The 57,386-nt window shown below is 61.7% G+C and carries 52 protein-coding genes, 3 tRNA genes and 2 pseudogenes (2 of these 57 running past the window's edge); 45 read left to right on the forward strand and 12 right to left on the reverse strand.

Translation table 11 applies throughout. From position 1 onward, the window contains the following. Positions 1 to 253 carry the 3' portion of a protein-ADP-ribose hydrolase gene (locus tag EIH26_RS05215; protein WP_124061200.1) on the forward strand. It extends 533 nt beyond the left edge of the window, so only the last 253 of its 786 coding nucleotides appear in the window; the start codon falls outside the window, past its left edge; its stop codon occupies positions 251 to 253. 123 nt (positions 254 to 376) lie between these two features. Here the strand turns inward: EIH26_RS05215 and EIH26_RS05220 are convergent, their stop codons facing one another. Then, entirely contained in the window at positions 377 to 970 is a 594-nt protein-coding gene (locus EIH26_RS05220) for a hypothetical protein (protein ID WP_206424676.1), read from the reverse strand. 720 nt (positions 971 to 1,690) lie between these two features. Between EIH26_RS05220 and EIH26_RS05225 the strand changes: the two genes are divergently transcribed. The 4 genes and pseudogenes from EIH26_RS05225 to EIH26_RS08500 form a co-directional block, all read left to right on the forward strand. Beyond that, positions 1,691 to 3,502, forward strand: coding sequence for an ABC transporter ATP-binding protein (locus EIH26_RS05225; protein WP_124061202.1), 1,812 nt, complete (start codon positions 1,691 to 1,693; stop codon positions 3,500 to 3,502). Beyond that, entirely contained in the window at positions 3,503 to 5,272 is a 1,770-nt protein-coding gene (locus EIH26_RS05230; protein WP_124061203.1) for an ABC transporter ATP-binding protein, read from the forward strand. It abuts the gene before it with no gap. A gap of 75 nt (positions 5,273 to 5,347) precedes the next feature. Next, entirely contained in the window at positions 5,348 to 5,749 is a 402-nt protein-coding gene (locus EIH26_RS05235) for a hypothetical protein (RefSeq protein ID WP_206424677.1), read from the forward strand. 535 nt (positions 5,750 to 6,284) lie between these two features. Then, a pseudogene (locus EIH26_RS08500) lies at positions 6,285 to 6,530 on the forward strand (alpha/beta fold hydrolase); the annotation flags it as partial. 66 nt (positions 6,531 to 6,596) lie between these two features. Here the strand turns inward: EIH26_RS08500 and EIH26_RS08505 are convergent. Both EIH26_RS08505 and EIH26_RS05245 read right to left on the reverse strand, forming a co-directional pair. Next, complete coding sequence (locus tag EIH26_RS08505; protein WP_241152768.1) at positions 6,597 to 6,815, reverse strand: hypothetical protein; 219 nt, start codon at positions 6,813 to 6,815, stop codon at positions 6,597 to 6,599. A 12-nt stretch (positions 6,816 to 6,827) separates the two neighbouring features. Further along, entirely contained in the window at positions 6,828 to 7,727 is a 900-nt protein-coding gene (locus EIH26_RS05245) for a DNA-binding protein (RefSeq protein ID WP_124061204.1), read from the reverse strand. Between the two features lie 101 nt (positions 7,728 to 7,828). On the opposite strand from EIH26_RS05245, the pseudogene EIH26_RS08665 reads away from it, so the two are divergent. The 4 genes and pseudogenes from EIH26_RS08665 to EIH26_RS05260 all read left to right on the forward strand — a co-directional run. Further along, positions 7,829 to 7,885: pseudogene (locus tag EIH26_RS08665) on the forward strand (transcriptional regulator); the annotation flags it as partial. After that, positions 7,886 to 8,263: a transcriptional regulator gene (locus tag EIH26_RS05250; protein WP_241152769.1), complete on the forward strand. Its 378-nt coding sequence runs from the start codon at positions 7,886 to 7,888 to the stop codon at positions 8,261 to 8,263. Between the two features lie 301 nt (positions 8,264 to 8,564). Then, positions 8,565 to 8,640 (forward strand) — tRNA-Gly (locus tag EIH26_RS05255). 52 nt (positions 8,641 to 8,692) lie between these two features. After that, positions 8,693 to 8,766, forward strand: a tRNA-Cys gene (locus EIH26_RS05260). A gap of 170 nt (positions 8,767 to 8,936) precedes the next feature. Here the strand turns inward: EIH26_RS05260 and EIH26_RS05265 are convergent. Next, a complete protein-coding gene (locus tag EIH26_RS05265; RefSeq protein WP_124061206.1) occupies positions 8,937 to 9,734 on the reverse strand; it encodes a teichoic acid transporter in 798 nt (265 codons plus the stop codon). A gap of 250 nt (positions 9,735 to 9,984) precedes the next feature. On the opposite strand from EIH26_RS05265, the gene EIH26_RS05270 reads away from it, so the two are divergent. Next, positions 9,985 to 10,794: a TerC family protein gene (locus EIH26_RS05270; RefSeq protein WP_124061207.1), complete on the forward strand. Its 810-nt coding sequence runs from the start codon at positions 9,985 to 9,987 to the stop codon at positions 10,792 to 10,794. A gap of 49 nt (positions 10,795 to 10,843) precedes the next feature. Here EIH26_RS05270 and EIH26_RS05275 read toward each other — a convergent pair whose 3' ends face one another. Beyond that, complete coding sequence (locus EIH26_RS05275; protein ID WP_124061208.1) at positions 10,844 to 11,779, reverse strand: diacylglycerol kinase family protein; 936 nt, start codon at positions 11,777 to 11,779, stop codon at positions 10,844 to 10,846. A gap of 70 nt (positions 11,780 to 11,849) precedes the next feature. Between EIH26_RS05275 and rnd the strand changes: the two genes are divergently transcribed. The 6 genes from rnd (at position 11,850) to EIH26_RS05305 (ending at position 17,220) form a co-directional block, all read left to right on the forward strand. Next, positions 11,850 to 12,992: a ribonuclease D gene (gene rnd / locus EIH26_RS05280; protein ID WP_124061209.1), complete on the forward strand. Its 1,143-nt coding sequence runs from the start codon at positions 11,850 to 11,852 to the stop codon at positions 12,990 to 12,992. 153 nt (positions 12,993 to 13,145) lie between these two features. Continuing rightward, positions 13,146 to 13,811: a zinc metallopeptidase gene (locus EIH26_RS05285; protein ID WP_124061210.1), complete on the forward strand. Its 666-nt coding sequence runs from the start codon at positions 13,146 to 13,148 to the stop codon at positions 13,809 to 13,811. A gap of 2 nt (positions 13,812 to 13,813) precedes the next feature. After that, positions 13,814 to 15,124: an exodeoxyribonuclease VII large subunit gene (xseA, locus tag EIH26_RS05290; RefSeq protein ID WP_241152770.1), complete on the forward strand. Its 1,311-nt coding sequence runs from the start codon at positions 13,814 to 13,816 to the stop codon at positions 15,122 to 15,124. 46 nt (positions 15,125 to 15,170) lie between these two features. Next, the gene (gene xseB / locus EIH26_RS05295) at positions 15,171 to 15,422 is read left to right on the forward strand and encodes an exodeoxyribonuclease VII small subunit (RefSeq protein WP_206424678.1); all 252 of its coding nucleotides are present in this window, start codon (positions 15,171 to 15,173) and stop codon (positions 15,420 to 15,422) included. A 64-nt stretch (positions 15,423 to 15,486) separates the two neighbouring features. After that, the gene (locus EIH26_RS05300) at positions 15,487 to 15,837 is read left to right on the forward strand and encodes a histidine triad nucleotide-binding protein (protein WP_124061211.1); all 351 of its coding nucleotides are present in this window, start codon (positions 15,487 to 15,489) and stop codon (positions 15,835 to 15,837) included. A gap of 159 nt (positions 15,838 to 15,996) precedes the next feature. Then, complete coding sequence (locus EIH26_RS05305) at positions 15,997 to 17,220, forward strand: acetate/propionate family kinase (protein ID WP_124061212.1); 1,224 nt, start codon at positions 15,997 to 15,999, stop codon at positions 17,218 to 17,220. 99 nt (positions 17,221 to 17,319) lie between these two features. On the opposite strand, the gene pta is transcribed toward EIH26_RS05305, so the two are convergent. Continuing rightward, a complete protein-coding gene (gene pta, locus EIH26_RS05310) occupies positions 17,320 to 18,315 on the reverse strand; it encodes a phosphate acetyltransferase (protein ID WP_124061213.1) in 996 nt (331 codons plus the stop codon). Between the two features lie 197 nt (positions 18,316 to 18,512). Between pta and EIH26_RS05315 the strand changes: the two genes are divergently transcribed. The 4 genes from EIH26_RS05315 to dinB all read left to right on the forward strand — a co-directional run bounded on the left by EIH26_RS05315 (position 18,513) and on the right by dinB (position 24,000). Beyond that, a complete protein-coding gene (locus EIH26_RS05315) occupies positions 18,513 to 19,544 on the forward strand; it encodes a glycosyltransferase family A protein (RefSeq protein ID WP_124061214.1) in 1,032 nt (343 codons plus the stop codon). A 109-nt stretch (positions 19,545 to 19,653) separates the two neighbouring features. Beyond that, entirely contained in the window at positions 19,654 to 19,995 is a 342-nt protein-coding gene (locus tag EIH26_RS05320) for a metal-sensing transcriptional repressor (protein ID WP_241152771.1), read from the forward strand. Positions 19,996 to 20,009: 14 nt separating this feature from the next. Then, positions 20,010 to 22,565, forward strand: a complete 2,556-nt coding sequence (locus EIH26_RS05325; protein WP_124061215.1) for a heavy metal translocating P-type ATPase — start codon at positions 20,010 to 20,012, stop codon at positions 22,563 to 22,565. Positions 22,566 to 22,593: 28 nt separating this feature from the next. Further along, a complete protein-coding gene (gene dinB / locus EIH26_RS05330; protein ID WP_241152772.1) occupies positions 22,594 to 24,000 on the forward strand; it encodes a DNA polymerase IV in 1,407 nt (468 codons plus the stop codon). Positions 24,001 to 24,053: 53 nt separating this feature from the next. Here the strand turns inward: dinB and EIH26_RS05335 are convergent, their stop codons facing one another. Continuing rightward, the gene (locus tag EIH26_RS05335) at positions 24,054 to 24,929 is read right to left on the reverse strand and encodes a DegV family protein (protein WP_124061216.1); all 876 of its coding nucleotides are present in this window, start codon (positions 24,927 to 24,929) and stop codon (positions 24,054 to 24,056) included. 174 nt (positions 24,930 to 25,103) lie between these two features. Between EIH26_RS05335 and ileS the strand changes: the two genes are divergently transcribed. The 6 genes from ileS to EIH26_RS05365 all read left to right on the forward strand — a co-directional run bounded on the left by ileS (position 25,104) and on the right by EIH26_RS05365 (position 32,389). Next, the gene (gene ileS / locus EIH26_RS05340; protein ID WP_124061217.1) at positions 25,104 to 27,959 is read left to right on the forward strand and encodes an isoleucine--tRNA ligase; all 2,856 of its coding nucleotides are present in this window, start codon (positions 25,104 to 25,106) and stop codon (positions 27,957 to 27,959) included. 13 nt (positions 27,960 to 27,972) lie between these two features. Continuing rightward, positions 27,973 to 28,527, forward strand: coding sequence for a signal peptidase II (gene lspA, locus EIH26_RS05345; protein WP_241152773.1), 555 nt, complete (start codon positions 27,973 to 27,975; stop codon positions 28,525 to 28,527). A 9-nt stretch (positions 28,528 to 28,536) separates the two neighbouring features. Beyond that, on the forward strand, positions 28,537 to 29,601 hold the full coding sequence (locus EIH26_RS05350; RefSeq protein ID WP_124061218.1) for an RluA family pseudouridine synthase: 1,065 nt from the start codon (positions 28,537 to 28,539) through the stop codon (positions 29,599 to 29,601). 38 nt (positions 29,602 to 29,639) lie between these two features. After that, entirely contained in the window at positions 29,640 to 30,674 is a 1,035-nt protein-coding gene (hemH, locus tag EIH26_RS05355) for a ferrochelatase (protein ID WP_241152774.1), read from the forward strand. Between the two features lie 8 nt (positions 30,675 to 30,682). Continuing rightward, a complete protein-coding gene (gene coaBC / locus EIH26_RS05360; RefSeq protein WP_241152775.1) occupies positions 30,683 to 31,879 on the forward strand; it encodes a bifunctional phosphopantothenoylcysteine decarboxylase/phosphopantothenate--cysteine ligase CoaBC in 1,197 nt (398 codons plus the stop codon). Positions 31,880 to 32,008: 129 nt separating this feature from the next. After that, positions 32,009 to 32,389 carry a desulfoferrodoxin family protein gene (locus EIH26_RS05365; protein WP_124061220.1) on the forward strand — a complete coding sequence of 127 codons (381 nt, stop codon included), beginning with the start codon at positions 32,009 to 32,011 and terminating at the stop codon, positions 32,387 to 32,389. A 384-nt stretch (positions 32,390 to 32,773) separates the two neighbouring features. Here EIH26_RS05365 and EIH26_RS05370 read toward each other — a convergent pair whose 3' ends face one another. Together EIH26_RS05370 and EIH26_RS05375 are read right to left on the reverse strand one after the other, a co-directional pair. Further along, positions 32,774 to 33,700: a DegV family protein gene (locus EIH26_RS05370; RefSeq protein WP_124061221.1), complete on the reverse strand. Its 927-nt coding sequence runs from the start codon at positions 33,698 to 33,700 to the stop codon at positions 32,774 to 32,776. 227 nt (positions 33,701 to 33,927) lie between these two features. Then, positions 33,928 to 34,004, reverse strand: a tRNA-Pro gene (locus tag EIH26_RS05375). Between the two features lie 221 nt (positions 34,005 to 34,225). On the opposite strand from EIH26_RS05375, the gene EIH26_RS05380 reads away from it, so the two are divergent. From EIH26_RS05380 to EIH26_RS05410, 7 genes are all read left to right on the forward strand, one after another. Further along, entirely contained in the window at positions 34,226 to 34,720 is a 495-nt protein-coding gene (locus EIH26_RS05380; protein WP_124061222.1) for a VanZ family protein, read from the forward strand. Positions 34,721 to 34,859: 139 nt separating this feature from the next. Beyond that, positions 34,860 to 36,776, forward strand: a complete 1,917-nt coding sequence (locus tag EIH26_RS05385; RefSeq protein WP_241152776.1) for an NADH-quinone oxidoreductase subunit L — start codon at positions 34,860 to 34,862, stop codon at positions 36,774 to 36,776. A gap of 15 nt (positions 36,777 to 36,791) precedes the next feature. Continuing rightward, entirely contained in the window at positions 36,792 to 37,661 is an 870-nt protein-coding gene (locus EIH26_RS05390) for a complex I subunit 1 family protein (RefSeq protein ID WP_124061224.1), read from the forward strand. Between the two features lie 12 nt (positions 37,662 to 37,673). After that, entirely contained in the window at positions 37,674 to 38,117 is a 444-nt protein-coding gene (locus EIH26_RS05395; protein ID WP_039688830.1) for an NADH-quinone oxidoreductase subunit B family protein, read from the forward strand. Beyond that, complete coding sequence (locus EIH26_RS05400; protein WP_164470984.1) at positions 38,117 to 38,635, forward strand: NADH-quinone oxidoreductase subunit C; 519 nt, start codon at positions 38,117 to 38,119, stop codon at positions 38,633 to 38,635. Before EIH26_RS05395 ends, EIH26_RS05400 begins: the two co-directional genes overlap by 1 nt. A gap of 1 nt (position 38,636) precedes the next feature. Beyond that, positions 38,637 to 39,725 carry a nickel-dependent hydrogenase large subunit gene (locus EIH26_RS05405; protein WP_124061226.1) on the forward strand — a complete coding sequence of 363 codons (1,089 nt, stop codon included), beginning with the start codon at positions 38,637 to 38,639 and terminating at the stop codon, positions 39,723 to 39,725. A 6-nt stretch (positions 39,726 to 39,731) separates the two neighbouring features. Then, positions 39,732 to 40,358, forward strand: coding sequence for a 4Fe-4S binding protein (locus tag EIH26_RS05410; protein ID WP_124061227.1), 627 nt, complete (start codon positions 39,732 to 39,734; stop codon positions 40,356 to 40,358). Between the two features lie 81 nt (positions 40,359 to 40,439). Here EIH26_RS05410 and EIH26_RS05415 read toward each other — a convergent pair whose 3' ends face one another. After that, entirely contained in the window at positions 40,440 to 42,665 is a 2,226-nt protein-coding gene (locus tag EIH26_RS05415; protein ID WP_164470985.1) for a cell wall-binding repeat-containing protein, read from the reverse strand. 230 nt (positions 42,666 to 42,895) lie between these two features. On the opposite strand from EIH26_RS05415, the gene EIH26_RS05420 reads away from it, so the two are divergent. The 10 genes from EIH26_RS05420 (at position 42,896) to EIH26_RS05465 (ending at position 54,112) form a co-directional block, all read left to right on the forward strand. Continuing rightward, positions 42,896 to 43,588 carry a CDP-alcohol phosphatidyltransferase family protein gene (locus EIH26_RS05420; RefSeq protein WP_241152777.1) on the forward strand — a complete coding sequence of 231 codons (693 nt, stop codon included), beginning with the start codon at positions 42,896 to 42,898 and terminating at the stop codon, positions 43,586 to 43,588. 214 nt (positions 43,589 to 43,802) lie between these two features. Beyond that, positions 43,803 to 44,273, forward strand: a complete 471-nt coding sequence (gene rimP / locus EIH26_RS05425; RefSeq protein WP_124061229.1) for a ribosome maturation factor RimP — start codon at positions 43,803 to 43,805, stop codon at positions 44,271 to 44,273. A 15-nt stretch (positions 44,274 to 44,288) separates the two neighbouring features. Beyond that, complete coding sequence (nusA, locus tag EIH26_RS05430) at positions 44,289 to 45,386, forward strand: transcription termination factor NusA (RefSeq protein ID WP_124061230.1); 1,098 nt, start codon at positions 44,289 to 44,291, stop codon at positions 45,384 to 45,386. Between the two features lie 8 nt (positions 45,387 to 45,394). Beyond that, the gene (gene rnpM, locus EIH26_RS05435; protein WP_124061231.1) at positions 45,395 to 45,688 is read left to right on the forward strand and encodes an RNase P modulator RnpM; all 294 of its coding nucleotides are present in this window, start codon (positions 45,395 to 45,397) and stop codon (positions 45,686 to 45,688) included. Between the two features lie 11 nt (positions 45,689 to 45,699). Next, positions 45,700 to 48,444, forward strand: a complete 2,745-nt coding sequence (gene infB / locus EIH26_RS05440) for a translation initiation factor IF-2 (RefSeq protein ID WP_124061232.1) — start codon at positions 45,700 to 45,702, stop codon at positions 48,442 to 48,444. A 76-nt stretch (positions 48,445 to 48,520) separates the two neighbouring features. Then, positions 48,521 to 48,886: a 30S ribosome-binding factor RbfA gene (gene rbfA, locus EIH26_RS05445; protein ID WP_124061233.1), complete on the forward strand. Its 366-nt coding sequence runs from the start codon at positions 48,521 to 48,523 to the stop codon at positions 48,884 to 48,886. 1 nt (position 48,887) lies between these two features. Continuing rightward, positions 48,888 to 49,886 (forward strand): bifunctional oligoribonuclease/PAP phosphatase NrnA, encoded by a 999-nt coding sequence (locus EIH26_RS05450; protein WP_124061234.1) that lies wholly within the window; start codon positions 48,888 to 48,890, stop codon positions 49,884 to 49,886. 15 nt (positions 49,887 to 49,901) lie between these two features. After that, positions 49,902 to 50,903, forward strand: coding sequence for a tRNA pseudouridine(55) synthase TruB (truB, locus tag EIH26_RS05455; RefSeq protein WP_124061235.1), 1,002 nt, complete (start codon positions 49,902 to 49,904; stop codon positions 50,901 to 50,903). Next, entirely contained in the window at positions 50,896 to 51,822 is a 927-nt protein-coding gene (gene ribF / locus EIH26_RS05460; protein WP_241152778.1) for a riboflavin biosynthesis protein RibF, read from the forward strand. Before truB ends, ribF begins: the two co-directional genes overlap by 8 nt. A 172-nt stretch (positions 51,823 to 51,994) precedes the next feature. Continuing rightward, entirely contained in the window at positions 51,995 to 54,112 is a 2,118-nt protein-coding gene (locus tag EIH26_RS05465; RefSeq protein ID WP_124061236.1) for a sodium-translocating pyrophosphatase, read from the forward strand. Between the two features lie 84 nt (positions 54,113 to 54,196). On the opposite strand, the gene yfcE is transcribed toward EIH26_RS05465, so the two are convergent. Next, the gene (gene yfcE / locus EIH26_RS05470) at positions 54,197 to 54,745 is read right to left on the reverse strand and encodes a phosphodiesterase (RefSeq protein ID WP_124061237.1); all 549 of its coding nucleotides are present in this window, start codon (positions 54,743 to 54,745) and stop codon (positions 54,197 to 54,199) included. Between the two features lie 2 nt (positions 54,746 to 54,747). After that, positions 54,748 to 55,968 carry a deoxyguanosinetriphosphate triphosphohydrolase family protein gene (locus tag EIH26_RS05475; protein WP_124061238.1) on the reverse strand — a complete coding sequence of 407 codons (1,221 nt, stop codon included), beginning with the start codon at positions 55,966 to 55,968 and terminating at the stop codon, positions 54,748 to 54,750. A 136-nt stretch (positions 55,969 to 56,104) separates the two neighbouring features. Between EIH26_RS05475 and EIH26_RS05480 the strand changes: the two genes are divergently transcribed. Beyond that, entirely contained in the window at positions 56,105 to 56,320 is a 216-nt protein-coding gene (locus EIH26_RS05480) for a hypothetical protein (RefSeq protein ID WP_124061239.1), read from the forward strand. Between the two features lie 13 nt (positions 56,321 to 56,333). Continuing rightward, positions 56,334 to 57,386, forward strand: the 5' portion of a protein-coding gene (dnaG, locus tag EIH26_RS05485) for a DNA primase (protein WP_124061240.1). The gene runs 843 nt beyond the window's last position; 1,053 of the gene's 1,896 nt are visible here — the first part of the coding sequence; it begins with the start codon at positions 56,334 to 56,336; its stop codon lies off the right edge, out of view.

Genomic DNA, 57,386 nt, shown 5'->3' on the forward strand with positions numbered 1-57,386 from the left:
CGACGCGCATCGCATGCAGCTGGCATCGTGCTACCGCAGCTGCCTCGATCTTGCCGCGAAGTGCGGACTTCGCTCCATCGGCTTTTGCTGCATCAGTACCGGCATATTCGGGTTTCCCCAGAAGGAGGCGGCGCGAGTCGCGGTCGATGCGGAGCGCGGCTGGCTTGAGTCGCACGGCGGCATGACGGTGGTGTTCGACGTGTTCTCCGAGACGGATTACGCTATCTATCGGAGACTGCTGCTCGGTCGATAGGGCGACGTCCCGTCGGGGCGGGGTGGCGGATCGGAGTCCCGTTGCCCGCTTCGGCTTCGTCGAATGCCGCGCACCTTCCGACGAAAACAATGCGGGAGGGGAGGCTGCATGGGAAAGACCTGATCAGCGCGTTTCGGGAATCGCGATATTCGACTGGTATGACTGAATGTGGTTGTAGGCGATTCGGTGCCAGTCGTCCGCGACGCTTCCGTCGCTGTTCGCAAAGAAGCTCGAGTTCATATACCGAACGAGGACGAACTCGCATGTTTTCTGGTCGAACCCGTTGCTCCTGGTGAAATCTATGATATTTCCGGCGTTCCGAACGACTGCGGCTTCCAGGATCGGCAGCGTCAGCTCGTTGACCGGAACTTTCATATTGGGTTTATCGAGAAAGCCGCCCTTTTCCTTGGTGTGCACAGAGAGATCGCTTAAGGTTCCGTTGGTGACGCACTTCACCCTGCGGATATCCGAGAGCCTTATCCGGTGCTTAGCTCCTATTAGGTGGCCGTCCCTTATGTAGATGTCCTTCTCGGCCAGGCTGGATGTGATCTTCAGATCCAGGTTGTCGGTATTCTCGGGGAACTCCCCGGTGAGCTTGCTCTCCGCAAAGGCGATAAGGGTAGACTTCGTCTTTCGAACGTTGTGGTATTCCCCGTCGTCATGCATATCCGTCTGAATCTCGCCGATGTCTTTTCCCTCGAAATCACGGAAAGTCACCGTATAGCTTCGATTCGAGTTGCAGCATCCAAGAAGAAAAATCGAACCGACCTCCGAGAGCCTCACATCAACTGACTTCTTCCCATCGGTCGGTGCATAGGTGACGCTTTTCTCATAAACATGCAGGCGGTATCGTCCCGGAGCATCGTAGTGAACTCCAGCATTTTCAAAAAACCGGCTTCATTTTCCCTCCAGCAAGTTCGCGCTTACGCTGTCGATCAGCTGCGCAGGGTCGATTCCAGAATATGATCGTGCAGGACGGCAACTCTTCGCCAAAGGCTCTGGGAAACCGCAAATCGGAACAGGCGCCGCATCGGAAGGACTCTCTGCGCTGCCTGGGCCATGCGAGGGCCCGCCCGCCGGACACAGCTCCCCGCACGCGGCAGCGACGTCAGGCGAATCCGTGCTGTAGATGAGGCGGCACCGTCGTCGCATGCGCGTCCCGTCCGACCGAGGCCACGGCAAACACGATGGCCGTGGCCGCCTCGGGCACACGAAACGCGAGGATGTGGTCTTTGTTTGACTTTCGAGGTCAGAGAAGCGTGATTGAGACCCTCGGGCAGCGGGACGATGAGCGTTTCATTGATCGATCCAGGTTTCCCCGTGCGGCTCTCTCCTGCAACCAGTCTGGCCAACGCATCATTTGCAAAACATGAAGAAATTAGATTAAACTAACTATCGAGATTCCCGAAGATGAAAATTCGATAGGAGGGATGGGTCATGGCTGAAGCGGGGGAGAAGAGGCGAAGCGACCTTTCTGTACTGCTCGGGTACGCAGGCAACCGCCGCGGCCTCACCTTCTTGGGGCTGGGGCTTTCCGCCGTCGCCATGTTGCTCGGCATGGCGCCCTATGTGTGCATCTGGCTGGTAGTGCGCGATCTCGTTGCCGTTGCGCCGGACTGGGGTACCGCGAGCGACATCTACGCGTACGGTTGGATGGCGTTCGGCTTCGCTGTAGCGAGCATCGCGGTGTATTTCGCCGCGCTCATGTGCACGCACCTGGCAGCATTCCGAACGGCGTCGAATATCAGAAAACAGGGCATGGCGCACCTGATGAACGCGCCGCTTGGGTACTTCGACAACAACGCGAGCGGCCTCATCCGCAACCGCCTGGACGGAGCGTCCGCCGAGACCGAGACGCTGCTCGCGCACAACCTGGCCGACATCGCGGGCACCGTCACCATGCTCGTGGGCATGATCGCGCTCATGCTCGCGTTCGACTGGCGCATGGGTGCCGCGTGCCTGATGGCTGCCGTTATCTCGATCGTCGCGATGTTCTCAATGATGGGTGGCAAGAACGCGGGTCTCATAGCCGAGTACCAGGCGGCGCAGGACCGCATGAGCAAAGCGGGCGTCGAGTACGTGCGCGGCATCCCCGTGGTGAAGGTTTTCCAGCAGACGGTGAACTCGTTCAAGGCGTTCAAGGAGGCGATCGACGATTACAGCGACAAGGCCGGCTATTATCAGGATAGCGTCTGCCGCGTCCCCCAGTCGATAAATCTCACCTTCACCGAGGGCGCATTCGCGTTCCTGGTGCCTGTGGCGTTGCTGCTGGCCCCCGGCGTCCTCGCGTCGGGCGACTTCGCCGGCTTCGTCACCGACTTTGCGTTCTATGCGGTGTTCTCCGCCATCATCTCCACCGCGCTCGCCAAGATCATGTTCGCATCAGCCGGCATAATGCTGGCCGGCACGGCGCTCGGGCGAATTCGCCAGATTACGGACGCGCCCGTGCTCGAAATCTCCGATGTTCCCATCGAGCCGCAGAGCAACCGAGTCGAGTTCAGGGATGTGACATTCATCTATGAAGGAGCGACTAAGCCTGCCTTGAAGAACGTATCGTTCACGGTCGAGCCGGGCCAGACGGTCGCACTCGTGGGGCCCTCCGGTGGCGGCAAGACCACGGCGGCGAGTCTCATCCCGCGCTTCTGGGACGTCTCGGCCGGAGCGGTCGAGGTGGGCGGTGTGGATGTGCGGCGGGTGGACCCGCATGTGCTTATGGGTCAGATGGCCTTCGTGTTCCAGAACAGCCGCCTGTTCAAGACGTCGATCCTCGAAAATGTCCGCGCCGCGCGTCCCGGGGCCTCGCGTGAGGAAGTTGAAGCAGCGCTGGCCGAAGCGCAGTGCGCAGACATCGTCGCCAAGCTACCCGAAGGTATCGACACGAAGATCGGCACGGAGGGCACCTATCTCTCCGGTGGCGAGCAGCAGCGCATCACCCTCGCGCGCGCCATCCTGAAGGACGCGCCTATCGTGGTGCTCGACGAGGCGACCGCCTTCGCCGACCCCGAGAACGAGGCTCTCATCCAGAAGGCGTTCGCCGTGCTCGCCCGAAATCGCACGGTCATCATGATCGCGCACCGTCTGTCTACCGTAGTGGGCGTAGACAAGATCGTTGTGCTCGCCTCGGGAGAGGTGGTCGAAACCGGAACGCATGACGAACTCGTGGGCTCCGGCGGCCTCTACTCCCGCATGTGGGAGGACTATAACAAGGCCGCGAAATGGCGAATAGCAAGCGATGGGGAGGTGGCGTAAATGTTCGGAAGAGACTTCCAAAGAAAGTACGCGCTTTCCGACCAGGGCGTCGCAACCACGAAGAAGGGCACGTTGTGGACTGTCGTCGTGAACTTGGTGGCCATGGCGGGCATGGGCATCCTCTACGCGCTCATGACACAGTTCATGGGAACTCTCTCCGATGGGGCGAAGCTTCCGGGCATCGCGGAGTTCGTCCTGCTCACGCTTGCGTTCGTGATGCTTTCCTTCGTCACTCACCACCAGCAGTACAAGGCCACTTACGGCCTGGTCTACGAGGAGGTGAAAACCATGCGCGTAAGCCTCGCCGAGCGCCTGCGCAAGCTGCCGCTGAGCTTCTTCGGCAAGCGCGACCTGGCTGACCTCACCGAGACCGTCATGGGCGACGTGAACCGCATGGAACACGTGTGGTCGCACGTGCTGGGCTACCTCTACGGCAGCTACATCTCCACGGCCATCATCGCCGTCATGCTCCTGGCCATGGATTGGAGATTGGCCGTAGCGTGCCTGTGGGGCGTGCCGACAGCCTTTTTGCTGCTGTTCGGCAGCCGCAAAATGTCGGAGCGCAACGCCGCCGCGACGAAAGCGGCAGCACTGGAGGTGTCCGACGCCATCCAGGAGACGCTCGAGAACATCCGCGAGATCCACGCGACCAACCAGGAGCAACGCTACCTCGATGACCTGAATGCGAAGATCGACGCGCACGAGCGCACGATGATCAAAGGCGAGTTGGCGACCGGTCTGTTCGTGAACGGCGCGAGCGTCATTATGCGGCTTGGCGTGGCCACCACCATTCTCGCGGGTGCGAACCTCATCCTGTCGGGACAGGTAGGCTTCATGACCCTGTTCCTGTTCCTGCTCGTTATCACACGCATCTACGCGCCGTTCGACCAGAGCCTCGCGCTTATCGCCGAGGTGTTCCTCTCGCAGGTGTCTGCCAATCGCCTTATGGAAATCTACGACACGCCCATCGCTGAAGGCGCCGAGACCTTCGCGCCTGCGGGTCACGACATCGTGTTCAAGAACGTCGGCTTCGCCTACGACAACGAACGGGTTTTGAAGGGCGTCAGTTTCACGGCCAAGGAAGGCGAGGTGACGGCGCTCGTGGGGCCCTCCGGCTCGGGCAAGAGCACGTGTGCCCGTCTGGCAGCGCGCCTGTGGGATGCCACGGAAGGCTCCATCGAAGTGGGCGGCGTGGACATCTCCACGATCGATCCCGAGGTGCTGCTGGGCGACTACTCCATGGTGTTCCAAGACGTCACGCTGTTCGACGACACGGTCATGGCGAACATCCGCCTCGGCAAGCTCGGGGCCACCGACGAGGAGGTGCTTGCGGCGGCGAGCGCGGCTAACTGCGACGAGTTCGTGGATAAGCTGCCAGATGGCTACGGCACGCCCATCGGCGAGAACGGGGCGCGACTCTCCGGCGGTGAGCGCCAGCGCATCTCGATCGCGCGCGCCCTGCTGAAGGATGCGCCCGTCGTGTTGCTCGACGAGGCTACGGCCTCGCTCGACGTGGAGAACGAGACGAAGGTGCAAGGCGCGCTTTCCCGTCTGCTCGCGGGCAAGACCGTGCTCGTCATCGCGCACCGCATGCGCACCGTGGAGGCTGCCGACAAGATCGTAGTGCTCGCGGATGGCAGGGTCGTCGAGGAGGGCGCGCCCGCCGACCTGCTTGCGAAGGAGGACGGCATCTTCGCCCGCATGCGCCAACTGCAGTCGGCAAGTGCGAATTGGAGCCTGTGGGACCCGACGCGACGGGCCGAGTGGTGAAATCCAAGCGTAAGTTGCAACGAGAAAGAGACTGCCATGGACATTCGGTTCGACGACATCTAGGAAACCGCGCTCGTGACGCTGGCCATCCGAGCCAGCGAGACGGCGCGGCTGCCTCGCGGGCGCGACTACGTCGTCGTGATGGAGGGCGTGCCCGAGTACTTCACCAAGGAGCAGACGGCGGCGTGCCTTCATATGCTCTGCGACAGCTTTCCGCACGGCTGGCTTGTATGCGAGATGAATCATCCGTCCATGGCCAAGCTCTCCGACAAACATGACGCCATCAAGAACACGAACGCCACCTTCAAGTGGGGTACGGAGTCGGGCGAGGAGTTCGCCGGGCTCGAGCCGCGCTTACGGCTCGTATCCGAGCAGAGCTACAACGTCGAGATGCGCAAGCACACGCTGCGCGGGAGGCTCTTCGCCGCCACCGTTGGCAAGAACCTGAACAACCGCCTGGCCGTCTTCCGCTGGTAAGCCGCTTCAGAGCGATGTCGGCGGAAGCTCCTCGCATGCGGTTTGCGTCAGCTTTCGGCTCTGATGATAGATGGTCAGCGTGGAACACGCGCTGACCTGCATGGCAAGGTCCTCCTTTATGTTGATCGACCATGCAGAGAAGGGACAACCAAGGAGACAGGTTGCCGATGCGGGGCTCCCGTGCGCCCGCGGCTACCCGACGGGGCTGTGTTTTCATCTCTGACCGGATGACTAAAGGAGCATCGAGTTCTTCTATACTGTGGGGCAGGACGACCGAAGGGACGCGAATGGCAAACCGGCTCACCGGCACATGCACCGATGAGTACCGTCCGGAGACGGGGTAGCCCAAGTTGTTGCCGAGCCGGAGCTTGGCTGCAAAACGCTGAACCGCCGGGCACAAGACCGTAAGGATGGGCTGTCGGACGCCAAGCTCATCGGGGTCGAAGAGGCCGGGATGGTTGGGCGGACATTGCGAGCCGAGCACGGAGAGGTGCGCTACTGGGCGCCCGCGAACCCCGACCCAACGAGGCGCTGGATGGCCTTCCCGCCCGGCCTCTCGGCTGACCACACTCTGTTCGACTCGAAGTTCGCCCACTTCGCGAGGCGGTGGAACCTCGTTGCATGGGGCGCTCCCGGTCACGGGCTATCCCGACCGTGGAGGGGGAGGCTCGACCTCGACGACGTGGCCGGTGCGCTCCATTCGATCCTCGGCGAGTGTGGGGCGACGAGCCCCATCCTCGTCGGCCAGTCGCTTGGCGGTTACGTCGCGCAGGTTTATATCGACCTATTCCCCGGACGCGTCGCCGCCTTCGTCTCCGTCGGCTCGTCCCCCCCTGCAGCGGCGCTACTACAAGGGGTGGCACCTTGCCGTGCTGCGCCACATGGAGGGGCTGTGCCGGCTCTGGGGCACCGAGGGCTTCTTGCGCGCCCAGATTGCGGGGAACTGCTCGACCACCGAACACGGCCGGGCGAGCATGATCCGGCAGATCGAGCGATACTCGAAGCGCGTTTCGAAAGCGGCCTGCGCTCCGATAACCGATGGCCTGCATCGACGTCTGCCCGTCATCCGCGCATCATCCTACTCGCCATGCGGGATGCGGAAATAGTCCATCCACGTCTTGAACCGATCCTGCGCAGCGAGGCACGTCTCGGTCAGATACCCCCGTTCCTGGTTCCACTCCGAGAGACCGCGGTAGTAATAGGCCTTCATGCTATCGGCGATGACGAACGGCACGACGTTGCTCGCCAGGCATTCCTTCAGCATGATGAGCCGGCCGACGCGGCCGTTTCCGTCCTGGAAGGGATGGATGCGCTCGAACTTGACGTGGAGCTCGATGATCTGCTCGAGCGTGTGAGCCGCCTTCGGGTCGTATTCACGCAGGAGCTCGCCGATCTCTCCTGCAACTCCTTCGGGCCGCGTCGTGGTCATGTTCGCCACTTCGTTGGGCAGCGTCTTGTAATCGCCCACGGCGAACCACGGGAGCCTGCTATCGGAGGTGCCGTCCTTCAGCGTTCTGTGAAGCTCCTTGATAAGGCGCTCGGATAGGGGCTTTTGGGCGTTTTCCAGGACGCAGTCGATGCAGTGGAAGTGGTTCGCCGCCTCGATGACGTCGTCGACTTTGATCGATTCCCCCTCGAAGCCGATGGTCGAGGTCTCGAAGATGAATCGGGTTTGATCCATCGAGAGGCGGGAGCCTTCCATGTGGTTGGAGTTGTAGGTGAGTTCGATCTGCAGCTTATGGTAGATGCCCCCGTGGACGCCGGCTCGCTTCTCCTCCAGAAGGCGGGCGAGCAGGGCGTTCGGTTCGATGCTCGCTTTCGCGTTCGCGCGCGCGGGCTTTTCGGCATCGTCGGGGATGTTCCACGTCTTTCCCGTAAGGAAGGCCCCGGGAACGCGCCCCTGGGCGCAGTAGTTCCGAACGCTTCGTTCGGAAACGCCCCATATCGCAGCTATTTCTGATGCGGAAAGAAAGCTCATCGGCGATACCAGCCCTATCGGCAAAAAACGATGGTGCGAGTATACCAGATGCAGTTATTTATTGCCGTTAACGGCAATAAATAACTCGCCAACAAATCAAGATAGTCCGCCAGACTGTCTCAAAATGGGAGCGCGGCCTTTCGGTTCCCGACTCCGATATGCTTGTCTCGATATCGGAAGTGCTCGATGTTTCCGTGGGGGCGCTGCTTGGTGAAACCGTTTCGGAACCTGAAGCGGATAATCTTAGTGCAATTGCCGAAAAGCTCCAGGTCGTCGACCTCCAGTTCGCTCGTGGGAGGAAGTTGTGGCGGAGATTGGTCCGCGGAACCCTGCTCGCCTTGGCCATTGCGACCGCCCTCGTCTTCGCGTGCCTGATTCTGCTGGGAAGCCCTTACTCGCATTGGCACTTCTCCGATCCCGAGCTGGCGGTCGCGGGCACCCTATACCACGGATTTGAGTGGGCTTTCGTCCGAATTGCGCCGATCGTGCTTGTCGCAGCGATCGCCGGGCTCTTCCTCTTACGGAAACGCGAGTAAACCGAGGGCTTCCGGGAACGTCTCGGAAGCCCTCTTCTTCTTCTAGGGTCTTCCTGCCCTCTGCGCGAAGCTCGAGAGGCGATAAACCGCTCGCTATGCGGGTGGTCGCGATTTTCCGGGCGTTATATGGAGCCGGCTTGCATCAGCGGTATATACGCTGCGAATAAGATTCTCGGCAATACCGAGGACTAGATTCGAAGGAGGCGACCGTTTCGCCCTTTACCGATGATGAACTCTGTGTGCTCATCAAATTTCGCTCTTGCGCGCCCCCTCCCGGTCGCGTATCATGGTCACCCGTGACGCGGACATGGCTCAGCTGGTAGAGCACCACCTTGCCAAGGTGGGGGTCGCGGGTTCGAACCCCGTTGTCCGCTCCACCGTCTTCCCGGGGCCGGCCATCAAGCGTGGCCGGCCCCTTGCTTTAGACCCGGCGACGTGGCCAAGCGGTAAGGCAGAGGCCTGCAAAGCCTTCACCCCCGGTTCGAATCCGGGCGTCGCCTCCAGAAAAGACCCCGAGAGGGGCCCCTCCCGGGGCCCCTCTCGCATACCCGGGGGCTTTCCCGGCGGAGGCGGCCCGGCCCCCGGTTCCCCGGCGCGGCTCCGCTACTGGGTCCCTCGGCGCAGCTCCGCGCCTCGCGTTGCGTGGGTGCGGGTCGTATGAGTGCGGGGCCGGCTAAGCCGCCTTCGTCAGACGGATGCCGATGTAGCAGGAGGTTTCCGGCAGCCCCGCTATGTCGTAGGCGCTGGAAAGCTGGATGCCCGACACCTTCCAGACGTAATCGGTCCCCTCGACGGAGACCTCGCCTTCGGTGAAGGTGTTGCCGGCTTCGTCGGTTCCCGTATCGGTGACCGAGTCGGCCTCGAATCCCTGCGCGGTGATCGCGGAGCGCACGGCGGCCTCGACGCTGCCGGATGCGAAGTCGGCATAGCGAACCACCATGCTGTTCGTGGTTCGGTCGGCGGAGAACAGCCATCCGCCGTTCATGAGTTTGGAAGCTTCGCCTGCGTTAAGCGCCGAGAACCCCTTCAAGTACATGAGGGACGCGGCGGCAGACGACGTGTCGGCGGGAAGCTTGTACAGGGTCAGGTCGCTGTCGCTCTCCTCGCTTTGGGCGATATAGGTGTATCCGGCATCGTCGAACGCCTTCTTGATCTCGTCGTTGCTGAGGGTGGCCATTTCGGCGAGCTTGGGAAGGCTTGCGATCGAAGGCTCTTTCGCGAGGTTTCGTGCGACTGCGGACGAGGCGTTCTCGCTGGCGCGCATCGGTTCGAGCACCGTTGCGTTCACGAACAGGCCGCCCACGACGATTCCCGCGGCAACGACGGCCCCGATGAAGGCGAGAGCCGGCCCGGCGGGCTGCACCGGGCGTTTCAGGGCGCTTCCGTCCAGGTAGCGGACGCCCTCGTGTTCGGTGTCGTAAGCGCGCTCGAGATGGGCGCTTTGACCGTGCAGTATCTCTTCGATGTTCACAGGGCTGCTCCTAGCGGTTTTGTGCAGTGCGCATTATACCATTGGCCCGAAACCGCGATCGTGCTAGAATGGTTGCGCCCATGGGGGAGTAGTTAGCGCAAGCGTGCTTGCGGGTTGTGTCAACATCATGGCTTTCCAGCCTGGCACTCCTTAAAAAACGAGACTCGTGGCGCTTCCGTTCGCGGAGGCGCTGCGAGTTTTTTTATGTTCGCCTGGGTTGAAACGATACGAGACAAGACAAGGAGCCTGGATGTTCGACCTTTCGATATTCGCCTCGCCCGATGCGTGGATCGCCTTGATCACGCTTACGTTCCTCGAGATCGTGCTGGGGATCGACAACATCGTGTTCATCACCATCACCACCGATCGCCTTCCCGCGTCCCAACAGCATCTGGGCCGCAAGCTGGGTTTGGCGGGCGCCTTCATCATGCGCGCGCTCTTCCTCAGCGTCGCCGCTTTCCTCACCCATCTAGTCCAGCCGCTGTTCACGATCGATCTCGGGGTTTTCTCCCATGGTTTTTCGGTTCGTGACATCATCTTGCTTCTAGGCGGCGCCTATCTTATCTACAAGGGCGTCGACGAGCTGCGCAGCCTGCTGCGCCTCGACGAGCTGAAAGAGAAGCATGGGGAGGGTGCGAGCGGGCATGCGAAGGGGCTCTCCCTCGGCCGGGCGATCGGCACCATCATGGTGATGGATCTGGTGTTTTCCATCGATTCGGTTATCACTGCCGTGGGTCTGTCCGACTATCTGGTCATCATGATCCTGGCTGTTCTCATCGCCATCGTGCTGATGATGGTGTTCATCGACGGCATTTCGGACTTCATCAACGCGCATATCGAGATGAAGATCCTTGCGCTCGTGTTCATTTCGGTTATCGGCATGCTGCTCGTGCTGGATTCCGTGGGCCTGCACACCGATATCGAACTGCTCGATATGCACGTCGAGAAGCTCATGGTGTATTTCGCCATGGTGTTCGCCGTGGTGCTGGAGTTCATTCAGATGCGCTACAGCTCCAATGCCAAAAAGTGGCTCGAACAGAATTCCGACGTCTCTCGCTAGCGCGCTAGCGAGGTTCGGGATAAGGCGCTCGAAGCCTTCTCCGGCGGTTCTACCGGCTCGACCGGTTGCGGGGTTCCGAGCCTTGGAACCGGTCGAATCCGTTTTCAGACAGGATGAACCGCGCGCCCCCTTCGATCACCCGTGCGGAGAAAGGCGTGGAGAGCCCCGGAGTCTCGCCGTCGTACTGGATGTGCATGGGAGGATCGGCCTGCACGTGCACGGTTTTCGAGCGATGGATCTCCAACGAGTCGGTGCGGTCGGGAAACTCCCCGTCGCGGTCGAGGAATCCCGCCAGCAATGCGGGAAGCAGTCCGAAGGCGTTTTCCGCTTTCAGGATCACCACGTCGAGCGACCCGTCGCGCGGGAGGTTCTCGTGCGTGACCGTGATGTCGAACTGGATCTTGGAGAAGTTCACCAGCAGGATCCCCAGCGCGTCGCGCTCGAGGGTCTTATCGTCCAGCGTGATGGTGAGATGGGATTTCTTCGGTAGCGGGTTGGACACGGCCGCCTGGAAGTAGGCCATCGGTCCCAGAAGCTTCTTCGAGGGACGGGCGTCGTGCATGATGGTGGCATCGTAGCCCGCGCCCGCCATGATACCGAATCCGAATTTCCGGCCGGCCACCTCGATTTCCCCTAGATCGAAGTCGAGCGTGCGCATATCGCGGGTCATGGTGGCAAGAGCGTACGGTTCGATGGGTGCGAGCAGGTTGTTTGCCAGAAGGTTCGCGGTTCCGGCGGGGAAGGGCAGGATGGGGATTTTCGTTTTAGCCAGATGATAGGATATCGCGGCCACCGTTCCGTCGCCGCCCGCCGCCACTACCGCGTCGAAGTTCGAAGCATCGTGGAGCAGGGCCTGAGCGTCGATGGGCCCGTTGGTGGAACGGATGCAGATCTCGTCGGCGTCCTTGTTGACTAAGCGCACGTAGTCGTAAATCGCTCCGTCGGCGTATCCCGCCTTCAAATTGTTGATAACGAGCAGTTTCATCGAGCGGCCCTCGTTTTGGTAGAATGAACCGAGTTGTTCCCATGATATAGCAAGGCGAGGATCTGTCTGCATGTACATAGAAAGCCAAGACGAGCTCGACTCTTTCGTCCAACGGGCTGCAAGCTCCTCGCTTCTGGCAATCGATACCGAGTTCCTTCGCGAGAAAACCTACTATGCGAAGCTCTGCCTGCTGCAGATCGCGACCGACGACGAAGTGGTCATCATCGATCCTCTGGCGGCGATCGATGTCGCCGCGCTCGCGCCCCTTCTGGTCGATGAGCGCATCATCAAGATCTTTCATGCTGGCCACCAAGACCTCGAGCTTCTATACCGCAACGTCGGCGTGCTGCCCTCTCCTGTGTTCGACACGCAGATCGCAGCGGCGCTTCTGGGGCACACCCAGCAGATAGGGTACGGATCGCTGGTGGGCGCTTTATGCGGGGTGCGCATCAAGAAGGCCGATTCCTTCACCGATTGGTCGCATCGGCCGCTGTCCGACTCCCAGATTCAGTACGCAGGGGAAGACGTGGTCTATCTTCCCAAGATCTACGCGACGATGAGGCGGCGTCTGGAGGAGAAGGGTCGCCTCGAATGGCTGCGCAACGATTTCGCGGAACTGTCGGACCCAGCGCGCTACGAGGTTGACGAGCGCGAACGGTTCCGCCGATTGAAGCACGTTTCGTCCCTGTCGCGCTGCCAGATGGCTGCGGCGCGCGAGATGGCCGCCTGGCGCGAGGCTGCGGCGCGCGATCGCAACATCCCCCGCAAATGGGTGCTGTCCGACGAGCAGATCGTCGAGGCCTGCAAGCGCGAGCCGCGTACGATCGATGATCTGTTCATGGTTCGCGGTATGCGCGAGCGCCTCAATGTGCGCGACGCGCGCACGATTGTCTCGCGGATCGTATCGGCTATGAATGCGCCGGCGGATACCTGGCCCGATTCGGGTAACCCGTCGAAGAGCGAGCCCAACGTGGATATGCAGGTGGATCTTATGATGGCCATCGTGCGCATGCGCGCGCGTGAAAACGACATCGCCATTCCGACGCTTGCCAGCCATGACGATCTGACCAAGATCGCGCGGGGGTACTGCGAGGACGTCGAGATCCTGCGCGGATGGCGGCGCGAGCTGATCGGGGCGGAGCTGCTCGATCTGCTGAACGGGCGCATCTCGCTTTCGGTGGAAAACGGCGCCGTGCGCATCGACCGCTTCTAGGATCGGCTCGGCCCGCCTCGAAGGTTTCTTGAGTTTCCGTATCGGAGCGATAACGAAGACCCGTCGTGACGAGCGCGCGCCCGAGGGAGGGTTGCCCGTTTCGCTATAATCGACGGCAGCGACGCGCGCATGCGTCATCGAGAAAGGACCGTTATGTTTTCCACGAGCTACCTGCTGCTCATCGCCGCGACGATCGCCATCGGCGCCGGAGCGACGTTCTATGTGAACAACCGACTGAAGCGCTATTCCAGCGTTCCCGTCACCAATGGCCTGACCGGGGCCGATGCGGCGCGCGGGATGCTTGCTTACTACGGCATCCAGGGCGTCAACGTGTATCGCGGCGGCGAGGGCCAGGACTTTTTCGACCCCCGTTCCAATTCCATCAGCCTGTCTCCCGACGTCTACGACGGGCGGTCGGTAACGGCCACGGCAACCGCCTGCCACGAATGCGGGCACGCTTATCAGTATGCGCAGGACTATACGCCCATGAAGGTGCGTACGGCTATCGTTCCGGCGGTGAATGCCGCTTCGAACGCCTGGGTGTTCCTGCTTATGATCGGCATCGCGCTCAACGTCGCCGGTTTCGTGAACCTCGCTATCGTCATGTACGCGGTTGTGGTTCTGTTCAGCCTGATCACTCTGCCGGTCGAGCTCGACGCCTCGCGTCGGGCCATGGTCTACATGGGATCGGTGAATCTCCCCGAGATCGAACGTAAAGGCTCGTTCGATGTTCTGCGCGCTTGCGCCCTTACCTATGTCGCCGCCGCGCTCACCTCCATCCTTCAGCTGGTGTGGCTGCTGAGCCAGAGAAGCGAGTAGCCGTGAGCGGCTTGCATTCCGCCGACGCCCCCTCTTCCGACGCCCTCGGTGTTTCGGAGGCGATGGGGCTGGCTAAGACTGCGCTTGAATCCTTCACGGTGAAGATCGTGGGCGAGGTGTCGGAGGTTTCGGTCAAACCCGGCTACAAGGCCGCCTATTTCACCATCAAGGATTCCAAGTCTGCGCTTCCCTGCATGATGTGGAACAACCGCTATGCCGCGTCGGGCGTGCGATTGCAGGTGGGTATGCTGGTCGAAGTGGTGGGCCGCTTCACGTTGTACGTGGCGAAGGGGCGCATGAACTTCGACGTGTCCCATATCCAGGCGGCGGGACAGGGGGATTTGAGGATCCGCGTTGCCAACCTTGCGCGCAAGCTGGAGGCCGAGGGTTTGATGGCCCGCGAGCGCAAGCGCCCCATCCCCAAGTACCCCGAACGTATCGGCGTGGTCACCTCGCCGCGCGGGGCGGCCGTTCACGACGTTATGCGGACGCTGCGCCGACGGTTTCCCATTGCCGATGTGCTGGTCGCCGGCGTGCCGGTCGAGGGAGAGCGCGCTGCTTCTTACATCATCCAGGGGATTGGGGCGGTGGCGTCCGCGGGGGCCGAGGTGGTGCTGGTCGTGCGCGGCGGCGGATCGTACGAAGACCTTATGCCGTTCAACGACGAACAGCTCGCCCGCGCCATCGCTTCGTGTCCGGTTCCCATCGTGACGGGCATCGGGCACGAACCGGACAACTCCATCGCCGACATGGTGTCGGATTTCCGCGCTTCCACCCCCACGGCGGCGGCCGAGACGGTCAGTCCGTCGGGGGAATACCTTAAGAATGCGTTCGACATCAGGTCAAAGGCGCTTTCAGACCGTGTTTCCTCGCGCATCGAGTTCGCGGCGGCGCACCTCGCGCGCGTGGAGACGCGTCCGGTGTTCTTGGATTCCATGCAGTTGTTCGCCGGAGATGCGCTTTCCATCGATCACTTCGAGAACCGTCTGCGCATCGGGTTGGGGAAGGTCGCATCCCGCAGCGAGCGCGAGGTCGAGGTTGCAGAAAACGCGATTTTTCGCCAGGGCGGAAACCTGCTCGATCGTCGGGAGCGCGAGGTTGCGCTTGCGGCCGCCCGCTTGAACGATCTGTCCCCGCTGAGCGTTATCGCACGCGGATATTCGATAACCAGGAACGCTGCAGGATCGATCGTTCGATCGATAGCCCAGGTCGAGCCGGGAGAGCGGTTGGAGGTGTCCGTTTCGGACGGTATCGTCGAGTGCGAGACCGTCGGGATTGCGGGCAGCGACGCCCGTAAAGCAGCTGTCGGCTGAGGCGTCGTTTTGCCGGCGCTTCGCATCATCGTTGGAAGGAATCGAAATGTCCCAGGATATGAAGCCCATCGAAGAGCTTTCGTTTCGAGAGGCCATGGCCGAACTCGATTCGATCGTGGGCCTGCTGGAAAGCAACACGCTCGAGCTTGAAGAGAGCCTGGTGAGCTACGAGCGCGGGGTGGCGCTGCTGCGCTCTCTCAAGGGTCGTCTGGGCGAGGCCCAGCAGAAAGTCGAGGTGCTGATGGGCGAGCTGAGCGGAGACAAGGACGACGAGGTTCGCGATACGACGCTCTCGTAGCCGCGTCCCGTTTGCGCTCGTTGTAGAATAACGGGAACGGCCGAGGCGAGACGAAAGGCGAGTCATGCACAGAGACGACTGCTTGTTCTGCAAGATCATCAGGGGGGAGATACCCTCCTCCAAGGTGTACGAGGACGAATACGTGTATGCGTTCGACGATGTGAGCCCTCAGATGCCCGTGCACACCCTCATCGTTCCCAAGAACCACTACGACAGCATCGCCGACGGCGTTCCGGCTGACGAGCTGGGACACCTGTTCGCCGCCGTCGAGAAGGTGGCCGACATCAAGGGCGTGCGCGAAGACGGGTTCCGCACGCTTGTCAACACCGGGGCCCATGCGGGCCAGACGGTGTTCCATCTGCATGTTCACGTGTTGGGTGGGGCTCCGATGAACAGCGGGGACCCGTCTTTGTAACGCCCTTCGCCACCTGCTTGATCTTACCGGGCCGCCTTCGTGCATTGCGCGAGGGCGGCCCTGCCGCTTGCCGAATCGTGTGTGCGGCTTTGGTGAAACGACATGCACCCCTTTAAACTGGTTACCACGGTATTCGCCGAGGAAAACAAGGGGGCATCCTTGAACGTTCTCGTTATCAACGCAGGCTCGTCATCGCTGAAATACCAGTTGATCAACGTTGAGACTCAGCGGGTCTTGGCGAAGGGGCTCTGCGAGCGCGTGGGCACCGACGAGGCTAGCCACAAGCACGGCATCGACGACAACGAGAAGGTTATCTCCGAGCCTATGGCCGATCACGATGCGGCTATGAACATCGTGCTGAACACCCTCGTCGAGGGCGATAACGCTCCCCTCGGTTCGCTTTCCGAGATCAATGCGGTCGGGCATCGCGTGGTTCAGGGCGGCAAGTACTTCGACAGTTCGGTGGTCATCGACGACGACGTCATCCAGAAGATCGACGAGCTGGCCGAGCTCGCTCCGCTTCACAACAAGGCCGCCCTTATGGGCATCCGGGCCTGCCGCCACCATATTCCCGGGGTTCCCATGGTTGCCGTGTTCGATACGTCGTTCTACCAGACGCTTGCCGAGCGCACCTATATGTACCCCATTCCCTACGAGCTGTCGCAGAAGTACTCCATTCGAAAATACGGTGCGCACGGGACGTCGCACCGCTACATTGCCGAACGGGCTGCGGCGGTGCTTGACGAGCCTCTGTCCGATCTGAAGCTCATCACCTGCCATTTGGGGAACGGCTGTTCGGTGACGGCTATCGACCACGGTATCGCGGTCGATACGTCTATGGGTCTGACTCCTCTGGACGGCTTGATGATGGGGACGCGCTCGGGAGCGATCGATCCTGCGATCGTAACCTTCCTCATGTCTCACGAAGGCCTTTCGCCTGCCGATATGGACGATGTCCTGAACAAGAAATCGGGTCTTTTGGGCGTGTCGGGCATCAGCAACGATCTGCGTTCGGTGCGCTCCGCATCGGAGGCGGGCGATCCTCGCGCGATCTTGGCCTACGAGATGTACGCCCAATCGGTGAAGAAGCACATCGGGCAGTACATCGCCGTTATGGGAGGCGTGGATGCCATCGTGCTTGCCGGCGGCGTGGGGGAGAACTGCGACAAGATGCGCCGTCTCATATTCGCCGGTTTGCAGCCGCTCGGCATCGTGCTGGATGAGGCGCGCAACCGTGAGCGCGGCTACGAGCGCGAGATATCCACCGATTCGTCGCCGGTGCGCATCATCATCATTCCCGCCGACGAGGAGTACATGATCGCGCGCGATACCTACAACCTGGTCCACGAGAAGCGCGCCGTCTCCTTCTCGATTCCCCGGTAGTCCGCTTCGCGTCTCCCGAACGTTTTTGCGGAGTTAACGAGAAGGGGGTGGGGATCCCAGGATCCCCACCCCCTTCCTTTTACCTGTCGCCGCTTGCTGTTACGCAGAACGGTTCTGGCACTGAACGCAGGTTATGGCCACGACGCCGTAGATGTCCTCTGCGCTGCATCCGCGTGACAGGTCGTTCACCGGCGAGGCGATACCCTGGGTGATCGGGCCGTAAGCTTCGGCGCGTGCGAGGCGCTGGACCAGTTTGTACCCGATGTTTCCAGCGTCGAGATCGGGGAAGACAAGACAGTTCGCCCGTCCGGCAACGGGCGATCCGGGGGCCTTAGACGATCCTACGGCTTCGATGATGGCGGCATCGAGCTGCAGCTCCCCATCGATCTTCACGTCGGGCGCAAGCCCTTTTGCGATCGCGACGGCTTCTGCCACCTTAGCGGAATCGTCGTTTTTCGCCGAGCCGTACGTGCTGTGGGACAGCAGCGCAACGACGGGCTCGATTCCCATCAGCGCTTCCCACGACTTTGCGGAGCTCACCGCTATGTTCGCAAGGCCCTCTGCGCTGGGCTGCACTTCCAATCCGCAGTCGGAGAACAGAAACGTTCCGTCGGAGCCCAGGTCGCAGTCGGGTACGTTCATGATGAAAAACGAGCTGACCAGCTTCGCTCCGGGCGCGGTTCGAAGGATCTGGAGGCTTGGGCGCAGCACGTCTCCGGTGGAATGGCACGCACCGGCCACCATGCCGTCGGCGATGCCCGCCTTCACCATCATGACGCCGAGGTACAGGGGATCCTTGATTTTCTCGGCGGCCTGTTCGGATGTCATGCCCTTGGCTTTGCGCAACTCGAAGAGCTGCCGGGCAAGCGATTCTGCTTCGGGGTAGGTGGCAGGATCGATCAGATCGGCACCCTCGAGGTTTCTGCCTGATCCGCCAAGCGCAGCGGCGTCTCCCAAAACGATGAGGTTCGCCACGCCGTCGGCGAGGATGCGCTCGGCGGCTTCAAGTGTGCGCGGATCCTCTCCTTCGGGCAGCACGATGGTCTGTTTGGCGGTGCGCGCCTGCGCTACCATGCGGTCGAGGAAGCGGGACATGGAAACCCCTTTCAAGATCGATCGTGCAAGGCGGCGTTTCGACTGCGAATGCTATCCGTGCCGTACGCGCCTGCTCTGTACGCTTTATATGGTAGCCCGTTGTCGGGGCGTTTACCCGTTAGAATAGATAACGAGCGCGCATGCGGCGGTTTGCGGCTGAGCGCCCGTTTCCATCTGACTTCCGAAGGGGCCCGTTCGTGAAAACGATTTCTTTTGCGCTGCCGTGCTACAACTCGGCTGAATACATGGATAAGTGCGTCGAATCGATCCTCGCGTTTTGCGACGATCGCGAGGATATCGAGATCCTTATCGTGAACGATGGTTCGACCAAGGACGACACCAGGCAGAAGGCCGACGAATGGCAAACGCGCCATCCGCAGATCATCCGCGCTATCCATAAGGAGAACGGAGGCCATGGCTCGGCGGTCAACACGGGAATCTCCCACGCCCGGGGCTTCTACTACAAGGTGGTCGATTCCGACGATTGGCTGGACGAGGCGTCCATGCGCACCATCATGCCGTACCTGCGCGAGCAGGTTGCCCGCGCCGAGAACGCCACCGACATGGTGGTTGCGAACTACGTTTACGAGAAGGTCTTCGAGGGCAAGCATACGGTTATGGACTACGCGAACGTGTTTCCCGAGGGACGCGAGTTCGGCTGGGACGAGGTGGGGCGCTTCAAGTCAAGTCAGTACCTGCTCATGCACTCGGTCATCTACCGTACGCAGATGCTGCGCGATATCGAACTCGTCCTTCCCGAGCACTGCTTTTACGTGGACAACATCTTCGTGTACGTGCCGTTGCCCCATGTGCACAGCATTCGCTACTTCAACGTGGACATGTACCGGTACTTCATCGGTCGAGAAGGTCAGAGCGTGAACGAGGATGTGATGAAGAGCCGGATCGATCAGCATCTGCGCGTGACGCGCCTGATGGTCGATCAGGTGGACATCGATCGCGTGGACTCGCCTCGTCTGAGCGCCTATCTTGATAGCTATCTGGCGATGATGATGTGCATCTGCGCCGTGTTCCTGCGCATGATCGACACGCCCGAATCAAACGGCAAGCTTGCCGATACGTGGGGGTATCTGAAGGAGAGGCGTCCCAAGGTATACGGGCGCCTTCGCAGAAACCCGCTGAACATCGGAATGAACCTTCCCGGAAGTCTGGGCAGGGGCATCGGGCTGGGAGGGTACCGACTGGCCCGCAAGGTGTTCAAGTTCAACTAGTCCATGCACCCCGACGGTTCGGCACGCGGAGGATTTCGAATCCCCGCTGCTTGACCTTCATACCCTCTGGGGGTATGTTGTAGCCATTCGAATCCGAATGGAGGGCGTTATGGAAGAATCGATGGGGAGCCGCACCGAAGCGCATGCGGCGGACGTCTGCCCGTGCCGTCTGAAGGCCACCCCGCGGGAAGAAGCGTTCGTGGCCGATCTCAACAAGCGCCTGAACCGCACGATAGGCCAGCTGAACGGCGTGAAGAACATGCTTGACGAGAACCGCTACTGCGGGGATGTGCTGATCCAGCTTGCCGCTGCGGAAAGCGCGGTTCGCAGCGTATCCGAGAAGATTCTCAAGAACCATATGGAAACCTGCGTCGTCGAGCAGATCCAGCAGGGTCGCACCGAGGTGGTCGACGAAGTGCTGGGGCTCATGCGGCGCTTTTCCCGGTCGTAGGCAGGGTGATCAGCATGAAGCAGACCTTCGATGTGATGGGGATGACGTGCGCGGCCTGCTCTGCCCGCGTCGATAAGGCGGTGCGCGGCGTTTCGGGTGTGCGCGACGTTTCGGTCAACCTTTTGAAGAACAGCATGAATGTCGAGTTCGACGGCTCTCCCGAAGTGGCCCGCGCGATTTCGACCGCAGTCGAGAAGGCGGGCTACGGGGCGCGTCTGCGCGGGTCGGAGTCGAAACCCGGCGCGTCGGGAGGGATGCAGGGAGCTTCTCGGCGTTCGGCGGCGGAAGAAGAGCGCGCGGTTCTTCGTCGCCTGATCGTGTCCATCGTCTTCACCGTTCCGTTATTCTACCTCGCCATGGGCCATATGCTGGCTTGGCCGCTGCCTCAGGCGCTCAGTTCCCGCGAAGCGGTTGGAACGCTTGCGCTTTGCCAGTTCATCTTGCTGATCCCCGTGTTTTTCGCGAACCTGAGGTTCTTTCGCGTCGGATTCGGGTCGCTGGTGCGCGGCGCTCCCAACATGGATTCGCTCATCGCGCTCGGGTCGGGCGCTTCGACCGTGTACGGCGTGTATGCGCTGTTCCAGATCCAGTACCATCTAGGTCTCGGTCACCTCGACATGGCGCATGCGGCAGGAATGGATCTGTATTTCGAATCGGCCGCTATGATTCTCACGCTCATTACGCTGGGGAAGTACTTCGAGGCCCGTGCGAAGCTGCGTACCACCGACGCCCTGTCGTCTCTGGTCGATCTTGCGCCCAAGACGGCCGAGCGCGTGGGTCTCGACGGATCGTTCGAGCGCGTTGCGATCGAACGGGTGCGCGTGGGTGATCGGTTGGCGATCAGAGCGGGCGCATCGGTTCCGGTCGATGGATCGATCGTCGAAGGAGCCGTGGCGATCGACGAGTCGGCCATTACGGGGGAGTCCGTTCCGGTCGAGAAGGTTTCGGGCGACGCCGTCATCGGTGCGACGGTGTGCGCAAGCGGATATGCCGTCATGCAGGCCGAGCGCGTGGGAGACGAGACCGCTTTGGCGGAGATCGTCAGGCTGGTTGACGAAGCCACCGGTACCAAGGCTCCCATCGAGCAGTTTGCCGACAGGGTAAGCGGCGTTTTCGTTCCCGTGGTCATCTCGATCTCGCTCATCACGTTTGCCGTCTGGGCGCTCGTTGCGGACGCCGGCTTCCAGACGGCTCTCGTCCACGCGATTACCGTGCTTGTCATCTCGTGCCCGTGCGCGCTGGGCCTTGCGACGCCCACAGCGGTGATGGTGGGCACCGGGCGCGGTGCGCGCAACGGGATCTTGGTCAAGTCGGCCGAAGCGCTGCAAAACGCCCACGATGTGTCGGTGGTGGTGCTTGACAAGACGGGCACGGTCACGTCGGGCGCTCCCTCGGTTGTCGCCCTCGATACGGCAGAAGGGGTCTCCGACACCGACCTCGTTTCCCTTGCGGCGGGGCTCGAGGCGCGCTCCGAACATCCCCTCGGCCGCGCGATTTGCGCGTATGCCGAACGCATCGGCGTCGAGGGGGTCTCTGTCGAGGGGTTCTGCCAGATTCCGGTGCGAGGACTTGTCGGAGACGTTGCGGGAGAGCGCGTGTGCGGCGGCAACCTGCAGCTTATGGAAGAAGAGGGCGTCGATACCGGCGCGCTTGCAATCCCAGCGCATCAGCGAGCCGACGAGGGCGCCACACCGCTGTTCTTCTCTCGGTCGGGCGCGCTTGTCGGTGTCGTCTCGGTTGCGGACACGGTGAAGCCGTCCAGCGCCGATGCCGTTGCCGAACTTGGGTCGATGGGCATAAGGACCATAATGCTGACGGGCGACAACGAGCGCACTGCCGCGGCCGTTCAGAGGATCGCCGGCGTCGACGAGGTGGTGGCCGACGCGAGCCCGGCCGATAAAGAGGCGCTCGTCGCGCGTCTGTCTCAGGCGGGCAAGGTGGCGATGGTGGGAGACGGCATCAACGACGCCCCTGCGCTGACGCGCGCCAATGTGGGCATCGCCATCGGCGCCGGAACCGATATCGCCATCGAGAGCGCCGATATCGTGCTCATGCGCAGCGATCTGCTCGATGTTCCCGCATCGATCGATCTGTCCCGCGCCACGATGCGCAACGTCAAGCAGAATCTGTTCTGGGCGCTTGCCTACAATGCGGTGTGCATACCGGTTGCGGCGGGCGTCCTTTCGGGCATCGGAGTGACGCTCAACCCCATGATCGCGGCGGCGGCCATGAGCCTTTCATCGGTGAGCGTGGTGTCCAACGCGCTACGTCTGCGTCGATGGAAACCTGGTCGGCGCGTCGTAAAAGCCGAGACGGAACGCCCTGCGAATGAGGCGGGGCATCGGGAAAAGGAGTTTGCAATGGAAAAGACGCTTAAGATCGAGGGTATGATGTGCATGCACTGCGTATCTCACGTGAAAAAGGCCCTCGAAGGTGTGCCGGGGGCGGAGTCGGTCGATGTGGATCTTGAGGCCGGCACCGCGACGGTGCGCGCATCCGCTGCAGCGACGGACGATATTCTAACCGCTGCGGTTGTGGATGCCGGATACGAAGTAACCGAGATCCGATAGGTTGTCTTTGCAACGCAGAAGGGGGATCGTGGGGGATCGTCGCAACAACGGTGGTGCGGGTGGGCAGAGCTCTTTTCCCAAGTCCGATCTGTATCCTTGGGGGGATGCCCGTGCCGTGCTCCTTGTCGATCTGGACGCGTTCTTCGCTTCGGTCGAGCAGCTCGATCATCCTGCTTGGAGGGGAAAGCCCGTCATCGTGGGTGGAAGCCCCGACAGGAGGGGGGTGGTTTCCACCTGTTCGTACGAGGCGCGCGCGTTTGGGGTGCGCAGCGCCATGCCCTCGTCGCAGGCGGCGGTTCTGTGCCCTCGGGCTATCTGGACCGAAGGCCGCTTTCATCGCTACCGCGAAGTTTCCAACCAGGTCATGGGCATTCTCTTCGATGAAACTCCCCATGTGCGGCAGGTGAGCATCGACGAGGCGTTTCTCGACGTGACGCCCGGTCGCGGGTTCGAAGAGCATCCGGTCGAGGTGGCTTCGCGCATACAGCGGCGCGTTCGAGACCTGGGGGTAAGCTGTTCGATCGGGGTTGCGGCCTCGAAGTCCATCGCCAAGATTGCCTCCGATTTCGACAAGCCCTGCGGCCTGACCGTGGTCTATCCGGGTTCCGAGCGCGCGTTCGTGGAAGGGATGCCGGTAAGGAAGCTCAGCGGCATCGGTGCATCCGCCGAGCGGAAACTCAAGTCGATTGGCATAGAGACCCTGGGTGATCTCATGGACGCCGACGATGTGCGCATCGAGCGTCTGTTCGGCAAGGTGGGGCGTACGATGCTCGATCGTGCGCGCGGTGTCGAGATGGGAAGGACCGATCCCGACGACGAGGTGAAATCGGTTTCGAGCGAAACGACGTTCGGGATGGATGCGTCCACTCGGGAAGAGGTGCTGGCCGCCGTGAGCTCGATGGCGGCGAAGGTGGGCCGTCGGTTACGCCGCAAGGGGTTGAAAGGGCGCACGCTGACCTTGAAGATGCGCTTTGCAGATCGAGGGGTGCACTCCGTCCAGCGCCGGCTGCCGGAACCGACCGACAGCGAGTTCGCGTTCGATCGCGCGCTCGCATCGATGCTTGCGGAGCTCTGGCGCGAAGGCACGAGCGTGCGGCTGGTCGGGGTGGCCGTTACCGGGTTCGACGAGCGTCCGATTCAGCAGTCCCTCTTCGATGCCGGGTCGTTTTCGGCGTCGAGCGCACGCGGCGGCTCGGCGACACCGGTGGTAGACGACCGGTTCGCAAGCGCGCCCCGCGCTACTGCGGCCCAGCATACGGTTGGGCTGACGGACGCCCAAAAGGCGCGCGACGCGCGCAAGACCGACGAGCTGCTCTGCGCCACCGATCGGGTGCGTGATCGTTTCGGGGAAGACGCTCTGCTTTACGGCAAGGAGATACGAACGCGCGGAAACACCACGGGATCAAGTTCTAAGAATCCTGCAGATTATAAATAGAAAATAGTTTTGTTTAATTAAATCAAAACTATTAATCAATAGATAAAAATTTACTATTTTCGACCCGTTGCCAAGAAGAAGAGCGCCAGCGTTCCAGGACCCGAATGAGCGCCGATCACCGGATCGATGTAGTTGATGACGATGTCGATGCCCTTCCAGCGTTCGCGGATGAGGGCGGCCAGCGCCTCGGCGTCTTCCAGGCAGTCGCCGTGGGTGATGAACACGGTTTGCTCCTCAACGGGCGCAAGCGCGGTTTCCTCCATATGCCTGAAGAGCCCCTGGATGGACTTCTTCCTGCCACGCGTCTTTTCGAGGGGTATCAGACGCCCTTCGTCGTCAACGTGCATGACGGGTTTGATGTTCAGCATGGTGCCCGCCCATGCGCTGGTGCGCGATACGCGCCCGCCGCGGAAGAGGAACATGAGGTCGTCGACGGTGAACCAGTGCGCCAGGTGCAGCTTGCTGTCTTCCACCCAGTCGCGCACCTCTTCGATGGAGGCGCCCTTGCTTGCCATGAGGGCGGCTTTGTACACCAAAAGCCCCTCTCCGCCCGAAGCGGCCAGCGTGTCGACGTAGAGAACCTTGCGTTCGGGGTATTCCCGTGCAAGCTGGTCGAGCAGTAGGGCGGTTGCCTGGAAGGTGCCGGACAGTGCCGAGGAGAACCCGAGGTACAGCAGGTCGCTTCCCCTGTCGAGGATGGCGCGCAGGGTCTCTTCTGACGCGGACAGGATGGGAAGCGAGGTGCTGATGGTCTTTCCCGCGCGCATCATGGTGTAGAAGCGCTTCAGATCTGATTTCTCGCCTTTGAGGTAGCTTTGGTGGGCGACGCCGTCGATGGTGAACTGCAGGGGCAGCACATGGATGCCGAACCGGTCGATCACGTCGTCGACGAGGTTGCTGCTTGTATCGGTGACCAGCTCGAAATTCATAGGCCTCCATCCCTTCGCCTGAGATAACGGACGAGCCGTTGCGGTATGGTTTTCCGAAATTCTACGGGTTGTGCGAAATGCACGTTGCCCATCGCATTATCGCATATACTGGACGGGTTTATTGCATCGCGCGCAGCCGCGCGATGCCGAGGATAACGCAGGAGGGGTCATCAGGTGGCGAATACGTACAAGGCAACGATGAACCTGCCCCAAACCGATTTCTCGATGAAGGCGAACCTGGCTCATAACGAGCCCAAGCGCCTTTTGAAATGGGAGCAGGAGCATATCTACGAGACGGTTCTGGAGAAGAACAAGGATGGCGAGCCGTTCATTCTCCACGACGGCCCTCCGTATGCGAACGGCCCCATTCATATCGGACACGCCTTCAACAAGATCCTCAAAGACTTCGTGCTGAAGAGCCGCGCCCAGCGCGGCTACTACACGCCCTACATCCCCGGTTGGGACTGCCACGGCCAGCCCATCGAGCACATGGTGGAAACCACCCTCGGCCCCGAGAAGATGGCCGCCATCGACCAGCCTACGCTGCGCCGCCTGTGCCGCGAATGGGCCGAGAAGTACGTGTACATCCAGCGCGAGGGTTTCAAGCGCCTCGGCGTCAACGCCGACTGGGAGCACCCCTACCTCACGTTCCAGCCGAACTTCGAGTCGGGCAACGTCGAAATCTTCAAGGAAATGTACCTGAACGGCTCGGTGTATCGCGGTCGCAAGCCCATCCACTGGTGCAAGCGCTGCCACACCGCCTTGGCCGAGGCCGAGATCGAGTACTCAGACGAGACGTCGCCGTCCCTGTTCGTTCGCTTCGAGATGACCTCCATGCCCGAGCGGTTTGCCGAAGTCGGCGCCGAGGGCACGGCCTGGGTTCTCATTTGGACTACGACGGCGTGGACGCTTCCCGCCAACGCCGCGGTGTGCCTTGCTCCCGAGGCCGATTACGTGATGGTCGTGGCCGACGGAAAGAACCATCTGATGGCCGAAGCGCTGGTCGAGCGCATTGCCGAGGTGGTGGGCTGGCAGGAGTGGTCGGTGATATCGGATGCCGCCGGCGATCCGGTTCGCTACAAGGGGACCGAGCTTGCGGGCCTCTCCTACGTGTGCCCCGTGCGCAAGGACCGTACCGGCACGTTTATCTACGGCGACCATGTCACGTTGGAGGACGGAACCGGCGTCGTGCACACCGCTCCCGGCCACGGCCAGGAAGACTATTTGGTGGCGCTGAAGTTTGGCGTGCCTCTGTACATGCCGGTTGACGACGACGGCAGGCTTACCGACGAGGCGGGCGAGCGGTTCGCGGGCATGGACACCGACGAGGTGGCCGACGAGATGATCGCGTATCTCACCGAGGAGGGCGCGCTGGTTGCGGCCAAGGAGATCACGCACAGCTATCCGCATTGCTGGCGCTGCCATCAGCCGGTCATCTTCCGCGCGACCGATCAGTGGTTCGTTTCGATGGATCGAAACGACCTGCGCGCGAACGCGCTCGACGCCATCGACAACCAGGTTCGATGGGTTCCCGACTGGGCCAAGAACCGCATCGGCTCCATGGTGGCCGACCGCCCCGACTGGTGCATTTCGCGCCAGCGCTCATGGGGCGTTCCCATTCCCGTGTTCAAGTGCGCGAAGTGCGGCGAGACCGTGGCCACGGCCGAAACCTTCGATGCGATTATCGATCTGTTTGAGCGAGAGGGCGCCGATGCCTGGTTCACGCGCGATCCTCGAGAGTACCTGCCGGCCGGCACGCATTGCGCGCACTGCGGATGCGACGAGCTTGTGCCCGAGAAAGACATCTTGGATGTGTGGTGGGAGTCCGGCGTGTCCCACGCCAGCGTTTTGAAGCACCGTGCAAGCGAGGGGCTGCGCTGGCCAGCCGACCTGTACCTCGAGGGTTCCGACCAGCATCGCGGCTGGTTCCAGTCGTCGCTGCTCACGTCGGTGGGGGCGTTCGGAACCGCGCCCTACCGCGCGGTCATGCACTGCGGGTTCACGGTCGATGCCAACGGCGAGAAGATGTCGAAGTCGAAGGGAAACGGCATCGATCCCGCCGAAGTCACGAGCAAGTACGGCGCCGATATCCTGCGCCTTTGGGTGTCGAGCGTCGATTACTCCCAGGATGTGCGCATCTCCGACGACATCCTGGCCCAGGTTTCCGGAACGTATCGCCGCTTCCGCAACACCCTGCGCTTTATCTTGGGCAGCCTGTCGGATTTCGACTTCGAAAAGAATGCCGTCGCCTCGTGGGACGATCTCACCCCGGTCGATCAGTGGATGATGGTGCGCACGCGCGAACTGCTCCGTGCGGTCGAGGCGGCCTACGATGAATACCGCTTCCACAACGTGTACCGCCTCATCTACGATTTCGTGGTGGGCGATCTGTCGGCCATCTACATGGAGACCTCGAAGGACCGCCTGTACTCCGAGGCCCCCGATTCCCCCTTGCGTCGAAGCGCCCAGACCGTTCTCATGAACGTTCTGGAAGTTATGGTGCGGATCCTTGCGCCCGTCCTCACGTTCACGACCGACGAGGTGTGGGAGAGCTACCCCGAGGCCGAGCGCGCACGCGAAGGACGTCCGTCCAACGTCCAGTTGGCCGGCTGGCCCGAGGAAAGCGGTTTCGTGCCGGCCGTCCCCGAAGCGCGCGCCGCCGAGGTCGCCGGTCGTTTCGACGTCGTGCTCGACGTGCGCGCCGCTGTGATGAAGCAGCTCGAAGACGCGCGCACGTCCCAGCTGGTGACCAAGAGCCAAGAGGCCGCGGTGTCCATCACGGCGCCTGCCGAGGTGTTCGCGGTGCTGAAGGGCTTCGATCCGGCAGTGTTCGAGGAGCTGTTCGTGGTGTCCTCGGTTTCCCTCTCGCAAGGTGACGATCTGACTGTCGAAGTGAGCCTTGCGGCAGGGGAGAAGTGCCCGCGCTGCTGGAACTACCGTACGTTGGGCGGAAACGAGCGTCACCCGCATGTGTGCGAACGGTGCGCAGAGGTGCTTGACCAGCTCGGGTTTGAAGAGGAAACAGAATAGATCGGACGTTTTCTTGCGCGAATTTCTCGATAGACGCGGTGCGGGAGCGGCGACCCCCGACGGTTCGCCCTCTCGTTGCGGCTTGAAGGCCGTTGCGTTCGTCTGCATGGGTATCATGTGGGTGCTCGTCGACCTGTATACGAAAAGCCTGTTTGCCGACGTTAAGGTGGGACAGCTGGTTGCGGGCCCGTTTGCGGGCATCTTCGATATCCGTCTCGTTCACAACAGGGGTGCTGCCTGGGGAATGCTGGCCGATTCGACGTTCGCTTTGGGAGTGTTCTCCGCGGTGATGTGCGGCGCGGCGTTCGTGTACTTCCTCTTTACGGTGAAGCGCGCGTCATGGCTCGAGACCATCGGGCTTGCGCTGATCGTGGGCGGCGGCGTCGGCAATGCGATCGATCGGTTCATCCAGGGCTACGTGGTCGATTTCATCGAGGCGACGTTCATCGATTTTCCGGTGTTCAATGTTGCCGATATCGGTGTCACCTGCGGCATCGTGTTGTTTATGTTGGGTGTTTTGATGTCGGGCGCGCATATCGAGGACTCAGCGGCCGAGAAAGCCGAGTAAGGGGAAACCATGGCCGCATCACGCGTGTACATCGTCGCTTCGGGCGAGGAGGGAACAAGGCTCGACGTCCTGCTGGCGGACAGGGGGCTGTTCTCGAGCCGTTCCGCGGCTGTTCGGGCCATCGAGGCGGGAAGCGTTTTGGTGAAAGGCCGACCTGCGGCCAAGAAACTTGCGGTCAAAGCGGGGGATCCGATCGTCTACACGGTCGAGGAAGTGCTTGCGCAAGAGTCCGCCCCGATGCGCGGGGAAGACATCGACCTGGATATTCGCTTCGAGGACGACCATCTTATCGTGCTGTCGAAGCAGGTAGGGCTTGTGTGCCATCCCTCGGACGATCACCGCGACGGAACGCTCGTGCATGCGCTCGTGCACCACTGCGGCGATCAGAACCTGTGCAATGTCCAGGGGGACAGCGATCGTCGGGGCATCGTGCATCGGTTGGACATGGATACCAGCGGGCTGATGCTGGCCGCCAAGACCGATGCGGCGGGCGAGGCGCTTATGCGGGCTATTCAGGATCGCGTGGTCGATCGGCACTACCTTGCGCTGGTGCACGGCATCATTGCTCACGATACGGGTATGATCGATGCCCCCATCGCTCGTTCGGCCAAGGATCGGAAGCGCATGGCGGTGCGCGACGTCCCTTCGGCGCGCGACGCCATCACCACCTTCCATGTTCTCGAGCGCTTCGAAGCGGCGCGCTTCGACGACGGATACACGCTCATCGATTGCAAGCTGTTTACCGGGCGCACTCATCAGATCCGCGTGCATATGGAGTACACGCGCCATCCGTTGGTGGGCGAGCCGGCTTACACGTCGGGCATGCCGAAGAAGGGCGATCCGAACCTGGGGCTCAGACGACAGTTCCTCCACTCCTTCAAACTGGCGCTCGACCATCCCGCAACGGGAGAGCGCCTTGAATTTGCCGACAACGTGCCGCGTGATCTGCAGGAGGCCCTTGACGGGTTGGCTGATCGCAGCATGGGCCGTACGGCGGCGGGCACAGAGGCGTTCGAGCTTTTGGCGCGTTCGCCAAGGCCCAGCGTCGAGGGGGTTCCGTTGTCGGAATCCTAGCGGGTGTAATCCCGCGCTCGATCGAGCACGGGGAGAGTATGAGCGATGACGAGGTGATGAATATGGCCGAATCCACAGAGAAAACGGGGGTGCTCCTCGTCAACACGGGGTCGCCCGACGGACCGACGCCGCGCAGCGTGAGGACGTTTCTGAAACAGATGCTTTCCGATCGGCGGCTTGTCCACCATATCAACCGAGTGGCCTGGAGCCTCGTTCTGCGCCTGTTCATTCTTCCCCATCGCGGGGTCACGTCGGCGGAGCGGTACAAGAAGGTGTGGACTGACGAGGGGTCGCCCCTTATGGCGGCCAGCGTGAGGCTCGCCGCGGAAATCGAGCGGTCGCTGCGGCAGGAGGGTCGCGATGTGGTCGTGCGCCTGGGGATGAACTACGGCAATCCCTCCATCGTATCGGGTCTGTCCGAACTGCGAGCCGCCGGCGCGACGAGCCTGGTGGTTCTGCCGATGTATCCGCAGAGCGCATTTTCGACGACGGGTTCCGCAACGGATCGCGTGCAGAGGGCCGTGTCCCGCATGAAATGGGACGTTCCCTACGAGATCATCGAGGATTATCACGACGATAAAACCTACGTCCGCGCGATCGCCGCATCGGTGAAGCATGCGGGGTTTCGTCCCCAGTCAAGCGATCGGCTGATATTCTCGTTCCACTCCATCCCCGTTCCCGATATCGAGGCGGGCGATACCTACGAGCTGCAGACCAGTGCCACCGCACTGGCGGTCGCCACCGAGCTGGGGCTTGACAGGCTGCGTTGGACCATCTGCTACCAAAGCAAGTTCGCTAAGTACTGCGAATGGCTGAAGCCCTCCACCGACGAGGTGGTTGCCCGATACGCCGAGGCGGGCGAGGGCCGGGTGTTCTTCGTGTGCCCCGGCTTCTCTGTGGACTGCCTTGAAACGCGCTACGATGTGTTCTACGAAATCCTTCCCGTTTTCGCTCAGAAAGCCCACATCCTTTCCCGATCGGGGGACGAGGCGACGTTCATCTACGTTCCCTGCCTGGGAAAGACCAATGCCCACGTGCGCGTCCTTACCGACGTCATCCGCCCCCGTCTCTAGGAGAACCGTTGAGTGATTCCAATCGGCCAACCGTGGTTATCGGCGTTACCGGCTGCGTGGCGATATACAAGACCTGCGAGGTCATCCGCCTTCTGCAGAAGAGGGGAGTGCGCGCCAAGGTGATCATGACCCAGCATGCGTGCGGGTTCATCGATCCCACTATGTTTCGGTCGCTGACGCGCGAGCCCGTCGCGGTGGGTTTGTTCGACGATCCGTCGGATCCCATTCATCATATTTCCCTGGCGAAGGAAGCCGACGTGTTCGCCATCGTTCCCTGTACGGTGAACGTGATCGCCAAGATCGCGTGCGGCATTGCCGACGATCTGCTTACCACCACGGCGCTTGCAACGATCGCGCCCATCGTGATCGCCCCTGCGGCGAACGTGAACATGTACGAGGCCCGCGTGTCGAAGGAGAACCGAGATCGGCTTCGTGCCCGCGGCGTGCGCATGGTGGAGGCCGAGAGCGGATACCTGGCCTGTGGAGACGAGGGGCGGGGTCGCATGGCCGAACCCGCCGACATCGTCGAGGCGATTTGCGCCGAGCTGGGGATGTCCCGCGATCTTGAGGGAAAGAAAGTGCTGGTCACAGCGGGACCGACAGTTGAACCTGTCGATCCGGTGCGTTATCTGTCGAACCGTTCCTCGGGGAAGATGGGATTCGAGATCGCCAAGGCCGCTGCACGTCGCGGGGCCGAGGTCTTTTTGGTAACGGGACCGGTGGCCTTAGGAGATCCCGCAGGGGTCGAAACGGTGCGCGTCGAGACGGCTTGCGAGATGCTCGACGCAGTGGAGAGGCGATTCGAAGAGGTCGATATTGCCGTGTTCGCCGCCGCCGTCGCCGATATGCGACCGGCAACGCCCGCCTCCAGGAAGCTGAAAAAGGGCTCGGATGCCGATGCTCTGGCCCGTATCGAACTGGTGGAGAACCCCGATATTCTCGCCACGATGGCCCATCGTAAATCGAGGCAGGTCGTAGTGGGGTTCGCCGCCGAGACCGACGATGTGGTGGAGAATGCGCGCAGGAAGCTTCGCTCGAAGGGGGCCGACTACATCGTCGCTAATTTCGTGGGAGAAGGCGGAGCCTTCGACGCCGACGACAACGAGGTGGTGGTGGTGGGCGCCGACGGGGATCGATCGTACCCGCGGTTGCCGAAGGCGGCGGTGGCCGACGCGCTGTTCGACTGCATTCTGGGCGATCGCTAGACGTGGTGGCATTACCCGCGTATTCGCGTCCCGTTACTAAATTGTATGCAATTAAAAAGTGTTGCAAATGATATAGTCGTTCCAGCGACGTAAGAGAGGTCGCGATCAATTTCTTCGAGAGGAACCATCATGGCTAAGGCTACCTTTTACAAGTGCAACGAATCCGGCGACATTGTCGTGAAGCTTGCGGGCGGTTCTGCCAGCCCTGCTTGCTGCGGCAAGGACATGGTCGAGCTCAAGGCCAACACCACCGACGCCGCCACCGAGAAGCACGTTCCCGTCGTTTCGATTGACGGAGACGTTCTCACGGCTACTGTGGGCGAGGTCGAGCATCCCATGCTCGACGAGCATTTCATTAATTTCGTGTACGTCGAGACCGAGTCCAGCATGCTGGTGAAGCAGCTCAATCCCGGCGAGGCTCCCACCGCCTCGTTCAACCTCAACGGCGAGAAGGCCGTTGCCGTGTACGAGTACTGCAATCTTCACGGTCTGTGGGTCGCCGAGCTGTAGCAAGGATTTCGCGCATATCGCTTCACGTAGAAAAGAGCACCCGTCGGGTGCTCTTTTCTATTGGTTGGGACGAATCGTTTTAAATCGGTCGCTAATCAGGTGCTTTGTCGGATGTTTTTAATCTCCCGCTGCCTATAAGTAGTCATGTAATTCAAAATACTATTAAAAAATGTACCAAATATGCAAAATAAAGTATATAATGTCCCTATCGGACGATCGAAGGAGGAGATCATGACTAACAAAGACTTCTTCATGGCCGTTGCGGAGAGCGCGTTTGCGGCTTCGGCAATCTGCGTCCTGCTTACGGCAGCTATCGCCTTCGCGCTGTAACCCGAAGGCGATAGCAAGGCGCCCGGCCCGTTTTGCATTCTGCGGTCGTTCGGGCTACTCGCTTCCCTTGACCTTGCGCGCGATGCGGTCGGCCACCGAAATGTCGGTGCGTCTGTCTTGTCCCCAGAACGCCAGGGCCACCATGCCGGGACCGACGTGACAGCCTACGACCGGGCCGATGGCTCCCTCGACGAGCAGCGGTTCGCATCCCGCGTTCGCGATGTACTCTTCAAGTTTTTGGACGTCTTCGGGACAGTCCGCCGTTCCGGTTACCGCGTAGCTTTCCGCCGATCGGTCGGCGCGCTCTTCGTACAGGGAAGCCAGCTGCTTGAGTCCCTTCTTTCGTCCGCGTGCGATTCCCTTCACGGAAAGGGATCCGTCGGCGGCAACGTAGAGCAGCGGCTTCACGTCGAGCTTGCTTCCAGCGAAGGCAACCGAAGACGGGATGCGCCCGCCGCGGCGAAGGCTCTCCAGATCCTCCACCATGAAGTAGATGTTTACGAAGTACTGAGCCTCTTCAGCCCATTCGGCCAGCTCGAGCGCGCTCAAGCCCCGCTCTTGCTGTCTGAGGGCCTCGAAGACCAGAAGCCCTTCCCCCGAAGAGGCGAGATGGGTGTCGACTACGTAGAGTTCGGAGGAGGGGTTTTCGGCAAGCAGGCGGTCGCGTACCAGGATCGCGGCGTCGTAGCTTCCCGAGAGGGCCGACGAGAAGCTGAGGTACACGGTGGGTACGCCCGATGCGATCGCGCGGCCGAACACGTCTTCGAAAACCGGGATGGGAACCTGGGCCGTTGTGGGTTGTTCGCCGTTTCGCATGCGGTCGTAGAACGAGGACGGATCTCCCGATTGCCAGAGATCGTCGTGGAATTCTTCCTGATCGAAGAAGTAGGGGAACCGAATCAGCTCGACGCCTTCCCGGGATACGATATGAGAGGGGAGGTCGCAGCACGAATCGATGATAAGGTTGCAGCGATAGCTCATGGCGGTCCTTTCCGGCCGGGTTAACCGTTCGGGAGTATCCTAGCAAACAGCTTCGGTTTTCGGTAGGCGGCCGGCCTCGTCAACGGCGGTATGCTCCCAAGCCGGCTGCGGTCGCGTGCGGGGAGACGGGGGTGCCGGTTCGTTGACGAAATGTTCCGCTCGGTGTACACCGCGCATGGAAAAACGGAAACAGGCCGGAAGCTTGAAGCTTCCGGCCTGCGTTTTCGTGGTCGGGTTGACAGGATTTGAACCTGCGACCCCTTGACCCCCAGTCAAGTGCGCTACCAAACTGCGCCACAACCCGTTGCGCATGCCCGTATCGTTCACAGGCAGCTCAGATATAGTAACCTTGCCCGCTTTTCGTTGCAAGACTTTATTTGCAAATCCGTTGTTTTCATTTTCCCTCGAACTGTCGAAGCCTGAAGGAGGAAACCGTATGCGCCGACGTTGGGGCTTTCGCTGCAGTTTGTCTGGATGCTCTGTGTGCGCACGAGGTGGGGGCGCGTATCATCGTAGAATCGGGTGATGGGAAAAACCGGACATATCGAAGCGCCGCCTGCGCTGCGCCGTCGCAGGAAGGCGGCGTACTGCATCGCTTCTTGGGTGCTGGTTGCAGCATGGGCTTTCCTCATCTGGTACGTGAGCGCCCATACAGGCGCCGAGGTCGATAACGATTTCGGGCTTGTCACGCAGCTGAAGCAGATGCTGTACGATTTCGCCGCTCCGATCCTGGGAAGCGGGATCGACGTTTCGGCGGCGGGTCACTTCTTCGAATACTTCGTTTTGGGTGCGCTTCTGGTCAACGGCCTTGCGTGCCATCTCGATCTGTCGGCGGCTCTGCCCCTGTCGGTCGCGCTTGCTAGCGCTTACGGCGTGTTCGACGAATTCCATCAGTTCTACGTTCCGGGGCGCTCGTGCGATCCCCTCGATTGGGCCGTGGACACGGTTGCGGTCGTGGCCGCGGCGGCTCTCTGCGCTTTCGCCTTCCGTTCACCGAGCGAAAAATCTACCAGCAAGTAACGTTCGACGTCGGTTTTCCCCCGTTAAGTACAATCGATTGCGAGAGGGGTTGTCCGACCGAGTTCCCATACGGGGTATGAAGCGTCCCGCTTCGCTCGAGGCCTCTTCGGTTGTTTCCGTCGATCGCAAAGGAGTCCTCGTGGCATACATCGGTTTGCTTGTCGCCGTGCCGCTCGTTACGGGCATCGCGCTTCTGTTCGCCAAAAGCGACGAAGTCCGCGCGCCGATCGTGTGGGGGGGAGCGATTGCTACCGCGGTCCTCTCTGTCGCATCGGTCCTTTCGTTTCTCGGGACGCCCTGGGTGCTGATCGATTTTCGCTCTGCGTGGTTCGATATGCTGGCGACGCTTGCAGGTCTGGCCGCTTCGGGCACGGTCGTATACTTCGGCATCAAGTGGAAAAAGCCGTTCGCCGTCGCGCTTGCCGCCGTCCAGATCGCATGCACCCTCGCATTCGAATTTTTGTTCGCGCACGGCATCGAAGTGCGCCAGGGGCTCTATGTCGACTCGCTTTCGCTGGTCATGGCGTTGATTATCGGTACCATCGGGAGCGGGATCTGCGTGTACGCCCTGGGTTACATGAAAGACTTCCAGCATCATCACGGTTCGGACGACGATCGGCGCCACCACTTCTTCGCCCTCATGTTCGTCTTTCTCTCCGCGATGTTCGTCATCGTGTTCTCGAACAATCTGGCTTGGGTGTTTGCGGGTTGGGAAATCACCACCGTCTGCTCGTTCCTGCTGATCGGGTATACGCGCACCCCGGAGGCGATCGACAACTCGTTCAGGCAGATCATGATGAACATGGCGGGCGGGATCGCGTTAGCGGTGGGGCTCATGCTGGTGGCGCTTGACTTCCGCACGCTGTCCATGGCCGACTTCATTGCGCTTGGCGTTGAGTATCCGCAGATCGCAGCAGTTCCAGCCTGTGCATTCGCCTTCGCCGGCCTGACCAAGGCCGCCCAGATGCCCTTCCATACCTGGCTTCTGGGCGCGATGGTGGCGCCTACGCCCACCAGTGCGCTCCTGCATTCGTCCACCATGGTGAAGGCGGGCGTATTCTTGCTGGTTAAGCTCGCTCCCATCTTCTTCGTGTGCGCAGCGCCCTCGCTCATGGTCATCGGCGTCGGCGGTCTGACGTTTCTTGTCTGCTCGTTCATGGCTATCTCGCAGTCCAATGCTAAGCGCGTTCTGGCATATTCGACCGTTGCGAACCTCGGTCTCATCGTGGCTTGCGCGGGTGTGGGAACCGCTGAAGCCGTGTGGGCGGCTATTCTGCTCATCGTGTTCCATGCTGCGGCGAAATCGCTTTTGTTCCTGTGCGTGGGAACCGCCGAGCACCATATCGGCAGCCGCGACATCGAAGATATGGATCTGCTGTTCGAACGCATGCCCAATCTGGCGCGTTACATGATGATCGGCATCATGTGCATGTTCATCGCGCCGTTCGGCATGCTTATCGCGAAGTGGGCCGCGCTTGTTTCGTTCGCAGACACGCATCAGTTCGCCCTCATCATGTTCCTAGCTTTCGGGTCGGGCGCAACCTTTCTGTTCTGGGCGAAGTGGCTGGGCAAACTTTCGGGGATCGCGGCTGATCAGGACAATGTCGAGCTGGATGTGCACACCTCCGAGTGGGTCGCCCTCAACGTGATGGCCGCCGCGGCCCTGGTTTCGACCATCTTGCTGCCGGTGTTCTCGTTCGCGTTCGTCGAGCCCTACATCGTCGGCGTGTTCGGAACGCTGGGCCAAAACATCGCGACCGACAACCTGTGGGTGGCATCTATCCTGGCGGCCTTCGCGCTGGCCGTCTTCTTCGCCCGCGTCAAGCGCACGACGCAGCAGAAGGGCGCGGTGTATCTGTCGGGCGTTGCCGTCGATGGGGATGCACGCACCTTCCGCGATTCGCTGACGCGCGAGGCGACCGCTTCGACGCGCAACATGTATCTCGAAGAATACTTCGGCGAAGCGCGCTGGCGCCCGATAGGGGAGGCGGCGTGTACGGCGGTTATCGTGTGCTGCTTCCTGTACGGCTTCGTCCAGTTCGGTCTGTTCGCGTAGGGAAAGGTTGAAACGATGTCACTGATCTCGATTCTCATCAGCACCGTTCTCTTCGCGCTGATAGCGCCGGCGCTGGGGTGTCTTCTGGCGGGGCTTGACCGCATCGTCTCGGCGCGCATGCAGGGTCGTGTGGGGCCGCCCTTGCTCCAGCCGTACTATGACGTCCGCAAGCTTCTGATGAAGTCGGACGTTTCGGTTGGCGGCGCCGACGGGGTGTACGTAACCTGCGCCTGCGTGTTCACCGCGTTTGCGGGAGGCATCTTCTTTTCGGGTGGGAACCTTCTTATGAGCTCGTTTATCGTCACGCTTGCGGGCATCTTCTTCATCGTCGCGGCGTATTCGTCGCGCAGCCCCTTCGCCGAGGTGGGTGCTGCTCGCGAAACGCTGCAGGTCATGGCGTACGAGCCGATGGTGATTCTCATGACCGTCGCATTCTACCTGGCGGTGGGTTCTTTCAACGCGTCGGCGGCGTTCGATCTGGATGCGCCCGCGTTCACTCGGATCTGGCTCGTGTTCCTCGGGTTTCTATTCATCCTCACCATCAAGCTGCGTAAATCTCCGTTCGATCTGTCGTATTCCCACCACGCCCACCAGGAGCTTGTGAAGGGCATCACAACCGAGATGAGCGGTCCTACGCTCGCCAAGGTGGAGCTGATGCACTGGGCCGAGAACATCCTGTTTCTCGGATGGGTGGGCATCTTCTTCGTGTGGGGAGGGCCTGCCACCATCGCCGTCGGCATCGCCGCCGCGCTTCTCGCATGGTTTTTCGAGATCTGGATAGACAATAACTTCGCGCGCGTGAAGTGGCAGCTCATGCTGAAGTCTGCATGGGCGGTTACGCTGGTTGCCGGTGGTTTGAACATCGCCTGGCTGATGTTTCTGTAAGGAGGGGGCATCATGAGCTACCTGTCGAAATCTCCCTGGGTCGTGCACTACGACGCCTCGAGCTGCAACGGTTGCGATATCGAGATCCTTGCGGCCCTCTGCCCGGGATTCGACGCCGAGCGATTCGGCGTGGTGAATACGGGGAACCCCAAGCACGCCGATATCTTTTTGGTTACGGGGTCGGTCAACGAGCGCAATGCGCCCATCGTCAAGCAGATCTACGACCAGATGGTCGAACCCAAGGTGGTTGTGGCATGCGGGGTGTGCGCCTGTTCGGGCGGCATCTTCCACGACTGCTACAACATCTTAGGCGGAGTCGACAAGGTGATCCCCGTCGATGTCTATGCTCCGGGATGCGCCATTCGCCCCGAGTCGATCATCGATGCGGTGGTGGAGGCGACCAAGATCCTCGAAGAGAAGGCCGAAGCGCTTGCGCTTGCCAGGAAGGGGGCGTAATGGACTTCAAGGGCACGTTTTCCGATTTGGCGCCCGATCGCGTTCATGACGAGGCGGTTCTCAGAATGGACGGGGGCTGGCGCTTGGCGAATGTTCACGGGGTGAACGCCGAATCCGGCGTCGATGTGTACTACACCTACGTCAAAGACGGCGTATTCGAGAACCTGGTGGTGCGGGGGATTGGTCCCGATACGCCGGTTCCCAGCGTGACCGATGTGTACTTCTCCGCGTTCGTGTTCGAGAACGAGACGCGCGAGCTGTTCGGGGTCGATGTGCACGACATAGCGCTCGATTTCGGCGGCACGCTGTACGGCACTGCGGAAACCGAACCGATGACGTTTATCTCTCCCGAACAGAAAGAGGCGAAGGAGAAGGCCAAGAAGGCGGCGTTGGCCAAGGCGGCTCGCGAGCGCAAGGCCGCAGCCGAAGCGGCGAAGGCTGCGCGGGAATCGGAATCCGGCGAAGCGGAAGACGCGCGGGCCGACGTATCAGACGAGACGAAAGCAGGGGAGAGGTAAGATGGGCAAGGCAACCGTTATACCGTTCGGGCCGCACCATCCGGTGCTTCCCGAGCCCATCCACGTCGATCTGGTGGTGCAAGACGAGCGCGTCATCGAGGCGCTGCCCCAGATCGGGTTCATCCACCGCGGCCTCGAGCGCTTGGTTCAAACGAAGGACTACAACCAGTTCATCTATGTGGCGGAGCGCATCTGCGGCATCTGCGCCTTCGGGCACTCCCTCGGCTATGCCGAGACGGTCGAGCAGCTCATGGGGGTCGAGGCGCCCAAGCGCGCCCAGTACCTCCGCGTGATCTGGCACGAGCTGTCCCGCGTTCACTCCCATCTGCTGTGGATGGGCCTCGCGGCCGACGCATTTGGTTTCGAGAGCCTGTTCATGCACTGCTGGCGTCTGCGCGAACGCGTGCTCGACATCTTCGAGAAGACCACGGGCGGGCGCGTCATCATGTCGGTGAACCGCGTCGGCGGCGTTGCGCGCGATATCGATCGGGGCCAGTTCGATCGCATCGTGACGGTGCTCGAGGGGATTAAAGGCGAGTACGGCCAGATCCTCAATACCTTCTTGAACAACAACTCGGTTCGCAATCGCCTGGTCGGCATCGGGCATATCGGCACCGAGGATGCCAAGGCGCTGGGGATGCTGGGTCCGTTCGGGCGCGCTTCCAACATCGCCTACGACGTGCGTTCGCTCGGCATCGGGGCGTACGGGGATCTGAGCGACTTCGACATGGTGCTGTCTGAAGATGGCGATTGCTATGCGCGCGCTGCGGTTCGCGGCAGGGAAGTGCTTCAGTCCATCGAAATCATCAAGGAGATGATCGCCCGCATTCCTGATGGCGATATCCTCGTTCCGGTGAAGGGCAATCCCGTCGATGGAGCCGAGGCGTGTTCGGTGGTCGAGCAGCCGCGCGGCGAATGCTACTACTACGCTAAGGGCAACGGCACGAAGTTCCTCGAGCGAATGCGTATGAGAACGCCCACGTCCATGAATCTGGGCGGTATGGCCAAAGCGCTTGCAGGATGCGATCTGGCGGACGTCAACATGATCATCCTGACCATCGATCCGTGTATCAGCTGTTCGGAAAGGTAGGCGGGCATGGGAGTGTTCGAGCTGGGGAAGATGACCCTCGAAGGGCTGTTCAAGAAGCCCGAGACCGTCCTGTATCCTTTCGAGACGGTGACCGAGCCACCGGGTTTTCGGGGGCATATCGAAATCGACGAGACGAAATGCATTTTGTGCAGCATGTGTGCGCGCGCGTGCACAACGGGGTGCATCGAGGTCGATAAAAAGGGAAGCACCTGGTCGATCAAGCCGTTTGCCTGCGTGCAGTGCGGCTTGTGCGTAGAGGTGTGCCCGAAGAGCTGCCTTGCCATGGAGGTATCGCGCACTGCGGTTGGGCGCAAGCCTTCGGAGATCGTGCTGGTCGTTCCCGAGAAGCCCAAACCCGAGCGCAAGCCTCGCCCCGCAGTTGCGGCAAAGGGAGTGGCCGCGCCGGCAGACGACGATCCGAAGGTCGCCGACGAAGGGGCGAAGGCACCCCTTTCGCCCGAGCTGGAGGCCGAGATAGCCAAGCGCATCGAAGGGCTCGACCCCGAGCGCGCCGAGAAGGTGCGCGCCGGTCTTATCGCGCGCGCCCGACGTGCGGAGGCTCAGAAGAAAACCGGTGGTCAGACTGCCGAGGCGGAGACGAAGGCCCCGGTGCCCGAGGGTGTCGAGGCATAGGGCCTCGACACCCTCTCAGAGCATGCAAAAAGACCCGGATCCGCATGGCGGATCCGGGTCTTGTCCTTCAGGGACCGAACGCTACTTGCTCATTTCGGCCTTACGCGCGGCCTCGAGCGTGGATGCGGGCACGGCTGCCTCGCCTCCGAACACGAATGCGCGCTTGATCTTGTCGGCGTTCTTCTTCACGACGTCATCGATGACGAAGGGGTCGTAGGAGAACGTTCCTCCTGCGCAATTCGGGCCGTCATGAGGAACCAGCAGCATGACGCCGCGGTTCTTGCCGACGAGGGCTGCTCCGGTGAGCGCGTCCCAATACCCGTTACCATCGGCCAAAGCGACGCATTTGGCGCGCGATGGATCGGCTTTGATCTGGGTGTTTGCGATCGCAGCCGAGGTCTGCCAGGCGTTGTCGCCCGACAAGCGGGAGATATCGGCCTTCGGAATGCCTGTGGAGACGAGTTTCGCTTCGGTGGAGTCGCTGACCGCGGCGGTTCCGCCCACGATGATGGCTCCGGTGTACCCTGCTTCCTTCATGTCGGCCAGCGCCGCGTCGCCCAGGTTGCCGGAGGCGTCGGTGAGGTACACGGGCATGGTCGATTCGAATGCCCACGGAGCGACCGACAGTGCGTCGTAATAACCGGCAGAGGTGGCAACGATGCAGGTCGTAGGCTTAGCCTGGGCGCGTACGCGCTTGGCGATCTCGATGGCGGTCATCTGGGCGTCTTCTCCCTGGGCGCGCTCGGTGGCTACGCCGAGGTCCTTGACGGCTTTCTCGACGCCCGCCGACACGGCCGCTTCTCCGCCGCAGATCACGACTTTCTCGGCTGCCAATCGGCGAATCTCAGATGCGGTCTGCTCGGGCAGCTCGGTGGGGGAGGTCAGCAGGACGGGGCAGCTCTGGGAGCCGGCGAGGGCCGAGGCGGCCAGCGCATCCCAATATCCCGACGATGTGGCCAAAACGACGGTCTTGCACGATCCTCCGGGCCAACCCTGGGGGCTTGCGGTGATGGCCTTCATGGTGCCGAAGGCGTCATCGCCGGCCAGGCGATCCCACGAAGCCTGCTCGGGCTCCGCCATCAGGCTGTCCCATTGGGCATCGGTGATATCGAGGGGAAGCACCGCACGGTTCAGCTCGGTCGAGGGCCATCCGTGCGCCTTCCACACCAGCAGATCGTAGTGCTTGGAGCGGTCCAGCATAGAGGGGTCGACCGGCTTGGTGACGGCCGTCGCCTTCCCGGAACCCGGAATCTCTCTGACCAGAACGGCGCCCGCGGGGATAACGCCCGGCTTCAGCTCGGTTCCGCGCTCGATCAGGCCGACGTAGAACCCGGCGGGAAGGTCGTAGGGCAAAAGGCCCTCGACATCGGCCTGCGCGACGAGACCTTCGGGACCCGCCTTGACCACGGTTGCCTTGCCCGACACCTTGGGAAGCGGTGCGACGGGATCGTCGCCCTCTTCGGACGGATCGGTCACGCGGATGGTGCAGAAGATGCGGTCCCAGCTACCGTCGGGGTACACCGCCCATACCATCATGTCGTACGAATCGGGACGCTGCAGCTTGTCCGGAGCGATGACCAGAGAGCCGTCGGGATTGACCGTCACGAAGTTGGGATGCTGGATGTCGGTCGATTTGTAGCGCATGTACTCGGGCAGCGGCATCTTTCCGAGAACGTTGACGGGGGCGGGAACCTTCAGGGTCTTTCCCGCCGCCACGGTGAACGTGGTTCCCGCAGGGTCTGCCGAGTAGCTGGGCGTGAAGTAGTTGCACAGATCGTCATCCGGGTATCCGGGATTCTTGCCCTCGCGCAGGGTCACATTGGATACGTGGTAGTCGAAGTAGGGTCCGACCTTGAATTCCTTGAGGCTCTGATGTGCCACGTAGTAGTCTTCGGGAAGCTCGCTGTTTTCGATGCCCATGAATTCGAGGCGGTAGGTTCCGGCGGGCAGCTTCTTTTGGCAATGGATGCCCGTGCTGCCGGCGAGGGGTCCATCGGTGTGGTCGGCCTGCGTGATCTCGATGGGATCCGGAACTTTGACATCTTTGTCGACGTCTTTGTCAACCACGCGGTGCAGGCGCCACTTCGCACCCTTGAGGTTGCGGTTCACGACGTCGTTATCCTTGTTCTCCAGCATGACCGTGAGATCGAACGTGGTATCGAACAGCTCGACTTCGTCTGCGTCAGCGGTGGCGATCGGCGCTGCGCTTGCGGGATCCAGTACCAAGGCGCTTGCAGGCAGGCCCAGAACCAGCCCGCAGGCCAGGGCGGCCGAACAAACCCCCTTGCTTGCATGTGACAACTTCATGAAACTCCTTTCCCTAAAGTTAGTTATATCTAACAGCAATCGATTATAGGAAAAGTTAGTCATGGTTTCAATAGGGTCGGCCAGACAAGGGATGCGGGCTTCCCGCGATCGCCCTCGCCGTCCGACGGCAAGGCGCGTATTTCGGTATAATCGAGCGGACGAGGGCAATCTCTCGTATAGCCCGGGTGCGCAAGGATCCGGTTCGTTGTTTAGCGAAGAAGGTGGATCGAGTGTCGCAAAACCCCGGGACCTTGAAGAAGGTGCGGTCGGAGCAGGCCGACGAAGAAGTGATTGACGCCATCTTCACCATCCCGAACGTCATCTCGTTCGTTCGCCTGTGCATGGTTCCGGTGTTTCTGCTCCTTCTGTTCGGTGGAAACGACGTTGCCGCCGCGATCCTGTTCGGCATCGCCTCGGGTACCGATTTCGTGGATGGGCAGATCGCTCGGCGCACGCGCGCCGTCTCCAAGCTCGGTCAGATTCTCGATCCGGCGGTCGACCGCATTCTCATGATCACGGCGGTGCTGGGCCTGCTCGTGGTCGGACGCATGCCTTTGTGGATCATCGTGCTGGTTATCGTGCGCGATTTGTCTCTTTTGGCGGGGGGCGCGCTGCTGCTCGCGCGATGGCGCGTGCGGGTCCCCGTCATCTTTCCCGGTAAAGTGGCCACCACGTTTCTGTTCGCCGGGTTCGCCGGCCTGCTGCTGAACGCTCCACAGTTTCCCGGCCTGGGTATCGTCGATGTCTCGTGGCTTCCCGGACTGAACGCCGCTACGGTTTCCTGGGGCATCTGGTTTGTCTACATCGGGCTGGTCATGTCGATCGCGACCACCGTTTTCTACGCTTATGCGGGCGCGCGTGCGATCGTATCGGCCCGATGCGCCGGAGCTGGGGACGAGACGGGCGATCGCTGCTCGTCGTAAGCTTGCGGGGTATTTGTGATGGAGCCGCGTACAATGATGCTGCGGGGCTGTGATCGCGCGCGTCGATGTGGTATAAAGATGGCGCGCTCGCTTTGTCGTGAGCACGTTGCGGTGTTAAAACTTTCATCTATTTGAGAAAGTGGGCTTGTCCCGCTTTCTTTTATTGTGGGAGTGAAACCCGATGCGGATATCGAAGGAGAAGGGAGGAAGCGGCATGCTTACCGTGAAAGAGCAGCAGCTGCTCGACGCTTTGGAGCCCCGGGCGGCCGAGGAAGGCGTCGAGATCGTGACGGTGGACGTTATCGGTTCCCGCAAATCTCCCACCATCCGCGTCTACATCGATACCCCCGAGGGAGTGAGCTTCGATCAGCTCTCTTCGTCCCAGGCATGGATCAACGAGATCATGGATCGCCTTGATCCCTTCCCCGGGGCCTATATGCTGGAAGTGTCCTCTCCGGGCATCGATCGGCCCCTGCGCACGCCGAAGCACTTTTCGGATCACGTGGGGAGCAAGGCCAGCATCAAGACCGCGGATCCGGTCGAGGGTCGTTCGAGCTTCATCGGCACGATCGTTTCGGCGGACGGCGACGGAGCAACCGTCGCATGCGGTGAAACGCAGGTATTTATTCCGTACACCCAGATGAAACGCGCCCATCTCAAGGGCGAAATCGATTTCGGTTCGTAGAAAGGACAGGCAACCGTGGCATCTTCTGAATTGATCGAGGCCCTTCAGTCGTTGGCGCACGAACGCAAGATCGACGAGTTCTACCTCGTCGAACGCTTGGAAGAGTCCCTCGCCCGCAGCTATCAGCATATTCTCGATCTTGAATGGGACGCTCGCGTGACCATCGACCGCCATACCGGGCGCATCTACGTCTACGAGTTGGTTCCCACCGGCGAGATGGATGAAGAGGGCAACTGGACCGAATTCGACGAGCGCGACGTCACGCCCGACGATGTGAGCCGCATCGCCGCGCAAAACGCCAAGAGCGTCATCGCCTCCATCGTGCGCGATGCGGGCCGTCAGTCCATCTACGAAGAGTTCTCGCAGCGCGTGGGCGATCTGGTTACGGGCACGGTGCTTCAGGGAACCCCCGACTTCACCATCATCAAGATCCGCGACGGCATCGAGGCCGAGCTTCCCCATTTCGACCTTGAGCGCAATCCCGGCGAATCGAACGAGCGTCCCAAAGGCGAGCACTACCGTCACAACCAGCGCTTGAAGGTGCTCATCGTGGATGTGAGAAACCCCGCCAACCAGGCGCCGCGCACCCGCGGCGATCATGCGCGCCCCTCGATCGTGGTTAGTCGCACGCATCCCGATCTTATCCGCCGCCTGTTCGAGATCGAGGTTCCCGAGATCTACGACGGGCTGGTCGAGATCAAGTCCATCGCGCGCGAGCCGGGGGTGCGCTCCAAGATCGCCGTGTTCTCGCGCGAGAACAACCTCGATCCGGTGGGCGCCTGCGTCGGCCCGAAGGGCAGCCGCGTGCGCATGGTGGTCGAAGAGCTGCACAACGAACGCGTGGACGTCATCCAGTGGAGCGAGGATCCCGCTCGCTACGTCGCGCAAGCGCTTTCCCCTGCGCGCGTGACTTCGGTCGCGATCGATGCGGAAAAGCAGTACGCCACCGTGGTCGTTCCCGACGACCAGCTGTCGCTGGCTATCGGCAAGGAGGGCCAGAACGCCCGTCTCGCCGCGCGCCTTACCGGATGGCATATCGATATCAAATCCTCGTCGTTTTCTACCGAGTCCCTTGGCGGTGACGACCTGCTGATCGACTCCGAGGGCAAGTAGGTTCGATCATGGGAGCCCATCCTCAGGAAAAGCCCAAGCGCCAGCGTACCTGCATCGGATGCGGTGCGACGTCCGACAAGACCGCGCTTCTGCGCATCGTGCGCACGTCGGAGGAAACCGCGCAGGTCGATCCGAAGGGCCGTATGGCGGGGAGGGGCGCGTACGTGTGCTCGCAGGAATGCTTCGAAAAGGCGGCAAGGACCTCCAAACTGCAGCGGGCATTGAAGATGAAGATTGACAACGATCAAGTGCTAAGCATTGCGGCGCAGGTTTCGAGCGCCTTTGCCGACGCCCAAGCGTAAAGGAGTGGTTTATGGCAGGTATGCGCGTACATGAGCTGGCCAAAGAGTTCGGATTGTCGAGCAAAGGCATGCTCGACCGCATCCACGAGATGAAGATTCCGGCGAAAAGCCATGCCTCCATGCTGGAGGAGGCCTACGTGGACAAGATCCGCAAGGCCCTCGAGCCCGAGGTCAAAGAAGTGGTCGAGAACGGCGTCGAGAAGATCGTCGTGGTTTCCGAGAAAGAGGCCGAGGAAAAAGAGCGCCAGGCCGAAGAGGAGCGCGCCCGCCGCGAGGCGGTTGAGAAGGAGCGCGCGCTGCGGGAGCAAGAGCGCGCCCGCCGCCAGCGCCCCGAAGGCGAACCCAAGGTCGTCGCGGCCGCTCCTGCGGCTAAAAAGCCCCCGGTTTCAGCCTCTCCCTTCTCGGGTCTCGAGGCCCAGATAGCCGATGCGAGGGAGCGCGCATACCGCGAAGCCGAGGAAGCGCGCATCCGCGCGCGCGCTGAAGCCGCTGCGCGCGAGGTCGCCAAGAAACAGGCCGTCGAGGCCGCCTTGCGCCAGCGCAACGGAGGGAAGAGATCTGCGGCCCGTCCGGCCGAAGCGGCCGCTCCCAAGCGCCCCGTTCCTCCCGCGGTTGCTCCCAAGCGCGGGTTCGACTCGCTTTTGTCCCAGATCGAAGCGGAAAAGAAGCGCATTGCCGAGCAGGGTCCCGCGCCCAAGCCCGCCGCTTCCCGTCGCGGCGCGGCCGCTTCGGCCGATGCGCGTGCGGGGAAGCGAAAGCGCGGCGAGCAGGTGGTTCCCGAACTCGAGCGAACTTCCGAGGACGATCGTTACGCCCGTATGGCCGTTCAGGTGGAAAAGCTCCAGCGCGACAAGGTGCTTGCCGAGGCGCGTGCGGCCGTCGCGGCTGCCACGCCCGCCGAGAACGAGGGCCGGCGCAAGAAGCGCAAGGAGAAGCGCCAGGCCGAACAGCGCGAGCGTTTGGAGATGGAGGCTTTGGAGAAGGGCCTTGACCCCAGCCTCGTGCTCGACGATTCCGTCGTCGAGGTTCCCCAGGGCGCGTCGGTCTCCAAGCTCGCAGAGCTTATCGGCGTCCAGCCCAACGAGGTCATCAAGCGTCTTTTCATGCTGGGCCAGGTGCTGACCCTCACTCAGTCCATGAGCGACGAGCTTATCGAGCTTGTAGCCGACGATATGGGCCGCAAGGTGCGCGTCGTGTCTCCCGAGGAGGAGTTCGCGGTGGTCTACCACGACTCCGACGAGGATCTGAAACCCCGGCCGCCCGTCGTTACCGTCATGGGTCACGTCGATCACGGCAAGACCTCGCTGCTCGATGCCATTCGCGACACCGGCGTGGCCCAGGGAGAGGCCGGCGGCATCACCCAGCACATCGGCGCATCGGTCGTCTCCATCGACGGACGGCAGATCACCTTCATCGACACCCCGGGCCACGAGGCGTTTACCGCCATGCGCGCTCGCGGTGCCCAGGTCACCGACATCATCGTGCTGGTGGTTGCGGCTGACGACGGCGTGATGCCCCAAACCATCGAGGCCATCAACCACGCTCGCGCGGCCGGAGTGCCCATCGTCGTGGCAGTCAACAAGATCGACAAGCCCGGGGCGAATCCCGATCGCGTGCGCCAGGAGCTGGTGAGCTACGAGGTCGTTCCCGAGGAGTGGGGCGGCACCAACATGTTCGTCGAGGTGTCGGCTAAAAAGCGCCTTCATATCGACGACCTGCTGGAAACCATCTTGCTTCAGGCCGATGTGCTGGAGCTGCGCGCCAACCCCGACGCGCTTGCGTCCGGTTTCGTTATCGAGGCGAACCTCGACAAGGGCCGCGGTCCGGTGGCTACCGTCCTCATCCAGCGCGGCACGCTCAAACCGGGCGACTCGCTGGTGGCCGGAACGTCCTACGGTCGCGTTCGCGCCCTGGTCGATCCGCGCGGCACCCACGTGGATGCGGCCGGACCGGCCGATCCGGTTGAGATCCTGGGCTTGAGCAGCGTTCCGGTTGCCGGCGACGAGTTCCGCGTGTTCGAGGACGAGCGAGACGCCCGAAAGCTGGCCGAGGAGCGCGCGCTGCGCGAGCGCCTTGCCGCCCAGAACGCCAAATCCCACATGTCGCTCGACGACCTGTTCGGTCGCATCGAAGAGGGCAAGCAGACCGACCTCAACCTTATCGTCAAAGCCGACGTGCAGGGCTCCATCGAGGCTTTGCGCGATGCCTTCGAGAAGATGGACCAGTCCGAGGTGCGCATCAACATCGTGCACTCGGCCGTGGGCGGCATCACCGAAACCGACGTTACCCTGGCGGCGGCATCCGATGCCATCATCATCGGCTTCAACGTGCGCCCGACCGGCAAGTCCAAGCAGCAGGCCGAGAAGGAGAAGGTGGACATCCGTCTGTATCGCGTTATCTACCAGGCGCTCGAAGAGATCAACGCCGCGCGCGTGGGCTTGCTGTCGCCCGATATCGTCGAACAGGACACCGGTATCGCCGAGGTGCGCGATCTGTTCAAGGTTCCCAAGGTCGGCACCATCGCCGGTTGCTATATGATCGAGGGCGAGATGAACCGCGACGACAAGGTGCGCATCGTGCGCGACGGCACCATCGTCTTCGAGGGCACGCTCGCGTCCATGCGTCGATTCAAAGACGACGTCAAGTCGGTCCGTTCCGGCTACGAATGCGGTCTGGGCATCAACGGCTTTCAGGATCTCAAGGTGGGCGACACCATCGAGGGATTCGTGGTCAAGGAAGTGGAACGCACCGAATAGGGCCCGCTTCGCTCAATCGATGCATCGTTGCGGGCGCCGGGGTATTTCGGCGCCCGCTTTCAAGTTAGGAGGCGCTATGAAGCAGGGATCGTCAAGCAGGCGCGTGAACCAGCAGGCTCGTCAGGTGATCGCCGAGATCCTCATGTTCGAGGTTGCCGACCCGCGTTTGGCGCTGGTCACCATCACCGACTGCGAAGTGAGCTTCGACCGCTCGGTGTGCAACGTGTACTACTCGGCCGACAAGGACCGCTACGACGAAGTGGACAAGGCGCTGAAGGCGGCGTCGGGGCGCATACGCACGCAGATGGGCAGGAAGCTTACGTGGCGCGTGGCCCCCGAGCTGCGCTTCTTCGTAGATAAAAGCGTCGATCAGGCCGAGCGCATTGCGATCGCCCTGAAAAGCGAACGCGACCGCCGCGCAACCGGCGATGGGGATAACTAGCATGCCGCCTACCACGCCTCAGACGAACGCTTCGCTCGAAGACATCGTCTCTCACCTGCGCGTGCGCGACAACTTCGTGATCACCGGACACGTCAGCCCGGATGGGGACTGCCTGGGCTCCCAGCTTGCGCTGGCTTGCACGCTGCGCCAGATGGGCAAACGAGCCGTGTGCGTTCTGGCGAAAAACGACCCGATCGGCCGACCGCTCTCGGTGCTTCCCGGTGCTTCCGACATGGTTCCCGCGGCGCTTTACGACGGGCCGTGCGACGTGTTCGTGGCTGTGGACGTGCCCACCGTCGAGCGTATCGGTGATGCCGCCCGTCTGCTTGAACGCGCACAGCTATCCATTACGGTCGACCATCATGCCGCCGATGTCGCCATGACCGACCTCGTGCATGTCGAACCTGATGCCCCCGCCACCGCGCTTATGGTGTGGGATATGTGCCTGCAGCTGGTTGAACGTCCGACGAAGGAAGCGGCGCTGTGCGCTTATGCGGGGCTTGCCACCGACACGGGGTGCTTTCAGTTCCAAAACGCCGGCGCATCGGCGTTTTCCGGTGCGCTTTCCCTGGTCGAACACGGAGCGGATCCCGCTTTCATCGCACGCGAGTTCTTCCAGTACCGCACGCTCGCATCGATGCGCCTCGAGGCGCTGGCGATCGACCGCGCGGTTTTCTCCTGCCGAAACCGCTGCGTCGTCAGCTTCGTGTCGTCAGCCGATATGGAGCGCTTGGGCGCCGTGAAGGCCGATACCGAGCCGTTGGTCGATGCCCTGCGCAGGATCGCGGGCGTGGAGGTTGCCGTCATGCTGCGCGAGCAGGACGGTTCGGTGCGGGGGAGCGCTCGCGCGAAAGATGCAGCCGATGTGTCGGTTCTCGCGCGCTCGTTCGGCGGCGGCGGGCACACCGCGGCGGCGGGCTTTACCGTCGAGGATACGCTCGAGCGCGCGCTCGCCCAGGTGCTCGAGCGGATGGATGCGCTGTACGGCGCATCGTCGTAAGGGGGGCGATACGACGTGAAGCGCGCCGCAACCGATCACTCGCTTTTGGTGGCGATCGACAAGCCCCAGGGCATGTCCTCTCACGACGTGGTGAACCGATGCCGACGCATCTTCGGCGAAAAGCGCATCGGGCACACCGGTACGCTCGATCCTTTGGCGACGGGCGTCCTCCCCATATGCATCGGTCCGGCTACGCGGCTCGATCGGTTCATGGTGGGGCACGACAAGACCTACGACGTGCGCATCGCCTTCGGGTACGAGACCGCCACCGACGATCGCGAGGGAACTCCGACGATCGTGTGTCCCGTGTCGGCGCGCCTTTCCTCGGAATCGTTCGCCCGCCGTGTCCTCGAAACGCAACTGGGGCCGCAGATGCAGGTGCCGCCCCAGTACAGCGCCGTGAAGATCGACGGTAAGCCCGCCTATGCCCGAGCGCGCGCCGGTACCGAAGTGGCTCTCGAACCCCGTGCGGTGGAGGTGTACGCAGCCGATCTTTTGGGGATCGTTCGCGACGACGAGGGAGACCTCGTGTTCTGGGATGTGCGCTTCTCGGTGTCGAAGGGCACCTACATCCGTTCGCTGGCGCGATCGGTGGGGCGCGTCGCCCAGTGTCCGGCGCATGTGTTCGAGCTGCGCCGTACTCGGGCGGGTTCGATCCGCATCGAGGATTGCGTGACGCTCGAGCAGTTGGAGGGCATGCGAGATCGCGCGGCGCTCGATCCGGTGCCGGTTCTGGGTTATCGGTTCGCTTTCGTTGACGAGCGGGAGGCTCTCGTGCGCAACGGGGGCCGCATCGCCGCGCGCGACCTCGAGCTGTTCAGCATGGCGCCGCGTTTCCTTTCCCAGGCGGGCGCATTGTGCGCTCCGTCTTTCGAGCCCAGCTGCATGACGCCAGGGCACGGCGAGGTCGTCTCCCTCGTTGCGCGCGGTGCGCTCATCGCTTTGTACGAGTTCGATTCGAATCGCGGTTGTTGGAAGTCGTGCTGCGGCTTTTCGGTGGGGGTTTCGCGTGGCTGAGATCATGTTTGCGGGCGATGACGGGTTTGATCCGCGCGTCCTTTCAGGTGCAACCTGCGCCTTCGGCGTATTCGACGGGGTTCATTCGGCTCATCGGTTTCTTATCGACCAGGCCCGCTCCGACGCGCGCGAGCGGCAGACGCGCGCGGTTGCGCTTACGTTCGATATCGATCCCGACGAGCTGTTCTGCGCCGTACGTCTGAGAAAGCTCATGTCCAACGAGGATCGCCTGCGCGAGCTTTCCGAAACGGGCGTCGATGCGGTGGTGGCGTTTCGGTTCTCGCGCGCGTTCGCGGCGCTGTCTCCCGAGGCGTTTCTGAGCCGCGCCTTCGCGGGGCGCGTTCCGTCGTGCATCCATGTCGGGAAGAACTTTCGCTTCGGATCGAAAGCGTCGGGAGGCGTTGCCGAGCTGGAGGCGTGGGGCGGCGTTCATGGGATGGCGGTGCGCGCCCACGATCTGCTCAGCCTTGCCGACGAACCCGTTTCAGCCACCCGCATCCGCACCCTCCTGCAAGCCGGCTCCATCCAGGAAGCCAACCAGCTGCTGGGGAGGCGCTTCAGGATTCGCGGTCGCGTGCTTCCCGGAAGGAGGGAGGGGCGAGATATGGGGTTTCGTACCGCCAACCTGGCGGTTCCCCGACAGAACCGCGTTTTGGCCGACGGTGTGTACGGGGCTTATGCCCACGTGAGAGGCGCTACCTACAAGGCGGCGGTATCGGTAGGGATTTCGCCGGTGTTTCGGGAGCATGCGACGGCTACATGCGAGGTGCATCTGCTCGATTTCTCGGGCGACATTTACGATGAGGAGATCGCGGTCGATTTCGACACCTGGATTCGCCCCATGATCGAGTTCTCCTCGGTCGAACGGCTGGTCGAAACCGTGAAGTCGAATATAGAGTGGATCCGCGAGAATCTATAGCGGCACGGCGAATCTGCATCGAACGGTATAAAACCGCCGAAATACGCTTCGTTTTGAGGTTACGATTTCACCCCATATCACCTAAAATTACTACGATACGGTCTTTACGCTCTAATGCCTGGCGTAAAGACCGTGCCGTAGTTGTTTCCTATGTATATCAAGGAGGGATTACATGACTACTTCGGTAGCATGGCTTGCTCCCATCTGTGCCCTCGTCGGCATGGCTGTGGCAGCATACCTCGGATCCTGGGTTCTCAAGCAAGATCCCGGTCCGGAAAAGATGAACAGCATCTCGGTCAAGATCCAGCAGGGGGCCAAGGCATTCCTCGTCAGCGAATACAAGATGCTCGCCATCTTCGTAGCCATCGTCGCTGTCGTTATGGCCATCGCGCTCACCCCGTGGACTGCGCTTGCGTTCATCACCGGCGGCGTGCTTTCCGCCTGCGCAGGTTATGCCGGCATGCATGTCGCCACGCGCGCCAACACGCGCACCGCGCATGCGGCCGAGGAGTCCGTCGCCCGCGCCTTGAACGTTTCGTTCAAGTCCGGCCTCACCATGGGTCTGTGCGTTGCGTCGTTCGCTCTGTTCGGTCTCTCTTTGTGGCTGATCCTGCTGGTGTTCGGCAACATCAATGCCGTTGACCTCATGCACGAGCACGTCGGCATGGTCGAGGGCTTCGCCACCGGCGCCTCCGCGGTCGCGCTCTTCGCACGCGTGGGCGGCGGCATCTACACCAAGGCCGCCGACGTCGGGGCCGACCTTGTGGGCAAGGTCGAGGCGGGCATTCCCGAGGACGACCCCCGCAACCCCGCCACCATCGCCGACAACGTGGGCGACAACGTGGGCGACGTCGCGGGCATGGGCGCCGACCTGTTCGAGTCCTACACCGGCTCTATCATCGCCCCCACCATCCTGGCCGTCACCTTCGGTTCGCTGGGCTATTTCGCGGGCATCGATCTGGTGTGGGCCGTCGTCGTTCCCGTCGTGATCGCCGCCTGCGGCATCATCACGTCGATCATCGGCCTGTTCGCCGTTCGCACCAAGGAGGGCGCATCGCTGCACGCGGCGCTCAACCGCGGCACCTACGTTGCCGCCGTGCTGGAGATCTGCGCCATCTTCGCGATCTTCTTCCTGTGGAACAGCCAGTCCCAGGAAGGGCAGCCCCTGTGGCTGTTCGGGTCGGTTATCTGCGGCCTGGTTGCCGGCATGCTGATCGGCAAGACCACCGAGTTCTTCTGCTCGGACGAGTACAAGCCCGTCCATAAGATCGCGGAGGCCTCCGAGACCGGCGCCGCCACCAACATCATCCAAGGCCTGTCCACGGGCATGCTGTCCACCATCGTTCCCATCTTGCTGGTCGCGTTCGCTATCATCGGTGCGTACTCCTTCGGCAACATGGCGTTCCCGATGGTCGATACCAGCCAGGGGGGCATCGCTGTCGGCCTGTTCGGTGTCGCGCTTGCGGCGACGGGCATGCTGTCCAACACTGCCATCACCATCGGCGTCGATGCGTACGGTCCGGTGGCCGACAACGCCGGCGGCATCGCTGAAATGGCGGGGCTTCCCGAAGAGATCCGCGACCGCACCGACTCGCTCGATGCCGTGGGCAACACCACCGCTGCCATCGCCAAGGGCTTTGCGATCGCCTCTGCGGGCCTGGCGGCCATCTCGCTGTTCGTCTCTTACCAGGCGACCATGCACCATGCGTTCCCCGATTTCAGCCTGACGCTCACCAACCCGCTCATCATCGCCGGCATCTTCATCGGAGCCATGGTTCCGTTCATGTTCGCGGCGCTTACCATGGGTGCGGTCTCTCAGGCCGCCCATGCCATGGTTGAAGAAGTGCGCCGCCAGTTCCGCGAGATCAAGGGCATTATGGAGTACGAGGCCGAGCCCGAGTACGACAAGTGCGTTGCGATCTCCACGAACGCCGCGCTCAAAAAGATGATGCTTCCCGGTTTGCTGGCCGTGGTCATTCCCATCATCATCGGCTGCTTCAGCCCTGAAATGCTGGGCGGATTCCTTGCCGGTGCCGTTTCTACCGGCATGCTTCTGGCCATCTTCATGTCCAACGCCGGCGGAGCATGGGACAACTCCAAGAAGTACATCGAGAAGGGTGCGCATGGCGGCAAGGGCTCCGATGCCCATAAGGCCGCCGTGGTCGGCGATACTGTGGGCGATCCGTTCAAGGACACCTCGGGTCCGTCCATGAACATCCTCATCAACCTGATGACGATCATCGCGCTGACGTTCTCGCCGCTCTTCATCGCGCTGCAGGCCCTCGTGTAGGTTTTATACGGGCTCGCATTCAGAGGCATTGAAAAGGCCGCGTCCGAAGGGGCGCGGCCTTCTTCGTCTTTATGCTGGTGAGCTCTATGCGCAGGAAAGTTCGCTCATCGTTGTCCCGTCGATCGCTTTCAGGTACAGCGCACCGCGCTCGAACGTCGCGTAGCTTTGAGAGCCGTCTTTCGGCAGCGCGGCGCTACCCGGGTTCAAAAGAATCAGATCCCCTTTGAGCCGCAGCTCCTTCACATGGGTGTGCCCGTATGCGAACACCGAGCCGCTTCGAAGCGCCGGCGGTTCGTCGGGGGTCATGCGCGCTCGGTGCCCATGCGTGGCGAAGAAGCACACGCCGTCGGTCTCGATCAGCGCATATTCTGCCATGCAGGGGAAATCGAGCATCCATTGGTCGACCTCGGCTTCGCAGTTCCCCTTGACTGCGAGGGTGATCGCGGCGAATTCGTTGAGGATCTGCGCGGTGCGGGCGGGGTCGTATCCGTCTGGAAGAGCGTTTCTGGGGCCGTGGTACAGCAGGTCTCCCAACAGGATCACGCGATCGGGTCGCTCTGCGCGGATGCGCTGGGCGACCGCTTCGGCGGCGGTAGCCGACCCGTGCAGGTCGGATGCGAAAAGCAGCTTCATGGTTACCTCAGATCGTCGGTGTAGGTGCGCGTGACGACGCGCTTGTCGCTGTTCGGGAAAAGATGCGCGTACAGGGCGCTGAAGTAGCTGTCGGTCATCGACGAGATGTAGTCGACCACGATGGTGTCGGGATCTTCCCTCAGGTAGCTCTCTCGCGTGATGCTGTGCGATTTGCGCGCCAGGTAGCCCACGTGGTGCCTGAACACCGGGGAGGACTCGTCTTTTCGCCGCAGATCGCCCAACAGCTTCTCGTACAGCTCCTCGAACATCTCCTGCATCATGTCGGCATGCGCGTCGGACATGCCCTCGCGCCGATAGATGAGGGCGTAGTTCTGCTCTTTGGCGCGCTTGATATCCCTGAAGGCTTCGGGGCTCATGCTGATGCGGTCGCGTCCGAAGCTGTGGTTGACGATATCGACGATCATGTTGTTGAGGATCATGACGTTGGATCTGCCGATGTAGTTGCTCTCGAACGCGTCGAACGAGTCGATGACGCCCATATCGAGCGCATCGATGCGGTCCTTGCCCAGATACGCGATCATATCGGCCATGCGGACTACGCAGCCCTCAAGGGTGGACGGGCGCAGCGAGGCGATGACCGTCTGATCGACGATGCAGGATTCAACCAGCTCGTCAAGCTGGTCGAAGCTGCCCAGATTTCCGACGCTCAGCTCCTGTTTGGCGAATTCCCCGTTGTGGCAGAGCGCCCCGTCGAGGGTCTGCAGACTGATGTTGCGACGGTACAGGCGATCCATCACGCGTACGCTTTGGACGTTGTGGTTGAAGAAGCGCCCTGTGCGCGCATGGTAGCAGGTGCTGAGGAACTTCTCGCCCGCATGGCCGAAGGGGGTGTGCCCAAGATCGTGCCCGAGCGCTATGGCTTCGGTAAGGGAGACGTTCAAGCCCAGAAGCGAGCTGATCGAGCGCGCGACGCGGGCGACCAGCTGCACATGGAGGGCGCGTCGGCAGATGTCGTCGTTTTCCACGAATGAGAACACCTGCGTCTTGTCCGCGTAGCGGTTGTAGGCGGGGATATTGATGATCTTCTCGATATCGCGCTCGAACGCGGGCCGAACGAGGGTCGCGCGGTCGTGGTCGCGCGGCGAGCGCCGCACGACGTCCTCGTCACGAAAGGCGTGGGGGTTGGGCTTGCCTGAGTTGCGTTGCTCTCGGATGGCGCCCTCGATTGCGGGATCGAGCGCAAGGTAGCTGATATCGCTCATAAAACGGCTCCAATCTCGGTGTTTCAGCGTCATTGTATCAGCAGTCTTTCGGTTCGGAGCGCTTCGGGGTGCGCCGTGCGTTTGCGGTATACTTCAAGCGGTAATTGAGCCCGGGCATTTCTCTTGGAGGCGATATATGAGCAGCACCGCCACATACCTTACCTGGTTGGGGATACTGTGCGCCGTCATGGCCACGTTCGGCGTCGGCGTTTTCGTTATCGGGTACAAAGATCCCAGCATGGGCCGCGTCATGACGGTGGTCGTGCTGTACCTCGCGTCGGGTCTTTTGCTGTGGCAGGCCCGCCGTCGCAGGATCTGCCGATCCGACTCCGAATCGGATCAGCGGAATTAAGAGCCCGTATCGCATGGCAGGCGGGATAAGCGAGGACGATCTCCGAAAGGTGCGCGAAGCGAGTGATCTGGTGTCGATCGTGGGCGAGCGCGTGCCCGTGAAGCAGCGCGGCCGCGACTTTTGGTGCTGCTGTCCCTTTCATCAGGAGAAAACTCCGTCGTGCAAGATAGACCCCCACTCCCAGCTGTGGCATTGCTTCGGTTGCGGAGAAGGCGGCGACGTGTTCACCTTCGTCATGAAGCTCGATGGGCTGTCGTTTCCCGATGCGGTGCGTTCTCTGGCGCAGCGCGCGGGCATCGAACTGTCTGATTCGGGCGGCCCGCGCGTACCCGACAGCAAGAAGGCGAGGCTGAAAGAGGTGTGCGCGGCTGCAGCCGAGTTCTACCATCTGCAGCTCATGCGCTCGCCTTCGCCCGAAGCAGCCGCCGCTCGATCGTATCTGGCGAACAGGGGGTTCGGCGGGGACGTGCCCAAGCGCTGGAACCTGGGTTTTGCGCCGGGATCGGGCTCGCTTGTGCGCCATCTTGCGTCGAAGAAGATTTCGGTATCGGATATGATCGAGGCGAACGTTGCCCTCAAAGGCCGCGACGGGCGTCCGCGCGATCGGTTCTACCATCGAATCATGTTTCCCATCTGCGATCAGATCGGCGATTGCATCGCTTTCGGAGGCCGCGTGGTGGGCGCCGGAGAGCCGAAGTACCTGAATTCCCAAGAAACGCCCCTGTTCCATAAGTCGCAGGTGCTCTACGGTCTCGACAAGGCGAAAGCGGATATGGCTGCAACGGGTGCGGCCCTTATCACCGAGGGGTACACCGACGTGATCGCTCTTTACGAGGCCGGTGTCCGCAATGCGGTCGCCACGCTGGGAACGGCGCTCACCATGAGCCATATCCGCACTATCTCGCGCCATGCGAAGAAGCGCATCGTGTATCTGTTCGACGGAGACGCTGCAGGTCAGCGCGCGGCCGACCGCGCGCTCGAGTTCATCGACGAGAGTATGACCCCCGAGGCGGGGCGTGCGCGCATAGAGTTGTGCGCGGTTACGCTTCCCCATAATCAGGATCCT

This window comes from Gordonibacter sp. Marseille-P4307, from assembly GCF_900604965.1.
In the GTDB taxonomy this organism is placed as follows: Bacteria; Actinomycetota; Coriobacteriia; order Coriobacteriales; family Eggerthellaceae; genus Berryella.

Excerpts from the sequence above, each read along its gene's own strand:
- EIH26_RS05225 (WP_124061202.1), top strand. The coding sequence starts at position 1,691 with ATGGCTGAAGCGGGGGAGAAGAGGCGAAGCGACCTTTCTGTACTGCTC.
- EIH26_RS05230 (WP_124061203.1), top strand. The coding sequence starts at position 3,503 with ATGTTCGGAAGAGACTTCCAAAGAAAGTACGCGCTTTCCGACCAGGGC.
- EIH26_RS08505 (WP_241152768.1), bottom strand. The coding sequence starts at position 6,815 with ATGACGGGCAGACGTCGATGCAGGCCATCGGTTATCGGAGCGCAGGCC.
- EIH26_RS05245 (WP_124061204.1), bottom strand. The coding sequence starts at position 7,727 with ATGAGCTTTCTTTCCGCATCAGAAATAGCTGCGATATGGGGCGTTTCC.
- EIH26_RS05250 (WP_241152769.1), top strand. The coding sequence starts at position 7,886 with ATGCTTGTCTCGATATCGGAAGTGCTCGATGTTTCCGTGGGGGCGCTG.
- EIH26_RS05270 (WP_124061207.1), top strand. The coding sequence starts at position 9,985 with ATGTTCGACCTTTCGATATTCGCCTCGCCCGATGCGTGGATCGCCTTG.
- EIH26_RS05275 (WP_124061208.1), bottom strand. The coding sequence starts at position 11,779 with ATGAAACTGCTCGTTATCAACAATTTGAAGGCGGGATACGCCGACGGA.
- rnd (WP_124061209.1), top strand. The coding sequence starts at position 11,850 with ATGTACATAGAAAGCCAAGACGAGCTCGACTCTTTCGTCCAACGGGCT.
- EIH26_RS05285 (WP_124061210.1), top strand. The coding sequence starts at position 13,146 with ATGTTTTCCACGAGCTACCTGCTGCTCATCGCCGCGACGATCGCCATC.
- xseB (WP_206424678.1), top strand. The coding sequence starts at position 15,171 with ATGTCCCAGGATATGAAGCCCATCGAAGAGCTTTCGTTTCGAGAGGCC.
- EIH26_RS05300 (WP_124061211.1), top strand. The coding sequence starts at position 15,487 with ATGCACAGAGACGACTGCTTGTTCTGCAAGATCATCAGGGGGGAGATA.
- pta (WP_124061213.1), bottom strand. The coding sequence starts at position 18,315 with ATGTCCCGCTTCCTCGACCGCATGGTAGCGCAGGCGCGCACCGCCAAA.
- EIH26_RS05320 (WP_241152771.1), top strand. The coding sequence starts at position 19,654 with ATGGAAGAATCGATGGGGAGCCGCACCGAAGCGCATGCGGCGGACGTC.
- EIH26_RS05325 (WP_124061215.1), top strand. The coding sequence starts at position 20,010 with ATGAAGCAGACCTTCGATGTGATGGGGATGACGTGCGCGGCCTGCTCT.
- EIH26_RS05335 (WP_124061216.1), bottom strand. The coding sequence starts at position 24,929 with ATGAATTTCGAGCTGGTCACCGATACAAGCAGCAACCTCGTCGACGAC.
- EIH26_RS05350 (WP_124061218.1), top strand. The coding sequence starts at position 28,537 with ATGGCCGCATCACGCGTGTACATCGTCGCTTCGGGCGAGGAGGGAACA.
- hemH (WP_241152774.1), top strand. The coding sequence starts at position 29,640 with ATGAGCGATGACGAGGTGATGAATATGGCCGAATCCACAGAGAAAACG.
- EIH26_RS05365 (WP_124061220.1), top strand. The coding sequence starts at position 32,009 with ATGGCTAAGGCTACCTTTTACAAGTGCAACGAATCCGGCGACATTGTC.
- EIH26_RS05370 (WP_124061221.1), bottom strand. The coding sequence starts at position 33,700 with ATGAGCTATCGCTGCAACCTTATCATCGATTCGTGCTGCGACCTCCCC.
- EIH26_RS05380 (WP_124061222.1), top strand. The coding sequence starts at position 34,226 with ATGGGAAAAACCGGACATATCGAAGCGCCGCCTGCGCTGCGCCGTCGC.
- EIH26_RS05390 (WP_124061224.1), top strand. The coding sequence starts at position 36,792 with ATGTCACTGATCTCGATTCTCATCAGCACCGTTCTCTTCGCGCTGATA.
- EIH26_RS05395 (WP_039688830.1), top strand. The coding sequence starts at position 37,674 with ATGAGCTACCTGTCGAAATCTCCCTGGGTCGTGCACTACGACGCCTCG.
- EIH26_RS05400 (WP_164470984.1), top strand. The coding sequence starts at position 38,117 with ATGGACTTCAAGGGCACGTTTTCCGATTTGGCGCCCGATCGCGTTCAT.
- EIH26_RS05405 (WP_124061226.1), top strand. The coding sequence starts at position 38,637 with ATGGGCAAGGCAACCGTTATACCGTTCGGGCCGCACCATCCGGTGCTT.
- EIH26_RS05410 (WP_124061227.1), top strand. The coding sequence starts at position 39,732 with ATGGGAGTGTTCGAGCTGGGGAAGATGACCCTCGAAGGGCTGTTCAAG.
- EIH26_RS05415 (WP_164470985.1), bottom strand. The coding sequence starts at position 42,665 with ATGAAGTTGTCACATGCAAGCAAGGGGGTTTGTTCGGCCGCCCTGGCC.
- rimP (WP_124061229.1), top strand. The coding sequence starts at position 43,803 with ATGCTTACCGTGAAAGAGCAGCAGCTGCTCGACGCTTTGGAGCCCCGG.
- rnpM (WP_124061231.1), top strand. The coding sequence starts at position 45,395 with ATGGGAGCCCATCCTCAGGAAAAGCCCAAGCGCCAGCGTACCTGCATC.
- infB (WP_124061232.1), top strand. The coding sequence starts at position 45,700 with ATGGCAGGTATGCGCGTACATGAGCTGGCCAAAGAGTTCGGATTGTCG.
- rbfA (WP_124061233.1), top strand. The coding sequence starts at position 48,521 with ATGAAGCAGGGATCGTCAAGCAGGCGCGTGAACCAGCAGGCTCGTCAG.
- EIH26_RS05450 (WP_124061234.1), top strand. The coding sequence starts at position 48,888 with ATGCCGCCTACCACGCCTCAGACGAACGCTTCGCTCGAAGACATCGTC.
- EIH26_RS05465 (WP_124061236.1), top strand. The coding sequence starts at position 51,995 with ATGACTACTTCGGTAGCATGGCTTGCTCCCATCTGTGCCCTCGTCGGC.
- yfcE (WP_124061237.1), bottom strand. The coding sequence starts at position 54,745 with ATGAAGCTGCTTTTCGCATCCGACCTGCACGGGTCGGCTACCGCCGCC.
- EIH26_RS05475 (WP_124061238.1), bottom strand. The coding sequence starts at position 55,968 with ATGAGCGATATCAGCTACCTTGCGCTCGATCCCGCAATCGAGGGCGCC.
- EIH26_RS05480 (WP_124061239.1), top strand. The coding sequence starts at position 56,105 with ATGAGCAGCACCGCCACATACCTTACCTGGTTGGGGATACTGTGCGCC.